This window comes from Aliiroseovarius crassostreae (genome assembly GCF_025137635.1).
In the GTDB taxonomy this organism is placed as follows: domain Bacteria; phylum Pseudomonadota; class Alphaproteobacteria; order Rhodobacterales; family Rhodobacteraceae; genus Aliiroseovarius; species Aliiroseovarius crassostreae.
In genome coordinates this window covers 796224-852928 of record NZ_CP080772.1, presented here as the reverse complement: position 1 = coordinate 852928, position 56705 = coordinate 796224, and the positions used below count along the sequence as shown (strand labels likewise).

General features: G+C 58.6%; 54 protein-coding genes, 2 tRNA genes and 1 pseudogene (1 of these 57 only partly in view). 29 read left to right on the top strand and 28 right to left on the bottom strand.

Annotation, left to right across the window (positions count from 1 at the left end; translation table 11 throughout):
- The 6 genes from K3J57_RS04110 to aat form a co-directional block, all read left to right on the top strand.
- On the top strand, positions 1 to 357 hold the 3' portion of the coding sequence (locus K3J57_RS04110; protein ID WP_082392538.1) for a helix-turn-helix domain-containing protein. It extends 186 nt beyond the left edge of the window; only the last 357 of its 543 coding nucleotides appear in the window; its start codon lies beyond the left edge, outside the window; it ends in the stop codon at positions 355 to 357.
- A gap of 59 nt (positions 358 to 416) precedes the next feature.
- Complete coding sequence (locus K3J57_RS04105; protein WP_259776928.1) at positions 417 to 1043, top strand: TetR family transcriptional regulator C-terminal domain-containing protein; 627 nt, start codon at positions 417 to 419, stop codon at positions 1041 to 1043.
- Between the two features lie 160 nt (positions 1044 to 1203).
- Positions 1204 to 1779, top strand: coding sequence for a hypothetical protein (locus K3J57_RS04100; protein ID WP_259786432.1), 576 nt, complete (start codon positions 1204 to 1206; stop codon positions 1777 to 1779).
- Positions 1780 to 2061: 282 nt separating this feature from the next.
- Positions 2062 to 2559 carry an acetyl-CoA carboxylase biotin carboxyl carrier protein gene (accB, locus tag K3J57_RS04095; RefSeq protein WP_055189109.1) on the top strand — a complete coding sequence of 166 codons (498 nt, stop codon included), beginning with the start codon at positions 2062 to 2064 and terminating at the stop codon, positions 2557 to 2559.
- 10 nt (positions 2560 to 2569) lie between these two features.
- On the top strand, positions 2570 to 3922 hold the full coding sequence (accC, locus tag K3J57_RS04090; protein ID WP_259776925.1) for an acetyl-CoA carboxylase biotin carboxylase subunit: 1353 nt from the start codon (positions 2570 to 2572) through the stop codon (positions 3920 to 3922).
- A 5-nt stretch (positions 3923 to 3927) separates the two neighbouring features.
- Positions 3928 to 4569 (top strand): leucyl/phenylalanyl-tRNA--protein transferase, encoded by a 642-nt coding sequence (aat, locus tag K3J57_RS04085; protein WP_259794142.1) that lies wholly within the window; start codon positions 3928 to 3930, stop codon positions 4567 to 4569.
- Here the strand turns inward: aat and K3J57_RS04080 are convergent.
- From K3J57_RS04080 to K3J57_RS04010, 15 genes and pseudogenes are all read right to left on the bottom strand, one after another.
- On the bottom strand, positions 4533 to 4892 hold the full coding sequence (locus K3J57_RS04080) for a DUF2155 domain-containing protein (RefSeq protein WP_311196496.1): 360 nt from the start codon (positions 4890 to 4892) through the stop codon (positions 4533 to 4535). The two genes, aat and K3J57_RS04080, sit on opposite strands and share 37 nt — an antisense overlap.
- Positions 4889 to 5344, bottom strand: a complete 456-nt coding sequence (mlaD, locus tag K3J57_RS04075; RefSeq protein ID WP_173488095.1) for an outer membrane lipid asymmetry maintenance protein MlaD — start codon at positions 5342 to 5344, stop codon at positions 4889 to 4891. Before mlaD ends, K3J57_RS04080 begins: the two co-directional genes overlap by 4 nt.
- Before the next feature lie 32 nt (positions 5345 to 5376).
- Positions 5377 to 5748, bottom strand: a complete 372-nt coding sequence (locus K3J57_RS04070; RefSeq protein ID WP_173485546.1) for an NADH:ubiquinone oxidoreductase subunit NDUFA12 — start codon at positions 5746 to 5748, stop codon at positions 5377 to 5379.
- Positions 5749 to 5912: 164 nt separating this feature from the next.
- Positions 5913 to 7181, bottom strand: a complete 1269-nt coding sequence (clpX, locus tag K3J57_RS04065; protein ID WP_259794139.1) for an ATP-dependent Clp protease ATP-binding subunit ClpX — start codon at positions 7179 to 7181, stop codon at positions 5913 to 5915.
- Positions 7182 to 7340: 159 nt separating this feature from the next.
- Positions 7341 to 7967, bottom strand: a complete 627-nt coding sequence (locus K3J57_RS04060; protein ID WP_055189122.1) for an ATP-dependent Clp protease proteolytic subunit — start codon at positions 7965 to 7967, stop codon at positions 7341 to 7343.
- 321 nt (positions 7968 to 8288) lie between these two features.
- A pseudogene (locus tag K3J57_RS04055) lies at positions 8289 to 9140 on the bottom strand (ABC transporter permease); the annotation flags it as partial.
- A 5-nt stretch (positions 9141 to 9145) separates the two neighbouring features.
- Positions 9146 to 10417, bottom strand: a complete 1272-nt coding sequence (locus K3J57_RS04050) for an ABC transporter permease (protein ID WP_259797215.1) — start codon at positions 10415 to 10417, stop codon at positions 9146 to 9148.
- A gap of 169 nt (positions 10418 to 10586) precedes the next feature.
- A complete protein-coding gene (locus K3J57_RS04045; protein WP_259786427.1) occupies positions 10587 to 11693 on the bottom strand; it encodes an extracellular solute-binding protein in 1107 nt (368 codons plus the stop codon).
- 128 nt (positions 11694 to 11821) lie between these two features.
- Complete coding sequence (locus K3J57_RS04040; protein WP_259786426.1) at positions 11822 to 12922, bottom strand: ABC transporter ATP-binding protein; 1101 nt, start codon at positions 12920 to 12922, stop codon at positions 11822 to 11824.
- 478 nt (positions 12923 to 13400) lie between these two features.
- The gene (locus tag K3J57_RS04035) at positions 13401 to 14621 is read right to left on the bottom strand and encodes an aminopeptidase P family protein (RefSeq protein ID WP_259797730.1); all 1221 of its coding nucleotides are present in this window, start codon (positions 14619 to 14621) and stop codon (positions 13401 to 13403) included.
- 222 nt (positions 14622 to 14843) lie between these two features.
- Positions 14844 to 16085, bottom strand: coding sequence for an efflux RND transporter periplasmic adaptor subunit (locus tag K3J57_RS04030; RefSeq protein ID WP_259797210.1), 1242 nt, complete (start codon positions 16083 to 16085; stop codon positions 14844 to 14846).
- 5 nt (positions 16086 to 16090) lie between these two features.
- Positions 16091 to 18451 (bottom strand): ABC transporter permease, encoded by a 2361-nt coding sequence (locus K3J57_RS04025; RefSeq protein ID WP_259797208.1) that lies wholly within the window; start codon positions 18449 to 18451, stop codon positions 16091 to 16093.
- 4 nt (positions 18452 to 18455) lie between these two features.
- On the bottom strand, positions 18456 to 19202 hold the full coding sequence (locus tag K3J57_RS04020; protein WP_259772676.1) for an ABC transporter ATP-binding protein: 747 nt from the start codon (positions 19200 to 19202) through the stop codon (positions 18456 to 18458).
- A 107-nt stretch (positions 19203 to 19309) separates the two neighbouring features.
- A tRNA-Leu gene (locus K3J57_RS04015) sits at positions 19310 to 19396 on the bottom strand.
- A 90-nt stretch (positions 19397 to 19486) separates the two neighbouring features.
- A complete protein-coding gene (locus tag K3J57_RS04010) occupies positions 19487 to 20038 on the bottom strand; it encodes a tetratricopeptide repeat protein (RefSeq protein WP_259797206.1) in 552 nt (183 codons plus the stop codon).
- Between the two features lie 120 nt (positions 20039 to 20158).
- On the opposite strand from K3J57_RS04010, the gene K3J57_RS04005 reads away from it, so the two are divergent.
- Positions 20159 to 20920: a rhomboid family intramembrane serine protease gene (locus K3J57_RS04005; protein WP_259797205.1), complete on the top strand. Its 762-nt coding sequence runs from the start codon at positions 20159 to 20161 to the stop codon at positions 20918 to 20920.
- 171 nt (positions 20921 to 21091) lie between these two features.
- Here K3J57_RS04005 and K3J57_RS04000 read toward each other — a convergent pair whose 3' ends face one another.
- From K3J57_RS04000 to K3J57_RS03990, 3 genes are all read right to left on the bottom strand, one after another.
- A complete protein-coding gene (locus K3J57_RS04000) occupies positions 21092 to 21295 on the bottom strand; it encodes a Flp family type IVb pilin (RefSeq protein ID WP_259772679.1) in 204 nt (67 codons plus the stop codon).
- 182 nt (positions 21296 to 21477) lie between these two features.
- Positions 21478 to 22266 (bottom strand): inositol monophosphatase family protein, encoded by a 789-nt coding sequence (locus tag K3J57_RS03995; RefSeq protein ID WP_259786420.1) that lies wholly within the window; start codon positions 22264 to 22266, stop codon positions 21478 to 21480.
- 122 nt (positions 22267 to 22388) lie between these two features.
- Positions 22389 to 23291 carry a LysR family transcriptional regulator gene (locus K3J57_RS03990; protein ID WP_055190732.1) on the bottom strand — a complete coding sequence of 301 codons (903 nt, stop codon included), beginning with the start codon at positions 23289 to 23291 and terminating at the stop codon, positions 22389 to 22391.
- Positions 23292 to 23390: 99 nt separating this feature from the next.
- Here K3J57_RS03990 and metF point away from each other — a divergent pair, with 99 nt between their 5' ends.
- Positions 23391 to 24257, top strand: a complete 867-nt coding sequence (gene metF / locus K3J57_RS03985) for a methylenetetrahydrofolate reductase [NAD(P)H] (RefSeq protein WP_259786419.1) — start codon at positions 23391 to 23393, stop codon at positions 24255 to 24257.
- Between the two features lie 5 nt (positions 24258 to 24262).
- Here the strand turns inward: metF and K3J57_RS03980 are convergent, their stop codons facing one another.
- Positions 24263 to 24427, bottom strand: a complete 165-nt coding sequence (locus K3J57_RS03980) for a hypothetical protein (protein WP_259786418.1) — start codon at positions 24425 to 24427, stop codon at positions 24263 to 24265.
- Between the two features lie 63 nt (positions 24428 to 24490).
- On the opposite strand from K3J57_RS03980, the gene K3J57_RS03975 reads away from it, so the two are divergent.
- A complete protein-coding gene (locus tag K3J57_RS03975; protein ID WP_259797204.1) occupies positions 24491 to 24970 on the top strand; it encodes a PaaI family thioesterase in 480 nt (159 codons plus the stop codon).
- Between the two features lie 33 nt (positions 24971 to 25003).
- On the opposite strand, the gene K3J57_RS03970 is transcribed toward K3J57_RS03975, so the two are convergent.
- Positions 25004 to 26143: a type III PLP-dependent enzyme gene (locus K3J57_RS03970; RefSeq protein WP_259797203.1), complete on the bottom strand. Its 1140-nt coding sequence runs from the start codon at positions 26141 to 26143 to the stop codon at positions 25004 to 25006.
- Between the two features lie 114 nt (positions 26144 to 26257).
- On the opposite strand from K3J57_RS03970, the gene K3J57_RS03965 reads away from it, so the two are divergent.
- From K3J57_RS03965 to ygfZ, 7 genes are all read left to right on the top strand, one after another.
- Positions 26258 to 26689 carry an Lrp/AsnC family transcriptional regulator gene (locus K3J57_RS03965; RefSeq protein ID WP_055190724.1) on the top strand — a complete coding sequence of 144 codons (432 nt, stop codon included), beginning with the start codon at positions 26258 to 26260 and terminating at the stop codon, positions 26687 to 26689.
- 40 nt (positions 26690 to 26729) lie between these two features.
- Complete coding sequence (locus K3J57_RS03960; RefSeq protein WP_259797202.1) at positions 26730 to 28355, top strand: alpha-D-glucose phosphate-specific phosphoglucomutase; 1626 nt, start codon at positions 26730 to 26732, stop codon at positions 28353 to 28355.
- 142 nt (positions 28356 to 28497) lie between these two features.
- Entirely contained in the window at positions 28498 to 31626 is a 3129-nt protein-coding gene (locus tag K3J57_RS03955; protein ID WP_259794129.1) for a valine--tRNA ligase, read from the top strand.
- Between the two features lie 288 nt (positions 31627 to 31914).
- Entirely contained in the window at positions 31915 to 33030 is a 1116-nt protein-coding gene (locus tag K3J57_RS03950) for a pyridoxal phosphate-dependent aminotransferase (RefSeq protein WP_259797200.1), read from the top strand.
- 255 nt (positions 33031 to 33285) lie between these two features.
- Entirely contained in the window at positions 33286 to 33969 is a 684-nt protein-coding gene (locus K3J57_RS03945) for a phosphatase domain-containing protein (RefSeq protein WP_173485527.1), read from the top strand.
- A gap of 8 nt (positions 33970 to 33977) precedes the next feature.
- The gene (locus K3J57_RS03940) at positions 33978 to 35831 is read left to right on the top strand and encodes an ABC transporter ATP-binding protein (protein WP_259786412.1); all 1854 of its coding nucleotides are present in this window, start codon (positions 33978 to 33980) and stop codon (positions 35829 to 35831) included.
- Positions 35832 to 35841: 10 nt separating this feature from the next.
- The gene (gene ygfZ, locus K3J57_RS03935) at positions 35842 to 36582 is read left to right on the top strand and encodes a CAF17-like 4Fe-4S cluster assembly/insertion protein YgfZ (protein ID WP_259797199.1); all 741 of its coding nucleotides are present in this window, start codon (positions 35842 to 35844) and stop codon (positions 36580 to 36582) included.
- 120 nt (positions 36583 to 36702) lie between these two features.
- Here ygfZ and K3J57_RS03930 read toward each other — a convergent pair whose 3' ends face one another.
- Together K3J57_RS03930 and efp are read right to left on the bottom strand one after the other, a co-directional pair.
- Complete coding sequence (locus K3J57_RS03930) at positions 36703 to 37278, bottom strand: rRNA large subunit pseudouridine synthase E (RefSeq protein WP_259794125.1); 576 nt, start codon at positions 37276 to 37278, stop codon at positions 36703 to 36705.
- Positions 37279 to 37347: 69 nt separating this feature from the next.
- A complete protein-coding gene (gene efp / locus K3J57_RS03925) occupies positions 37348 to 37911 on the bottom strand; it encodes an elongation factor P (RefSeq protein ID WP_055190709.1) in 564 nt (187 codons plus the stop codon).
- A 252-nt stretch (positions 37912 to 38163) separates the two neighbouring features.
- Here efp and K3J57_RS03920 point away from each other — a divergent pair, with 252 nt between their 5' ends.
- Complete coding sequence (locus K3J57_RS03920; RefSeq protein WP_055190757.1) at positions 38164 to 38481, top strand: DUF6280 family protein; 318 nt, start codon at positions 38164 to 38166, stop codon at positions 38479 to 38481.
- Between the two features lie 124 nt (positions 38482 to 38605).
- Positions 38606 to 40051 (top strand): cobyric acid synthase, encoded by a 1446-nt coding sequence (locus K3J57_RS03915; RefSeq protein ID WP_259794124.1) that lies wholly within the window; start codon positions 38606 to 38608, stop codon positions 40049 to 40051.
- A gap of 4 nt (positions 40052 to 40055) precedes the next feature.
- Here the strand turns inward: K3J57_RS03915 and K3J57_RS03910 are convergent, their stop codons facing one another.
- The 3 genes from K3J57_RS03910 to K3J57_RS03900 form a co-directional block, all read right to left on the bottom strand.
- On the bottom strand, positions 40056 to 41351 hold the full coding sequence (locus tag K3J57_RS03910; protein WP_259794123.1) for a hypothetical protein: 1296 nt from the start codon (positions 41349 to 41351) through the stop codon (positions 40056 to 40058).
- A 171-nt stretch (positions 41352 to 41522) separates the two neighbouring features.
- Positions 41523 to 42869: a TolC family outer membrane protein gene (locus K3J57_RS03905; RefSeq protein ID WP_259794121.1), complete on the bottom strand. Its 1347-nt coding sequence runs from the start codon at positions 42867 to 42869 to the stop codon at positions 41523 to 41525.
- Positions 42870 to 42972: 103 nt separating this feature from the next.
- Complete coding sequence (locus tag K3J57_RS03900) at positions 42973 to 43626, bottom strand: protein-L-isoaspartate O-methyltransferase family protein (protein WP_259797198.1); 654 nt, start codon at positions 43624 to 43626, stop codon at positions 42973 to 42975.
- A gap of 360 nt (positions 43627 to 43986) precedes the next feature.
- Between K3J57_RS03900 and K3J57_RS03895 the strand changes: the two genes are divergently transcribed.
- From K3J57_RS03895 to queF, 5 genes are all read left to right on the top strand, one after another.
- Positions 43987 to 44060, top strand: a tRNA-Cys gene (locus K3J57_RS03895).
- Between the two features lie 326 nt (positions 44061 to 44386).
- Positions 44387 to 45088 (top strand): 7-cyano-7-deazaguanine synthase QueC, encoded by a 702-nt coding sequence (gene queC, locus K3J57_RS03890; RefSeq protein ID WP_259797197.1) that lies wholly within the window; start codon positions 44387 to 44389, stop codon positions 45086 to 45088.
- Positions 45088 to 45447, top strand: a complete 360-nt coding sequence (gene queD, locus K3J57_RS03885; protein WP_259797196.1) for a 6-carboxytetrahydropterin synthase QueD — start codon at positions 45088 to 45090, stop codon at positions 45445 to 45447. Before queC ends, queD begins: the two co-directional genes overlap by 1 nt.
- A 2-nt stretch (positions 45448 to 45449) precedes the next feature.
- The gene (gene queE, locus K3J57_RS03880; protein WP_259797194.1) at positions 45450 to 46157 is read left to right on the top strand and encodes a 7-carboxy-7-deazaguanine synthase QueE; all 708 of its coding nucleotides are present in this window, start codon (positions 45450 to 45452) and stop codon (positions 46155 to 46157) included.
- Positions 46158 to 46169: 12 nt separating this feature from the next.
- Positions 46170 to 46634 carry a preQ(1) synthase gene (gene queF, locus K3J57_RS03875; RefSeq protein WP_055188900.1) on the top strand — a complete coding sequence of 155 codons (465 nt, stop codon included), beginning with the start codon at positions 46170 to 46172 and terminating at the stop codon, positions 46632 to 46634.
- Positions 46635 to 46750: 116 nt separating this feature from the next.
- Here queF and K3J57_RS03870 read toward each other — a convergent pair whose 3' ends face one another.
- Positions 46751 to 47509, bottom strand: coding sequence for an NAD(P)-binding domain-containing protein (locus K3J57_RS03870; RefSeq protein WP_259797193.1), 759 nt, complete (start codon positions 47507 to 47509; stop codon positions 46751 to 46753).
- Between the two features lie 227 nt (positions 47510 to 47736).
- Here K3J57_RS03870 and K3J57_RS03865 point away from each other — a divergent pair, with 227 nt between their 5' ends.
- Positions 47737 to 48744 carry a GlxA family transcriptional regulator gene (locus K3J57_RS03865; RefSeq protein WP_259794116.1) on the top strand — a complete coding sequence of 336 codons (1008 nt, stop codon included), beginning with the start codon at positions 47737 to 47739 and terminating at the stop codon, positions 48742 to 48744.
- 243 nt (positions 48745 to 48987) lie between these two features.
- On the opposite strand, the gene K3J57_RS03860 is transcribed toward K3J57_RS03865, so the two are convergent.
- Positions 48988 to 50382 carry an aspartate aminotransferase family protein gene (locus K3J57_RS03860; protein WP_259797191.1) on the bottom strand — a complete coding sequence of 465 codons (1395 nt, stop codon included), beginning with the start codon at positions 50380 to 50382 and terminating at the stop codon, positions 48988 to 48990.
- Between the two features lie 107 nt (positions 50383 to 50489).
- Positions 50490 to 51149, bottom strand: coding sequence for a GntR family transcriptional regulator (locus K3J57_RS03855; protein WP_259794115.1), 660 nt, complete (start codon positions 51147 to 51149; stop codon positions 50490 to 50492).
- A gap of 173 nt (positions 51150 to 51322) precedes the next feature.
- Between K3J57_RS03855 and K3J57_RS03850 the strand changes: the two genes are divergently transcribed.
- The 5 genes from K3J57_RS03850 (at position 51323) to K3J57_RS03830 (ending at position 56677) form a co-directional block, all read left to right on the top strand.
- Positions 51323 to 52408, top strand: a complete 1086-nt coding sequence (locus K3J57_RS03850) for a polyamine ABC transporter substrate-binding protein (protein ID WP_259794114.1) — start codon at positions 51323 to 51325, stop codon at positions 52406 to 52408.
- 84 nt (positions 52409 to 52492) lie between these two features.
- On the top strand, positions 52493 to 53638 hold the full coding sequence (locus tag K3J57_RS03845; protein ID WP_259772702.1) for an ABC transporter ATP-binding protein: 1146 nt from the start codon (positions 52493 to 52495) through the stop codon (positions 53636 to 53638).
- On the top strand, positions 53635 to 54525 hold the full coding sequence (locus K3J57_RS03840; protein ID WP_259776857.1) for an ABC transporter permease: 891 nt from the start codon (positions 53635 to 53637) through the stop codon (positions 54523 to 54525). Before K3J57_RS03845 ends, K3J57_RS03840 begins: the two co-directional genes overlap by 4 nt.
- The gene (locus tag K3J57_RS03835; RefSeq protein WP_173485491.1) at positions 54522 to 55331 is read left to right on the top strand and encodes an ABC transporter permease; all 810 of its coding nucleotides are present in this window, start codon (positions 54522 to 54524) and stop codon (positions 55329 to 55331) included. The genes K3J57_RS03840 and K3J57_RS03835 overlap by 4 nt, the downstream gene beginning before the upstream one ends.
- Entirely contained in the window at positions 55331 to 56677 is a 1347-nt protein-coding gene (locus K3J57_RS03830) for a glutamine synthetase family protein (RefSeq protein WP_259797190.1), read from the top strand. The genes K3J57_RS03835 and K3J57_RS03830 overlap by 1 nt, the downstream gene beginning before the upstream one ends.
- The last annotated feature ends 28 nt before the right edge of the window (positions 56678 to 56705 follow it).

Genomic DNA, 56705 nt, shown 5'->3' with positions numbered 1-56705 from the left:
GGGGGAAACATCCTGCGCGAAACCGGGCGCTATGAAGATGAGCGCGTCATGCGGCGCCTGAATGGCGCTTTGTTCTGGTGCCGGGTGCGTGGCACCTCCCTGACCCCTGAGGACCCCTTCAAACAGGGGGTGTGGAGCTTTGCCGACCTTTCCGCCGAACGACCCGTCGTCGAATTGACCGCCCGAGAGCGAGAGGTGGCCATCCTGACCTGTCAGGGCAAAACATCCAAGGAAATCGGGCTCGCCCTCGACCTCAGCTATCGCACCGTCGAGGCCCATCGCGCCCGGCTTTTACAAAAGTTCGGCGCTCGGAAATTGCCCGAACTTGTCGCGAAATTCTCTGGTATGCCCTTATAAAATCGCGTAATTTTTACCCCTATTGCCAAGGCTGTTTCCAGCCAGAAGGAGAGTGACTGGTGACACAGCCCCCGCAAACCCGCATCCAGAAACGCAACCGCGCAGCCATTCTCGATGCCGCGCTGGATGTGTTTTCCGCACATGGGTTTCGTGGCGCCACGCTGGACCAGATCGCCAAGGCGGCCGGGCTGTCAAAACCCAACTTGCTTTACTATTTTCCGTCAAAAGAAGCGGTGCATGGCGCGCTTCTGTCTCAATTGCTTGAAAACTGGCAAGAACCGTTGGAGGCGCTGGATCCGGAGGGGGACCCGGTTGAGGAACTGATCGCCTATGTGCTGCGCAAGCTTGAAATTGCCCGCGCCCTGCCGCGCGAAAGCCGTCTGTTTGCAAATGAGATTATTCAGGGCGCCCCCAGAATCCTTACGCAAATTCAGGGACCTGTGCGTCATCTTGTGGATGAAAAGGCCAAGTTGATCGCCCTGTGGTGCAAACAGGGTCAATTGACGGATCTTGATCCGCATCACCTGATTTTTTCAATCTGGGCAACGACACAGCATTATGCGGATTTCGATGTGCAGGTCCGTGGAATCCTTGCACCCCAAGGCGACACCCACTTCGAAGATGCCGCCCGTTTTCTGGAACAGATGTATCGCGCAGCCCTAACCCCACCCAAGGCGGGGCGGTGAACTTCCCGCTTATCCAAATCGTTTCCAGTTGGTGTTGAAACGCTTTACGATAACGCTTGTTAACCAGAAGTTCAGATTCCTCCGGGGAGTTAACTTTTGAGCAAGACATCCATCTCTAATCTTTTAGCAAGTGGGGGCTTCGTGAGAAACGGAGCAGAAAATGGATATTTCGGCACCATCACCGATCAGTGCGCAAGCCACGCTCGCAGCACATGCGCCGGTGCGCGAACCGCCAGCCGTCGCTCAGGTTGATCCCAGCCCGGCCAGCGATGGAACACGTATGGACTCCAACACCGCCAATGGTGAGGGTCGCTCAGATCTGGCCCAGGACGCGCGCCAAAGGCTGGCGCATCAGGAACGGCTGGAAGACCCAAAGACACCCACAGGTCCACCGCCGACCTTTCAGATCACTTTGCTTGAGGTGGAACAGGATCTGCACAATATCCTTGCACGCCTCGAAATGGCCCGTTCAAAAGAACGCGATGCGGACGGGGTGCGCCCTGATGTTTCTCAGGATACGGCTCAGACGTCCTCGGAACTTCAAAACAGAGCACTCAACGAGGCAAGGGATGTTCCGTCCTCTCAATCCCAACAATTGAACGCCCCTGAGACCAACAGATCGGCCACGGCGCGCTCCATTCCCGTGGTTGAGCCAGAACAGCTGCCAGCCCAGACCTCGCAGCAGGCCGCCACGCTGACCAGAGCCCCGGCGACAAATGACGGCATGCCGGTTTGAGGCATCTCTCGATTAAGAAACCCGCGAAAGAATTTCGACTTTCACCTGAGGCCGGGAAAAGTCGAAACGCCGCAAAGGATGTCCAAGTCGTGCGAGTTTCGGAATAAACATATGTTTTAAGTGCGCCCCGAAACGCCTTAATCAGCCCGTTTCACACGCAACGACCCCGCCAAAATTCAATTTTGGTGGGGTTCGCGCTTTTCTCCCCCTACGTCACGCTCTATATGTAGGCAGATAGTGATGACCCGCCCCAACGCGGGCACGGAAATAAGGCGAGGACCCATGTCCAAGAAAAACCACGAAACCGATGTGGCCTTTATCGAAGCTCTGGCCAAGCTGCTTCAGGAAAACGACCTGACGGAGCTGGAAGTCATGCGCGATTACGGCGAAAACGACAGCCTGAATGTGCGCGTCAGCCGCGCCAAAGAAGTGATCACCCAGATGGCGCCTGCTGTCGCGGCCGCGCCTGCTCCTGCAGCTGCAGCCCCTGCCGCGGCTCCCGCCGCAACCGAGGCACCGGCCGTTTCGGACGATCCCGCAAACCATCCCGGCGCGGTTCCTTCGCCCATGGTCGGCACCGCATATCTGCAACCCGAACCGGGTGCCCCTTCCTTTGTCAGCGTTGGCGACACCGTGTCGGAAGGCCAGACCGTGCTGATCGTCGAAGCCATGAAAACCATGAACCAGATCCCTGCCCCGCGTGCGGGCAAAGTGAAACGGATCCTGGTCGAGGACGGCGCTCCGGTAGAATTCGGCGCGCCCCTCATGATCATTGAATAAGGGGCGGATCATGGCCCAATTCGACAAAATCCTGATCGCCAACCGCGGCGAGATCGCGCTTCGCGTGATCCGTGCGGCCCGCGAAATGGGCATCAAGACCGTCGCCGTGCATTCCACGGCTGACGTCGACGCCATGCATGTGCGGATGGCCGATGAGAGCGTCTGCATTGGTCCACCGCCGGGCACCGACAGCTATCTCTCGATCCCGGCCATTATCGCGGCCTGTGAAATCACCGGCGCACAGGCTGTGCATCCGGGCTATGGTTTCCTGTCGGAAAACGCCAATTTCGTGCAATGTCTGGAAGATCACGAGATCACCTTTATTGGCCCCTCGGCCAAACATATCCGCATGATGGGCGACAAAATCACCGCCAAGGACACGGCGATCAAACTGGGTATCCCGGTGGTTCCTGGTTCAGACGGTGGCGTGCCTGATATCGAAACCGCCCGCAAAGTTGCGGCGGATATGGGGTATCCGGTGATCATCAAGGCCACTGCTGGCGGCGGCGGTCGTGGCATGAAAGTGGCCGAAACCGAAGCCGATATCGAAATGGCCTTCTCGACCGCGCGCTCAGAGGCCAAAAGCGCCTTTGGCAATGACGAGGTTTACATGGAGAAATACCTCCAGAAACCGCGTCACATCGAGGTGCAGGTCTTTGGCGACGGCCAAGGCGGTGGGGTGCATCTGGCTGAACGTGACTGCTCGTTGCAGCGACGTCACCAGAAAGTGTTCGAGGAGGCCCCCGGCCCCTGCATCACCCCGGAAGAACGCGCTCGTATCGGGTCGATCTGCGCCAATGCCATTGCCGAGATGGGCTATTCCGGCGCCGGCACAATCGAGTTCCTCTATGAAGATGGCGAGTTTTATTTCATCGAAATGAACACCCGCCTGCAGGTGGAACACCCTGTTACCGAGGCTATTTTCGGCGTTGACCTTGTGCGTGAACAGATCCGCGTTGCCGAAGGGATGAAACTCTCCTTCGGACAGGACGAGCTTGAGGTAAACGGGCACGCCATCGAGGTGCGCCTGAATGCGGAACGTCTGCCCAACTTCACCCCCAGCCCCGGCAAGATCACCCAATATCACGCTCCGGGTGGCCTTGGGGTGCGCATGGATTCGGCGCTTTATGATGGCTACTCGATCCCGCCCTATTACGACTCGCTGATTGGCAAGCTGATCGTCCATGGCCGCGACCGGACCGAAGCTCTGTCGCGCCTGCATCGCGCCTTGGGAGAGCTGGTGATTGACGGCATCGACACAACCGTGCCGCTGTTCCACGCCCTGCTGGAAGAGGCCGACATTCATTCCGGGGAATACAACATTCACTGGCTTGAACGCTGGCTTGACGAAAACATGGGGTAAGGGCTTTGGCCCCTCCCCCCCTCACCGCTGAATTATTGTTGCGCGCCTACGCAATGGGCGTGTTTCCAATGGCAGAAAGCCGGGACGACCCAGAGATTTTCTGGGTCGACCCGAGAGAGCGCGGTATCTTTCCGAACGGCGGTTTTCACCTTTCGCGATCCCTCCGCCGTACCATCCAAAAATCACCAATGACCGTGACCCTGAACCGGGATTTCGCGGGCGTCGTGAAGGGCTGTGCAGACCGCGATGAAACCTGGATCAACGACGAGATTTTTGCGCTTTATTGTGACTTGCATCAGATGGGACATGCCCATTCCCTTGAACTCTGGGATGGCCATACGCTGGCGGGGGGCGTGTATGGCGTCACTCTGGGGGCCGCCTTTTTTGGTGAAAGCATGTTTTCGCGCCGCCGGGACGCGTCAAAAATTGCCCTCGCCTATCTGACGAGGCATCTGGAAGATTGCGGATTTAAGCTCTTTGATACGCAGTTCCTGACGCCACATCTGGCCAGCCTCGGCGCGATCGAAATCCCGCGTGCCGACTATCATGAGCGTTTGTCGAAAGCCCTTGGAAGCAGGGCCAGCCTGACGTCCCGCCCATTACCGGACGCTTATTCGGTGGTGCAGCGCAGCACCCAGACATCATAGCGCGGATGATCCAGGCCGTTCAGCCCGGGGCTTGAGGAAATCATCCAGCCCTCAAAGGCGGTTTTCTCTGAGTTTCCATCCCGCACAACCAACCAGGCGAAAGCATCACCTGACGGGTTGTCGGTTGGATACCGGCATTCCCCCAAGGTGATCTGCAATTTGCCAAGCAGAACTGTTTCACCAGCGGTCAGTGAAAAGTCCTCGTAGCTGCCAGAAATCTTATCCAGACCGCGCAGCATGGCGCCGGGTGCCTTTGCCGTCTGGGCTGTTGCCGCCAGCGGAGCAAGCAGGGCAATTGCACTGACAACCGCACGAAAAATCACTTCTCCCCTCCACCATCGGAGACGAATTTCATCAAAAGCTGGACCAGGCTGACCGATCCCTGCGTATCTTCAATCTCCGCACCTGGCTCAAGATTGAACGGAGAGCCCCCCGGCAGAAGTTCCACATAGGAGCCCCCCAGCAGGCCTTCAGACGAAATGATGACAGCCGTGTCTTCGGGAAGCGCCACATCAGATTGCACGGAAAACGCCGCTTCGGCCCGGAAAGTTTCCGGGTTCAGCGAAATACCGGTGATCTGCCCCACTTTCACACCAGCAAGGCGCACATCCGTGCCAATCGAAATCCCGTCAGCGGATCGGAAAGATGCGGAATAACTGTCCAGATGGCTGCTACCGGAAATCCCGACAATTTGCCCCGCATAGACCAGAAAGGCCACGGCGGCTGCCAGAACGACGCCGCCGGTGATAACTTCGGTGGTGTGGGATTGGCTCATCTCGCCCCCGTTTCTGTCTGCGATAGCGCGGGTTATTCCGGCTGCCAGGCCTCATAATCGCGACGCTCAGCCGGTTGCGCCTGACGCAGCGATCCAGCCGGTGCATAGGCGGCCGGCGAGCCGGTCAGGTTGTCCTGATGGGGTTTTTCCCAGCCTTTATGCTCAAGCGGTGCCTCGGACGGGCAGTTGTCAAAGGTGTGGTGCAGCCAGCCGTGCCAATCCGGGCTTACGCGGCTTGCCTCAGGTTCCCCTTTGAAGATCACCCAGCGGCGGCTGTCATCCTTGTTGCGGTAAAACACATTCCCCTGCTCATCTTCACCCACCTTGACGCCTTTGCGCCGGGTAAAGAGCCAGGTGCCGATGGTTTCGCCGTGATACCAGGTCAGAAGGGACAGTAGCCGCATGTCAATCTCCGCTTTCTCTCAACCTCATATGGCGCAAAGACGTGCAAAGGTCCAGTGCTTTGCTTTGATTTGACTGGCTCTGCGCTGTTTTCCCCTCACCTGATCCCTGCAACGCAAAAGCCACCCTGCGAAGGGTGGCTTTCTTAGTAGCTCTCAGGGGCTTGTCAGCTGGCAGAGGCGCCTTCCTGTTCCCCTTTTGCGTAGATGATCAGCGGGGACGCATCCGAGGTGACGGCCTCTTCATTGACCACAACTTCATCCACGTTTTCCAAAGCCGGCAGGTCAAACATTGTATCGAGCAGGATGTCTTCCATGATCGACCGCAGGCCCCGCGCACCGGTCTTGCGCTCAATCGCGCGTTTGGCGATGGCGGTGAGCGCATCTTCGGTAAAGGTCAGCTGCGCCTCTTCCAGTTCAAACAGGCGTTGATACTGTTTCACCAGGGCGTTTTTCGGCGCGGTCAGGATCGTGACCAGCGCGTCTGCATCCAGATCTTCCAGCGTTGCAATCACCGGCAGACGCCCAACAAATTCGGGAATCAGCCCAAATTTCAGAAGATCTTCCGGTTCCAGCTCCTTGAAAATCTCACCCACGCCGCGGGCATCATCCCCCTTCACTTCGGCACCAAAGCCGATGGCAGACCCTTTGCCACGCTGGGCAATGATCCGGTCGAGGCCGGCAAATGCGCCGCCGCAAATGAAAAGAATATTGGTCGTGTCGACCTGCAGGAATTCCTGCTGCGGATGTTTGCGCCCACCTTGCGGCGGCACGGAGGCAACCGTGCCTTCCATGATTTTCAGAAGCGCCTGCTGCACCCCCTCGCCCGACACATCGCGGGTAATTGACGGATTGTCGGATTTACGGGTGATCTTGTCGACCTCATCAATATAGACAATACCGCGCTGCGCGCGTTCGACATTGTATTCCGAGGCCTGAAGCAGCTTGAGGATGATGTTTTCCACATCCTCGCCCACATAACCGGCTTCCGTCAGTGTCGTCGCATCCGCCATGGTGAAGGGCACGTCCAGAATACGGGCAAGCGTCTGGGCCAGAAGGGTTTTACCACAGCCCGTTGGGCCAATCAGAAGGATGTTCGACTTGGCCAGCTCGATATCCTCACCGGATTTCGCCGCATGGTTCAGACGTTTGTAATGGTTGTGCACCGCCACGGCGAGCACGCGTTTTGCATGGGCCTGACCGATCACGTAATCGTCCAGAACCCCGCAGATTTCCTGCGGTGTCGGAACCCCATCCGCGGCCTTGAGGCCAGAGGATTTGGTTTCCTCACGAATAATGTCCATGCAAAGTTCGACGCATTCATCACAGATAAATACGGTGGGACCAGCAATCAGCTTACGCACCTCGTGCTGGCTCTTTCCGCAGAAAGAACAATAGAGGGTGTTTTTGCTGTCACCGGAGGAATTATTCGCCATCTTGTCTTCCCTAGGGCCTGCGCCCGAAACATGAAATGCCCGTTCGGGCCTGAAACGGCCCCTGCGCCTTTAGCTTAGGACAGGGGCCGGTTGGGCACAATGCGATTTTCCACATGGCCTTTTTCATCACAGGCAGCAAATGGGCTGCCTCACCTCAAGTTACTCGTCATCTGTCTTGGGGCGGTTCTCGACAATCTCGTCGATATGTCCCCAATCCTTGGCCTCCTGCGGCGACATGAAGTTGTCGCGCTCCAGCGCTTTTTCCACGTTTTTCAGCGAGTTGCCCGTGTGTTTTACATAGATCTGGTGCAGGGTGTCCTTGACCTTCTGGGTCTCGGCCGCATGGATCATGATATCGGTCGCCTGCCCCTGATATCCGCCCGAGGGCTGGTGCACCATGATGCGCGAATGCGGCAAGGAAAACCGCATCCCCTTTTCGCCGGCCACCGACAGGACCGACCCCATCGACGCGGCCTGACCAATCACCAGGGTCGACACTTTCGGCTTGATATACTGCATCGTGTCATAGATCGACAGGCCAGAGGTCACCACGCCGCCGGGCGAGTTGATATACATCGAGATTTCTTTTTTCGGGTTTTCCGCTTCGAGATGGAGAAGCTGTGCCACGATCAGGCTCGACATGCCATCATGAATCGGCCCGTTCACGAACACGATGCGTTCTTTCAGAAGGCGCGAGAAAATATCATAAGCCCGTTCCCCGCGCGAGGTTTGCTCAACCACCATGGGGACAAGGGTATTGTTGTAAAGATCAATAGGGTCGTGCATTCTGCCTGCTTTCATAGTCGCGTGTATTGGCCCGTCCTGGGCCGACCTCATCAGAGATTAGTGGGGCACACCGGGGGCCGCAAGGGGCTGCGGGGCGCGGGGCACCGGAAAACGAGATCGGGCTGGGGTGCAAAACGAGCCATCCTGTCAGGCATCGCGCAAAAGCGTTAACAATTCCTTTCCATCCCACCCACACGACCTTGATTTCCCCAAGAGCGTTTTGAGTTATTATTGCCCCCAAGAGATGACTGGAAACACCTTAAACAAAAAACGGCGCCCCGGTTTGGGACGCCGTTTTCTTTTGGGATTTATGCCCCCGGATTAACCGGGTGACAAACCACGCAGGCGCTCAGACCGGCGACGCAGCAGTTCCACGGTGGTCAGCAGGGCAATCGAGATCACCACGAGGATGGTGGCCACCGCCAGAATGGTCGGAGAGATCTGCTCGCGCAGGCCCAGGAACATCTGCCAGGGCAGGGTTTTCTGACCGGCAGAGCCGACAAACAGCACCACAACCACTTCGTCAAACGAGGTGATAAAGGCAAAGAGGGCGCCGGAAATCACGCCGGGCAGAATGAGCGGCATCTGCACCCGGAAGAACGTGGTCACCGGATCGGCGCCCATATTCGCCGCAGCCCGTGTCAAAGAGCGGTCAAAGCCCACCAGCGTTGCGGTCACCGTAATGATCACAAACGGGATCCCCAGCGCGGCATGGGCCAGCACCACACCCCAGTAAGACCCTTGCAGGCCCAGACGGGAATAGAAGAAATACATCCCCGCAGCCGAGATGATCAGGGGCACGATCATCGGTGAAATCAGGATCGCCATGATCGCGCGTCGGTATGGCACATGCGGCTGGCTGAGGCCGATTGCCGCCAGCGTCCCGAAGCCCACCGACAGAAGCGTTGCCACCGGTGCAATCCGCACCGAGTTCCACAGCGACGATTGCCAATCCGCATTCGAGAAGAAATCGCGGTAGTGTTTCAGCGAATAGCCATCAGGATCCAGGCGCAGCATTTCCGGTGTGAAGGTGAAGAAATCCTGTGCGTTGAAGCTCAGCGGGATCACCACCACAATCGGTGCGATAAGGAAAAAGAAGATCAGACCGCAGATGAACCGGAACGTATAGTACCAGATCCGTTGGCCGGTGGAGGCATAAGGAGGAAGTCCCATAGTGTTTATCCCAGTTTCACGTTGTCGATGCCCACGATCTTGTCATAGGCCCAATAAAGGACCAGCACGACCGCGAGGAGAATAGCACCCAGTGCCGCCGCCAGACCCCAATTGAGCGAGGTCGAGATGTGGTAGGCAATCTGGTTCGAAATGAAGGTGCCCTTGGTGCCACCAACCAGCGCCGGCGTGATGTAGTAACCGATCGCGAGGATGAAGACGAGGATCGAGCCCGCGCCGATACCCGGCACCGTCTGCGGGAAATAAACCCTCCAGAACGCGGTCCAATCCGTGGCCCCCAGAGATTTGGCGGCCCGCAGATAGCTGGGCGGAATGGTCTGCATCACCGAATACATCGGCAGGATCATGAAGGGCAGCAGAATATGGGTCATCGCAATGATGGTCCCGGTCTGGTTGTTGATGATGACCAGACGACTGTCATCTGCGATAAACCCGACCCAAACCAATAGGTCGTTGATCACCCCCTGTTGCTGCAGCAGGATTTTCCAGGCCGAGGTCCGCACCAGAAGCGAAGTCCAGAACGGCAGCAGCACCAGGATCATCAGAAGGTTTGAGATCCGCATCGGCAGATTGGCCAGGATCCAGGCCACCGGATAGGCCAGCATGATGCAGCTGAACGTGATCAGTAAAGACATCCAAAGGGTGCGCCCCAGCAGATTCATATAGATCTGTTCGTCTTCGGGACGCGCTTCGGCCCCATCTGGCCCGACCCGCATGTCAACGGCATTCAGGAAATAGCCCTGCGTGATACGCGGCGAATAGGTCTGAATGGTGCGCCAGACCTCGGGGTCTGCCCATGCCTTGTTCAGACCGATCAGTTCTTCTTTCCACGGACCGCCATTTTCGATATCAAATTTCTTGGCCTTGCGGCCCGCCTTGCGGAAGGCCGACGCGATACCAGGGTTTTCATAGTTCAGACGTGTGCCGACCTTTGTGTGGGTCTTCGCCTCGGCTGCGTCTTTCAGATCCGCCGCCATCGCGGCATAGACCGCTTCACCTGGCAACTCGCCTGAATTTGCATCCCAGTCCTGGATGGCCACAACCGTACGCGGCAAGGTGTCGGACACGATGTCGTTTTTGACCGAGCGATAGAGCATATCGCCTACAGGCAGAATGAAACTGACCAGAATAAAGATCAGCAGAGGAGCGATCAGCATCAGGGCGCGCATTTTCTGCCGCCTGAGCGCACGCGCCAAGCTGCGCTTGAGTGGGGTCCCGTCTGCGGCCAGAACCGGGCCGGTATCTGTCATATCGCTCATATCATCCCTGTCGGCTTACGCCTTTTTGTTTTGTTGCAGCATGTCGAAAGTGACTAACGAAAGGTCTGGAAAATAAAGAAAATCACGCGGCGCCAATTGGCATCTGGAATTCGGACCGCGGGATGAAGGGGACCGCATACTGCGGCGCAGCCCCCTTCGAAAGCTGGAATTACTTGGCCAGCCAGGCTTCAAATTTCGCGTTCAGATCGTCGCGGTTGTCTGCCCACCATTCGTAGTCATAGACGTGAATGTTGCCAGAGTTGGCAGGATCGGTCGGCATGTGCGGCGCCATGTCGATGCCCAGTTCCGCGTGTTTACCCACCAGCGGAGCCGACGACTTACGCGACGGACCGTAGGAGATGTAGGCGGCCTGGTCTGCCAGACGCTGGGTGTCAGTGGCGAACTTCAGGAAGTCCAGCGCACGGGCACGGCGATCTGCCGGCAGGTTGGCGGGCAGCACCCAACCATCAAGGTCAAACGACTGCATGTCCCAGAGCATACCAATCGGCTGGTTCTGCTCGGCAATGGCCGAGAACAGGCGACCGTTGAAGGTCGAGCCGAACACCACTTCGCCGTCAGCCAGCAGCTGCGGGGTTTCTGCACCAGCAGTCCACCAGACAACGTCCGACTTAATGCTGTCGAGCTTCTTGAACGCACGGTCTACACCTTCGTCGGTGCCCAGCACGTCATAGATCTCATCCTTGGCAACGCCGTCGCAATAAAGAGCCCATTCCATGTTGTCGATCGGGCGTTTTTGCAGCGAACGCTTACCCGGATAGGTGGCCGTGTCGAAGATCGCGCAGACATCAGTCGGCGGGGTGTCCCCCACCATATCGGTGCGATAACCGAACGTGGTCGAGTAAACGATCTGCGGAACAAAGCAATCAGATACGATCAGCGGATCCATATCTTCGGATGCCGGGGTGCCATCGGGGGCAGCGGCCAGCATTTCGTCATGGTTCAGCTCTTCCGCCAGACCTTCGTCACACAGGCGCATCGAGTCCGAGGCCACGGCATCCACCAGATCCCAAGTCACGTTGCCGGCTTCATTCATGGCACGCAGTTTGGCCACGGCTTCTGCCGAGCTGGAATCCCAGGTCACGGTCACACCGGGGTTTGCAGCCAGATAGGGCTCTACATAGGCTTTTTGCTGGCTGGTCTGATAGGCACCGCCCCAGGACACGAGGGTCAGCTCGTTTGACATTTCTTCGGCATTTGCAACGCCAGCGGCAACGGTCAGTGCCGTCGAGGCCGCAAGAAACTTAGCTACTTTCATATTTTTCTCCCTGTTACATTCCCGTAATTTTCTTGGGGCCGGCAGACGGGCGGCAGCGTGGCCCCGGACTGTTCACCGTTGCCACCCATCGGGCACCCAGCGGCCCCGAAGGCGGCAAAGGCAATATCTTAGGCGTCCAGCGCGCGGCAATCCTGCGGAAGCCAGCCGATTTCGATCTGCTGGCCCGGGACCAGACGATCAACATCAGGGGCGTTGCGGGTCTTGATAATGAAGTCTTCATTACCGGCCACGCGCAGACGGGTGCGGAAAATGTCACCCATATAAATGAACTCAAGCACTTCGGCCTTGAGGGTATGAGCGCCTTCCTGCAGGCGTTCTTTATTGTATTCGACACGCTCGGGGCGGATCGACACTTTGGTGCGATCGCCCACATTGGACACGTTGATCGGGGTGGCATCAAGCTCTTCCCCATCATCCAGGCGCACCACGCATGTGTCGCCCTTCATCTCGGTGACAACCCCCTCAAGAGTGTTATTCTCACCGATGAACTGCGCGACAAAACTGTTTTGCGGCTTTTCATAAAGATCCGCTGGCGGCGCCAGCTGCTGAATGCGGCCATCGTCAAACACGGCGACATTGTCCGACATGGTCAGCGCCTCGGTCTGGTCGTGGGTCACGTAAACCGTGGTGATCCCCAACTGATGCGCCAGGTGGGTGATTTCGAACTGCATCTTTTCGCGCAGCTGTTTGTCAAGCGCACCCAGCGGCTCGTCCATCAGCACCAGTTCCGGTTCGAACACCAGCGCACGGGCCAAGGCGACCCGTTGTTGCTGACCGCCCGAAAGCTGGGCGGGGCGGCGGCCGCCAAAGTCTCCCATTTCCACCATATCCAGCGCGCGTTTGATCTTCGCTTCGCGCTCGGATTTGCCCATTTTGCGCACTTCCAACGGGAAGGCGAGGTTTTCGGCAATCGTCATATGCGGAAACAGGGCGTAGTTCTGGAAAACCATGCCAATGCCGCGCTTGTGCGGCGGAATATTGTTGATCGGACGACCGTCCAGCAGAATGTCGCCATGGGTTGCGGTTTCAAACCCTGCCAGCATCATCAGGCAGGTGGTTTTCCCGGATCCGGACGGCCCGAGCATAGTCAGGAACTCGCCCTTACCCACGGACAGGTTGAGGTCTTTCACGACCAGGTTAACCCCGTCATAGCTTTTCTGAACACGATCAAATACGACGAAACCGTCGTTCGCAGCAGTATCGGTCAAGTGACCCCCCTGTACCCGTTTTCGGGCTCTCTGTTGCAGCGCCTGCGCTTGCTTCACAGGCATCTTATTTTTTTCGGCTGTCCCGGAGCTGAACCCAGCTCTTCCCAGCAGCCTTTTGGTGCGTAAGACAAAGCCAACACGAAGCGCGGACAGATTGCAACAGGAAAGCGACGTTTTTTGTCCATTAACGACAAGGCATTGGCAATGATTGGATCCAATGATACATTTCCGTCAGACTTGATTGGGAATAATCATATTGCCGCCCCCACCCCGGTTTTTGATATTTTCTTGCGAGAATGCAAAGCTTTTGATCTCGAATCGAAACTCAGACAACCCTACGCAGGGACAGCAACACCATCGCTTCATCTTAAAGGGTATCAGGCACCATCTGAGACGAAACACGCCCGAAACCTCATAAGCAAGTCGCAATTGCGCACGCTGAGGTCACGCCGTGACCTCAGCTGCCATCCGGCATGTGTTAGATCGGAACAATGTTATGTTCCGGGCCATAGGGGAAGCCGGTGATGTTTTCGGCCCCCGCTTCACCCACGACAAGAATGTCATGTTCGCGGTATCCCCCCGCCCCCGGCTGGCCCTCCGGCAAGAACAACATCGGCTCCATCGAGACCACCATTCCGGGCTCCAGCACCGTATCGATGTCTTCACGCAGCTCCAGCCCCGCCTCGCGCCCATAGTAATGCGACAGAACGCCAAACGAGTGCCCGTAGCCAAAGGAGCGATATTGCAGCAGGCTCTCACTTTCAAAAAACCTGTTGATTTCGGCCGTAATGCCCGAGCAACTCGCCCCCGGTTTGATCAGGCTCAACCCCAGTTCATGCGCAGCCACATTGGCCTCCCAGATGCGCAGACTGTCGCGGTCCGGCTCACCAATGAACAGCGTGCGTTCCAAAGCGGTGTAATAGCCCGAGATCATCGGAAACGTGTTCAGGGACAGGATGTCGCCCGCTTCCAGTCGGCGCGTGGTCACCGGGTTGTGGGCGCCATCCGTGTTGATACCGGACTGAAACCAGACCCAGCTGTCACGGATTTCGCTGTCGGGATGCGCGCGGGAGATCTCCTCTTCCATCGCATCCCGTCCGGCCATGGCAATGTCAATCTCGCGTGCGCCCACACGTATCGCGTCGCGAATTGCGGCGCCACCAATGTCCGCCACCCGCGCCCCGTCGCGGATCAGCGCGATCTCTTCTGCGGATTTGATCATCCGCGCCTGCATCGTGTCCGCGGCAATATCGACAAGCTCCGCACCTTGCAGAAACTCTTTCGCAAGCGCCTGCTGGGCCAGTGTCAGATGATCACCTTCGATCCCGACCTGCCTTGCGCCACCGGCAACCTCTCGCACCGCGCGCCAGTAATTGTTTCGCTCCCAATCGGTGTAGATCACGTTGTCGCCAAAGCTGCGCCGCCACGGTTGCCCCGCATCAATATTGGCGCTGATCGTGGTGCAGCGGTCAGCGGTGACCACGCAGCCGTAAGGGCGCCCAAAGGAGCAATACAGAAAGCCCGAATAATAGGCGATATTGTGCATTGAGGTGAACAGGGCGGCCTCGATCCCTTTCGCCGCCATAATGGCCCGCAGCTGCGTCAGCCGGCGTTCATATTCGGTATTTGAAAAGGGCAGCGGGGCTTTTTCGCCGTTTTCACAGACAAAGAACTGAGCACGTTGCATAAGCATCTCCATATCCGAGGCCGGGATAGGTTTTGGGATGGTCATGCCCGGCCAATCAATGCCCCGGCGTTCAGGACAGTTGATCTCCGGTCGGGAAACTGCGGCGAATCAAACGGCTGGGAAACCTCCCAAGGATCCGTGACGCAGGCCCGGTGCAGCGACGCCATCGCTGCGGATAAGGAAACCCTGCCTGATTCCTGTCAGCTCTGTCAATCAGCTTGTAAGCGGAAAGATCTAGTCCCCCGCAAGCAAAGCCCGGTCAGCGATCAACACCTCAGGGCCCACACGGTCACCGGGATGGGTGACGACCTGCTCCCCTTCAAGCAGGCCCTCTATCACTTCGGCAAAATCCTCATTCCGATGCGAAATCATCACCTTCCGCAGATGAGCCAAATTGTTTTCTGCCACGAAAACCGCCCATTCCCCCCCAGATCTGAACAACGCCGAGACCGGCACACGCAACACGTCATCTGCCGACCATTCCACAATGCGCAGATAGGTGCGGAACCCATGTCCAAGGGCCGCTCTCGCCTCGGTCGGACTGTCGAAATCCAACCGCACCTTGACCCGCTGCTCTTCAATGCCCAGCGCGGAAAGCTTTGTGAAACCAGAGGGTTCTATCACCCGAAGATGTGCCATCAGGGTTTCCCCACCGCCCCAGCGTTCAACATAGGCACGCGCACCGGGCGTCAGCCGCACCGCATCCGAGGAGAGGAGATCCGCCGTAATTTCAAGGTCACTCGTCTCGCCAATGGACAGGATCGGTGTCCCCGCCTGCACCATACGCGCGCTTTCATGGGCGATGCTCAGCACGGTGCCGGATACCGGGGCCAGCAGGTCCAGACAACATGAGGACCTGTCCTCATCGCCCCGCCCGCTTTCGGGTTCGATCAAAGCTGCGGTCTGTGCGGCCAACTCACCTTTGCGCATTTCATACTGGGCATGGGCTGCATCAAGCTTAGCCGCCGCCAGGTCCAGCGACAGCTCTGCCGCATCAAGCTGGGTTTGCGGGGCGGTGCCGCGTGCATGAAGGTCCACGAGGCGGCTGAGATTGACCTGCGCATGGCCCAGATCTGCCTCTGCCATGGCGATGTTTGAACGGGCAAGTTGCAACGCGGCTTCGGCCTGGGCCACGGCGGCTTCGGCCTGAGCACGGGACCGGTCATCCAGAAACGCGGGCGCGCCGGGGGCGATGCGCGCCACAAGCGTTTCCCCGGCCACCACCATATCCCCGACCCGCAGAGGGCTGCGGTCCATCTGACCTGTTACCGGGGCGGACAGGTCATAGATATCGCGGATCCTGGTCTGCCCCTCGGCATTGATGGTCACCTCCAGCGGTCCGCGCCCCACCTCAGCCAGATCCACCGGCACGGCTTCGGGGCGGCTGGCCACATAGATCAGCGCCACAACCCCGATCACGGCCAGGGAACCCAGCCCGAACTTGCGCCAGATCTTTGTGTTTTCACGTCCAGACATTCGGGTTACTCCCTTGTTTTCATGACAGACACCAGATCCATCTGGTCAATGCGCCGCCACACCACCGCGGCAGACAGCACGGAGGCAAGCGCCACAACCCACGCGGCCCGCACATAGGTCCCACGCGCAATATGCAGCGGGATCGCGTAGAGATCGCTTTCAAATCCAACCGCCATAAGCGCCGCCAGCCCGTGGCCCATCACCAGCCCGATAGGGATTGCGAGGCAGGTCAGAAGGGCCAGCTCTCCCATCAGAATGTAGCTGACCTCAGCCTTGGTAAAGCCAAGGATGCGCAGGCTGGCCAGTTCCCGCGCCCGCTCAGACAGCTGGATCCGTGCAGCGTTATAGACAACCCCAACAGCAATAAGCGCCGCCATGATCGAGTTGATAGCAGTCATCATTCCGGCATTCTGGGCAATCGTATCGGTAAAACTTTGCCGGATCGCGGCCATTTCCACCATTCCCGAAAGGGCTGGCGTGGTCTTCGCCACTTGATAAAAAGCGTCGCGCTGATCTTGATCGATCAACAGGTTGGCCTGCGTGACCCGCACCGCCTGCCCGGTCAAACGCGACAAGACATGCGGGCTGACATAGGCCCCCATCCCAAAGCCCTGTTCCGCATACCCCACCAGCGGCAGTCGGGACGTGCCCGCCCCGAGCAAAGGAAAGTTCAGCGTCACATCTTCGCCCAGCGCAAGGTCAAGCTGATCGGCCAGTCGGCGCGTCAGGATCACCCCACTTCCGGGGTCCAGCGGCTGGCCCTGCTCCGACAGCAGGCGCGTCAGGTCAGCGGTTTCTTCGCGCGCCTCCAGAACCGCGCGTTTGCTGCGCGCCCCGTGGGTCAGGCGCACCGGCATTGCCCAGACGCTTTCGCTAACCAGAACCCCCGGCAGATGGTCCACATCCTCCAAAACAGATTGCGGGCGCTCATTTGTGAAACTCAGCACAACGTCCTGACGGTTGAGCTGGACAAACGACTTGTCCAAAAGCGCGTCCATCGCATCGAACATGAACAGCGCCGCCACCATCACCGCCGCCGAAGTGGCGATGCCCAGAGTGGTCAGCCCTGCGCGCAGGGGCCAGCGAGACAGGGAGCGCCAGATCATCATGCTGGTCTGGCTGAGCCGCAACCAGTTGATCATCCGGTCCGCAAGCCCCTTTCGGAACTTCAGCGGAGCGGGTGGGGACATGGCAACGGCGGGGCTGAGAAACACAACGTTACGCACCGCAAAGACCGCCCCCAGTGCCGCAGCCATCAGGCCCGCCAGCCCAGCCAGCGCATAGACCGGGGGAGAGGGCAAAAACACCAGATAGGGAAAGTGGAAGAAATCCGCATAAAGCCGGGCGATCCCCTGCCCCGCCCACAGGCCAAACGCCCAGCCGATCAAAACCCCAAACGCTCCAATCGCGAGCGCCAGTTTGACATAGTGCCAGACTATTTCCGCACTGTTATAGCCCAGCGCCTTGAGCAGCCCGATCTGTTCACGTTCCAGCGCAACCAGCCGCCCCAGAACCATGTTGACCAGAAACGCCGAGACGATCAGAAAAATCGGCGGCACCACTTTGACCATGCTGGCCAGCTGGGTCAGTTCGGCATCCAGAAACATATGCGATTGCTGATCCTTGCGCAGATAAGCGCCGGTGCCCCCAAAGGGCGCGAGGATCAGATCAAGCCGGCGCAGGATGTCCTGCAAATCCGCGCCAGGTTCCGCCGACAGGCTGATGTCGTTGAAGGCACCGGTCAGGTTGAAGGCCGAGGCAAGCACCGCCTCTTCCATCCAGATCACCCCGAACCGTTTGTCATCCGGCATGAAGGCGCCAGGACCGATCGTATAGATGAACTCCGGCGAAAGGGCCGTGCCCACGATGGTCAGCGCATGTCGCTGGCCGTTGAACAGGGCATGAAACCTGTCACCGGGCTGAAACCCATGTGCCTTTGCGAAGGTTTCATTGACCACCACTTCGCCCGTTCTGCCCAGAAGCGGCATACGTCCGGTGGTCAGGCTGGGTTTGTTCAGACGAGGAGAGGTGCCAGCCGGCAACGACAGCAGCATCCCGGCCCCCGGCGCCCGCATATCATCGATATCCAGCACAACATTCCGTCGCACCCGAACCTCGGCAACGGCGACACCGGGAAGGGCGCGCACCCGGTCCAAAACCTCACGAGGGGCACGGGTCACCGTGGCAAAGACCTGACCAAACTGGTTGCGTTCGTAAAACGTGTCGCGGGTTTCACGCAGCGCCCGTTCCGCCCCAGCCATCATCACCAGGATCGCCACCCCGACCGCCAGCACAAGGGCAATCGCCAGGCTCTGCGACCAGAGACGGGCCAGATCCCTCAGCAATTTGCGATCAAGTGGGGCCATTGGATCACCAGGAAATTTCTGCGGGGGCAAGGCGGGTTTTGTTCAGGCTGACCGAACTGATCGTGCCATCCGCAAATCGGATCACCCGGTGTGCCATGGCCTGAATGCCGGCATTATGGGTGATCACCACGGTGGTTGTGCCCAGATCACGGTTGATCTGATCCAGCGCCTCCAGCACCTGCACCCCGGTCTTGCTGTCCAGTGCCCCGGTCGGTTCATCACACAAAAGGATCTCGGGACGTTTGGCAATGGCACGCGCAATGGCCACCCGCTGCTGCTCCCCCCCGGACAGCTCCGCCGGAAAATGGTTCATCCGGTGGGCAAGCCCGGCCCGCTCCAACGCCTCTTCCGGGGACATGGGGTTCGGTGCAATTTCTGTCACCAGCGCCACGTTTTCGCGCGCCGTCAGTGAGGGCACGATATTGTAGAACTGAAAAACAAAGCCAACATGATCGCGGCGATAGCGCGTCAGCGCACGATCCCCCATTGCCGTCAGTTCCTGATCACGAAACCAGACCCGGCCAGAGGTGACATGGTCCAATCCGCCAAGGATATTGAGAAGGGTGGATTTCCCAGAGCCGGACGCCCCGAGCAGCACGGTGAACTCACCGGAAAACAGCTCGACATTCACGCCGCGCAGGGCATGCACCTCGACCATCCCTGTGCGATAGATCTTGGTCACATCCTCCGTATGGAAAATGCGCTGGGCGGCACGCGCGCCATCAGGCGCTGTGGGATCTGCATGGGTCATGGCTTATCCTCACACGACATCCTGCCGCGCGCTTTGACGTGGCGCAATCGGAAGTGGCGGGATTTCTGGCCACCATGTTGCAGGCCAACATGATGCCGGATCGATTGTGGTACCCGCGGCCGGACTCGAACCGGCACGGCCTATACGGCCTAGAGATTTTAAGTCTCCTGTGTCTACCATTCCACCACGCGGGCCCGCGGGATAGCGGACAGGTCTATCAGACACATCCGCGTTGGTGGCGCGACAATACCGAGTTGGCAGGCAAGGGCAAGCGCAATTGGGGGTTACAGATCGATCCCGGGGAGGCGCATGAGCATATGCCGCTCAGGCAACCAGGGATTGAGCTTCAGCGCGGCACGCAGTTCGTCCTGCGCCTCGTCCACACGCCCAAGCGCATGCAGTGTCAGCACCCGCCCGGCCCGGGCAGCCACATGGCGCGGATCAAGCTCAAGCGCCGCATCAAGATCCTCCAGCGCCAGATCATAGCGCCCGGACAGAAACCGGGCGAACGCGCGCTGATTGAACCCTTCAGGGTAGGTCGGGCAATAGGTGATCAACTGGCCAAGAACGGTTTCGGCAGCCCGATAATCCGTCAGGCGAATCCCCTCGACACCTTCGGTGAGCAACGCCTGCGCCCGCGCATCCGGCGCCGTTTTCCAAAGCGCCCACATCTGCGCAACAATTGGCCCCGCTTCCCGCTCGGAACGCGCGGATTGCACCTCAGACAGCAACCCATCGATCTTGACGGAAATATCATTGGGTGGCGGGCAGCTTTGGGCCTGCCCAAGAGCGGGCCAAAGGGTGAAACAGAAAAGAAGACAGGTCCCCAAGCGCATAGGGACAGCTTATCACACAGATATATCCGGGCAAATCACAGCATCGTCAAAGCAGGAAACTGTGGGGAAATCAAAGGGAAAGGGCTTGACCCTCCTTCAAAAAACCCCCTGTATCCCCCCATGATACCAATCCGCGACCATAACCCTTCCCTGCGCGTGCCATATGTCACCTTCTGCCTGCTTGGAGTGAATCTGATGGTCTTTCTGGCCATGTGGCCGCTTCGCGGTAACGAGGCCGCTCTGGCGCAGGTTTATTACGGCTATGGTGCCGTGCCCCATGCGATCTTGCAGGGGGAAGGTTGGAGCAGCCTGTTCACCTCGATGTTTGTGCATGGGGGGTTTCTGCACTTTGCCGGGAACATGCTGTTTTTGTGGATCTTTGGAGACAATCTGGAAGATATCCTCGGGCATCTGCGCTTTTTGCTGTTTTATCTGGCCGCCGGGGTTGGGGCGACCTTGCTTCAGGTGCTGGTTGATCCCGCAAGCACCATTCCGATTGTCGGCGCCTCTGGGGCAATCGCCGGGATCATGGGGGGCTACCTGCTGTTATTTCCCCGCGCACAGGTCGATGTTCTTTTCATTATTGTCATATTTTTCAAGGTGATCCCTTTCCCGGCCTGGCTGATGCTGCTGATCTGGCTGGCCCTGCAGCTCTGGGGCGGCGTGGCCAGTCTCAATGCACAGGGAGGCGTTGCCTATTGGGCGCATATCGGTGGGTTTGCCGTGGGGTTCGTTGCCATGCTGCCCTTCTGGTATCGACTGGGCGGTCCCGAGTACTGGCGGATCACCTTCGGCCACCCGGATCATCCTGTTGCCCATTATCGGTTTCAAAAAAGCCGGATCCCACAGGTTCGGCGGTCTGACCGAGGCGATAAAAGGTGACATCTGGCGGGGCATGGCTTCCCCATCAAAAAACCCCGCAGCAATAAGCCACGGGGACACCACCTGCCACAGGTCAAAACCGATAAAGAGCTTGGCCTGGTTCCATCCGCCCAGCACTGCCCGCCAGGCAGTTCGCTCTACAAAATCCAGGCTGCTCCAATCCAGAGCGGATCAGTCCAGACCAAAATCATGTTTGGAGATGAACGCGCTGATCTCTTCGGCTTTGCCCGGCACATTGGTCGTGACCGAAGTCCCCACCCCCATGCCAATTAACCCGATCAAGGCAACCAGAACGATCCAATCAACAGTAACGGCACCATCTTCGCTCTGCAAAAGGCGGCGCAAGCACGCATGGGTTTGGGCAAAATAAGTCATACCGAAATTTATGGCGTCGAAATGGGGCCAAACTGTGAAACGGTTGCGGAAGTTTTAAGATGCACCTTGAATTGAATACGCTTTCAGCCCGGAGCAAGGAAATCCACGCTCCACATCCCCTGCCCCCTGCGCGGGACATCTCACCCAGCGCAGATTCAGACAGACGGCAAAGTGCGGCTTGATCAAGCGTCGCGAATGACTTTGGAAAACTTCTCGAACAGGGCTTCGTTGGCAACAACCACTTCACCGTCGTCAAGAATGTTCCCCTCGGGGGAGATTGGTTCAACCAGCGCGCCGGCTTCTCTTGCAATCACCAGGCCCGCGGCCAGGTCCCAGGCGTGCAGGCGACGTTCCCAAAACCCGTCATACCGCCCGGCCGCAACATAAGCGAGATCCAGCGCGGCCGAACCAAACCGGCGCACACCGGCCGTGGCAGGCAGCAGGCGCGCCAGATCCTGCAAGGTTTCCGGCAGGTCCGAACGCCCACCAAAGGGCAGGCCAGTGGCGAAGATCGCTTCGATCATCCGCATCCGACCGGACACACGCAAACGCGACTGGTTAAGCCAGGCTCCGGCACCTTTTTCCGCCATGAACATCTCGTCCTTGGCGGCATCAAAAATCACACCGGCGACGATTTCACCCTTGTGTTCCAGGGCGATGGAAATCGCCCAGTGGGGCAGACCATGCAGGAAATTGGTGGTGCCATCCAGCGGATCAACAATCCAGCGACGGGTCGGATCCTTGCCCTCGATCTCACCACCCTCTTCGGCCAGCCAGCCATAGTTCGGCCGCGCCTCCATCAGCGTTTCACGAATGATCTTTTCGGCGGCAATATCGGCACGGCTGACAAAATCCCCCGCCCCTTTCATCGACACCTGAAGGTTCTCGACCTCGCGGAAATCCTTCACCAGGCTGCGACCCGCCTTGCGGGCGGCGGTGATCATCACATTGAGGTTGGCGCTGAATTGCATGGGAAGGGCTCCTTTGTATCAGATCGCGCGTATAAGCCCTGACGGGCCACTTGCCAAGTTTTCTTATGCGGTTTGTGCCGTGAAAAACGCATAAGAGCTATGCGTTTCATGACAAGCCCCCCTCAGCGCTGCAATTTCACCGGCTCGGACCGGCACAGGCGCAGCATATGTGCCATGAAGGGCACCATGGTGTCCTCTTCGCGTGTGGCCGCATACATGCGTTTGAACAGCCCGTTTGCCGTCAGGCGTTTGGTCACGAAATCCGGGTTTGTCTTGGCACTGCGCAAGACCCAATCCGGCATCACCGCAACCCCCCGCCCTGCTCCGACCAGCATCAGGATCATCTCGGTCATCTCAACCTGTCGCACCGCACGCGGCTCAACCCGCGCTGGCGTCAAAAGGGCTGTGAACAGGTCGATCTTGGCGCGTTCCACGGGATATGTCAGCACAAGTTCCTCTTCGAAATCTTCCGCTTCAATAAACGGGCGGTCCGCCAGCGGATGGCCGGATGCCGCCACAAATCGCGGCTCATAGTCAAAAAGTGGTGAAAAGGTGATGCCGGGCATCTCCACCGGATCAGAGGTGATCACAAGATCCACCTCCTCACGTCGCAGCGCCTCGATCGCGTCAAAGGCCAGCCGCTGCCGGATATCCAGATCCACTTCGGGCCAGGCGTGGCGCAACTTGTCCAGCACCGGAAACAGCCAATCGAAACAGGCGTGGCATTCAATGGCGATATGCAGGCGTCCGGAGCGGCCCTCCTGCAACGCGCGAAACTCCTCTTCCACTGCCGCAATCTCGGGCAGCACCCGTTCGGACAGGCGCAGCAGTTTCATTCCTGCCGGGCTGAGCTTCATCGGCTTGGTCCGGCGATGAAACAGCTCCATCCCAACCTGATCCTCCAGCCCCTTGATCTGGTGGCTCAACGCCGACTGGGTGATATGCAGCATATCCGCCGCCCGTGCCAGATTGCCTGCCTGATGGATCGCGCGGATGGTCCGCAGGTGTCGAAACTCCAGATACATGCAAGAACCTCATATTCTTTTTGAGAATTATGAATTTGTCTCACAAATAATTTTCGGGCACAAGGCGGATATCGAAATTCTCAATATCGTGAGGCCAAAATGACCACGCCGAATATCTCATTCGAGTTTTTTCCGCCCCAGTCGCTGGAAGCGAGCTGGAGGCTCTGGGACACTGTGCGCGATCTGGCCCCGATGGACCCGAAATTTGTGTCCGTAACCTATGGCGCCGGGGGCACCACCCGCGACCTTACCCATGACGCAGTGGGGGTGATCCACAAGCAATATGGCCTGAATGTCGCCGCCCACCTGACCTGCGTGGACGCAACCCGCGAAGACACCCTTAAAATCGCCCGGGATTATGCCAAGGTCGGCGTGACCGAGATTGTCGCCCTGAGAGGAGATCCCCCCAAGGGCAGCCAGGGCTTCACCGCCCATCAGGACGGTTTCACCAGCTCGGTTGAACTGGTCGAAGCCCTTGCGGATGCGGGGGATTTCCATATCCGTGTCGGCGCCTACCCGGAACCGCATCCCGAAGCCGATGATCTGCAGGCCTGTGTGGATTGGCTGAAAAAGAAAATCGACGCGGGGGCGCATTCTGCCATTACCCAGTTCTTCTTTGAAGCAGACACCTTCCTGCGGTTCCGCGATGCCTGTGAAAAGGCCGGCATCACCGCCCCGATCATTCCCGGCATCCTGCCGATTGAAAACTGGAACGGGGTGAAGAAATTCGCAACCCGCTGTGGCACATCGGTTCCGGCCTGGCTGGAAGACGCGTTTGAAAAGGCCAAGCGGGACGGGCGTGAGGATCTGCTGTCAACGGCGCTCTGCACCGAGCTCTGCTCTGACCTTCTGGATGAGGGGGTTCAGGACCTGCATTTCTACACGCTGAACAAACCTGCCCTGACACGCGACGTCTGTCATGCGCTGGGTGTTACCCCCAAGGTGCAGCTGCAAAACGTGGCCTGATCGGGCTAGTTCATTGCTGGGAGGGCGATCCAGCCCCCCATGAAGGGCGTCACATGTGCTGTGACGCCCTTTGTCACGTTCAGCGTCTCTTCCGGCATCTGTTCCGATGAAATCCGCCTGCACATGCGCCCCTGTATCCGGCGCCGCTGCGTCACACTTGCCTCTTGCACATCCTGCCTCCCACTCTGAAACCGCAACAGGATTACCGACAAAATGTGAGAGACGGGGCCATCATGTATACAGCCACTTCCATGGAAGACCTCCTGACCGGAGAGGCCCTGACCCGGATATCCGGGCTGGAATTCATGCAAGGAATGCTTAAGGGAACCCTGCCCCGGCCTCCGATTTCCACCGGGTTGAACTACCATCTGCACAGTGTCGAAGACGGCAAAGTCGCGTTCCGCGGCACCCCCGAATTTGATCACTGCAATCCGATGGGAACGGTTCATGGCGGTTGGTATGGCACGCTTCTGGACAGCTGCATGGCCTGCGCCGTGATGACCAAAGTTCCACGGGGTTCGGTTTACACCACTTTGGAATACAAGGTTAATATCGTCCGCCCCATTCACCCCGGCACCGAGGTGGAGGCAATTGGCATCACGCAGCATAGCGGACGATCAACCGGTGTGGCGATCGGTGAGCTGCGCAGCGTGGCCGATGGACGGCTCTACGCCACCGGCTCCACCACCTGCATTATCATGAAAAGGGCCTGATCCCCCGGACGCCCGCCAGTTTCCCCGAGACGATCAGTTCTGCAGATCCTGCACCGTCACAAGATCCAACACACCATACCCGTTGAACCGTGTCGCCATGGCAAAGGAATAGGCGCCCATTCCGTCAAACAGCACAATGTCGCCTTCGGCCAACCCTTCCGGCAAAGGCATCGGATCCGGCAACCGGTCAATCGAATCGCAGGTTGGCCCATAGATCACACGTGGTGTCAGGGCATCCTCAAATCCCGCCCCATCGGCCCGCAGACACCGCATCCGGTTCACCGTGCCGATCTGTGGGGCCTCAGCCAGTGCGCCATAAATTCCGTCATTCAGAAACACATCCCCGTTGTCCCGCACCGCCTTGACCCGCGTGGCCAGCGTAAAGGCATCCGCCACCATCGCCCGCCCCGGTTCGCAGACAAGCTGCGGGGGTGTTGCGCCAAAGCTCTTTTCGACGGCATCGTGAATGGCGTCAAAGATCCGTTCCAGATCCGGAGCCACGCCCCGGTTGGCGGCAAATCCGCCCCCCACATTCAAACGTGACAGCGTGACACCGGCCGCCTCAGCAATATCCGCGCAGACCTCGATATAATGCACCCAGGCGGCAGGATCGGCACATTGCGTTCCGGGGTGGAACGTCATCGAGGGGACAAACCCCGCCGCTGCAACCTGTTTCAGCAACTCAGCCGCCAGTTCCGGGTCTGCGCCGAATTTTTCGCCGAAATGATAGGCGGCCCCTTCGACGGGAAGGCAGAGACGCACGGACATCTCAATCCCCTCGGACGGGACGCGCCTGCGCAGTTTTTCAAATTCACGAAGACTGTCCACCGAATAGGACGCCACCCCCATTTCAACCGCAAAGTCGATTTCCTCGGGGCTGCGCACGGGATTGTTGTAATGCATCACCACATCCGGTGAGACCGCCCGAAGCGCCCTCATCTCAGCCGGGCTGGCAACATCAAAGGCGCTCAGCCCGGCCGCCACAAGGTTTTCCAACACCACCGGCAGATCGTTTGCTTTGACGGCATATGTCACAACCCCATCAAAACCTTGAACAAACCGACGCGCGGTTGCCTGAAGAACTGCGGGGGCAAAATAAAGGACGGGCCCTTTGGGGGCCTCCAGTTTCAGATGCGACAGGACGGTTGTCCAAATGGAAGGTTGCTTGCTCATGTGATCCTCTTGCGCGAGTTGATTTAAGTATTTCGCTGTGCGCCGTCAGATTCTAGTGTCATACTGAGCAATGTGGCATTAATTAACGGGCGAAATGACGCCTTGAGGAAACAAATGGACGAGACCGATCGCGAACTTATAGCGCAACTTGAGCAAAACGCCCGCCTGCCCGTGGCAACCCTGGCCCGCCGTCTTGGGCTTGCGCGCTCAACAGTACAGGCCCGCATTGAACGGATGGAGGAAAAGGGGATCATCGCAGGCTATGCGCTGAAACTTGGCGACGAGGCACGGGGGGATCTGATTCGCGCCACGGTGCTGATCTCGATCGAGCCGAGATCGACAGTGGCCGTGGTCGCCCGCCTCAAGACATTGCCCCAGGTGGAACGCGCCCATACGGCCTCGGGGCGGTTTGATATGGTCCTGCAACTGGCCGCATCTTCGCCCACTCAGCTGGATCTCGCCCTGGATGCCATCGGCGAAATCGACGGGGTCAAGGGGTCAGAAAGCCTGATCCACCTCTCGACGCGGATAGATCGCCTGGGGTAAACCACGAAAAAACAATGTCATTCCGTAACGAGGCCACCCCATGATTATCACCGTCCCCACCTCTCCGATCGAAGGTCAGATCCCCGGCACCTCGGGCCTGCGCAAGAAAACGGCGGTCTTTTCGGCCCCCGGCTATCTGGAGACCTATGTGCAGGCCACGCTGAATGCGGTGGGGGCTGCGGGAAAGACATTTGTGGTCGGCGGGGACGGCCGGTTCTTCAATAGAGAGGCCATCGCGGTGATCCTGCGCATGGCGGCTGCAAATGGCGTGCGCAAGGTGATTGTCGGGCAAGATGGCATCCTGTCCACACCGGCAGCAAGCCACCTGATCCGCAAATGCGGGGCTGATGGCGGCTTCATCCTGTCGGCCAGCCATAACCCGGGGGGAGCCAAAGGGGATTTTGGTCTGAAATACAATATCGCAAATGGTGGTCCCGCCCCCGAGGCCGTGACGGATGCCATCATTCAGGCGGCCCAAAATATCTCGGAATATCACCTGATTGACCGGAATGCCCCGGCCCTTTCCGGGATCGGCATCAGCCAGCTTGGAGAGATGGAGATCGAGGTGGTCGATCCGGTATCCGACTACGCTGCCCTGATGGAAGACCTGTTCGATTTCGACGCAATCCGCGCCCTGATTGCGGGCGGGTTTTCGCTGCGTTTTGACGCCATGCATGCGGTCACCGGCCCTTATGCCCATGAGATCCTGGTGAACCGGCTGGGGGCATCGCGCGAAACCGTGCTGAACGGCATACCCAGCGAGGATTTTGGCGGCGGACACCCTGATCCCAACCCGGTCTGGGCAAAACCTCTTTATGATCTGGTGATGGGGCCGGATGCCCCGGACTTTGCCGCCGCTTCCGATGGGGATGGGGATCGCAACATGATCCTTGGGCGCGGGATTTACGTCACCCCATCCGACAGCCTGGCCGTTTTGGCGGCCAATGCGCATCTGGCACCGGGATATGCGGGCGGCATCAGGGGAATTGCCCGTTCCATGCCCACCTCAGGCGCCTCGGACCGCGTGGCGGAGGCGTTGGGGGTCGACGCATTTCAGACCCCGACCGGCTGGAAGTATTTCGGCACACTCCTGGATGCGGGACGCGCCACCCTGTGCGGCGAGGAGAGCGCAGGCACCGGGTCGGATCACGTCCGCGAAAAGGATGGTCTTTGGGCCGTGCTTTTGTGGCTGAACATCCTCGCCGTTCGCAAACAGCCTGTCGCCGATATCCTGGCCGCGCATTGGGCGCAGTTCGGGCGCAACTATTACTCGCGCCATGATTACGAGGCGGTGGATACCGCCATCGCCAACCGGGTGATGACCGGTCTTGAGGCACAGTTCCCCACCCTTCCGGGGAAGAGGTTTGGGGCGCTGACAGTCGCGGGTGCCGAAAGCTTTTCCTATGTCGATCCGGTTGATGGCAGTGAAACCCGCGGCCAGGGATTAATCGTGAGTTTTGAGTGCGGCGCGCGGTTCATGATGCGCCTGTCGGGGACCGGCACGGAAGGGGCGACCATCCGGGTCTATCTGGAAAGCTACGAGGGGCCGCAGGGGGATCACTCACGGGATGCGCAGGACGCTCTGGCAGGTGTGATTGCCGCTTGTGAACAGATTGCGGGGATCCGGCAGGCGTCGGGGCGCGGCGGCCCCGATGTGATCAGCTGAACGAAGGGGCTTTGCCCCTCGGGCTGCGCCCTCACCCCAGGATATTTGAGGCAAGGAAAAGAGAGCGGGCCTGCGCCCTCTTTCCCTTTTGGCTTTCACCCGCTAAACCCCAATCAACACATGAAATGACGGGACAGAACCCATGGCCATGGACAAAACATTTGACGCAGGCGCAGCGGAAGCGCGGATTTACCGGAACTGGGAAGAGGCAGGGGCCTTCAAGGCGGGCGCCAATGCCAAGCCGGGGGCAGACAGTTTCACCATCATGATCCCGCCGCCCAACGTGACCGGTGCGCTGCATCTGGGCCACGCGTTCAACAACACGCTGCAGGATATCCTGACCCGCTGGCACCGGATGCGCGGATACAACACGCTCTGGCAGCCGGGGCAGGACCATGCAGGTATCGCCACCCAGTTGCAGGTGGAAAAGATGCTGGCTGAAACCCAGCAACCCGGCCGCCGCGATCTGGGCCGCGAGAAGTTTCTTGAGAAGGTCTGGGAATGGAAAGGCCAATACGGCTCGACCATCATTGAACAGCTGAAACGTCTTGGCTCCACCTGCGACTGGTCGCGCAACGCCTTCACCATGGCCGGTGCGCCGGGCGATCCGCGCGTGGGCCACGAGAACTCGGCCAACTTCCATGATGCTGTTCTGAAGGTCTTCGTCGATATGTATGACAAGGGCCTGATCTATCGCGGCAAGCGTCTGGTCAACTGGGACCCGCATTTCGAGACCGCGATTTCTGATCTTGAGGTCGAGAATATCGAAGTTGCAGGCCATATGTGGCATTTCAAATACCCGCTGGCCGGTGGCGCGACTTATACCTATGTCGAGAAGGACGAGGACGGGAACGTCACGCTGGAAGAAGAGCGTGACTACATTTCCATCGCCACGACCCGGCCGGAAACCATGCTGGGCGACGGCGCGGTTGCGGTGCACCCCGATGACGAACGCTATGCGCCCATCGTGGGCAAACTGTGCGAAATCCCGGTTGGCCCGAAAGAGCATCGCCGCCTGATCCCGATCATCACCGACGAATACCCGGATATGAACTTCGGCTCGGGTGCCGTGAAAATCACCGGCGCACATGATTTCAACGACTATCAGGTCGCCAAGCGCGGCGAGATCCCGATGTATTCGCTGATGGACACGCGCGGCCATATGCGCGCCGACGGGCGCCCCTATGCCGAAGAAGCCGAGATTGCCCAGCGCATTGCAAATGGTGAAGAAGATTTCGACGAGGCGAAAATCGCCGCGATGAACCTGGTGCCTGATGAGTTCCGTGGTCTGGATCGGTTCGAGGCACGTAAACTGGTAGTGGAGCAGATCACCACGGAAGGTCTGGCCGTGATGATCGAGGAGACCCGCGAAGACGAGGGCAACCTGATCACCGAAACCGTGCCTTACGTGGAAAACAAGCCGATCATGCAGCCCTTTGGTGACCGATCAAAGGTTGTGATCGAGCCGATGCTGACCGATCAGTGGTTCGTGGACGCCGAAAAGATCGCAGGCCCCGCGCTGGACGCGGTCCGCAACGGAGACGTGAAAATCCTGCCCGAAAGCGGCGAGAAGACCTTTTATCACTGGCTGGAAAACATCGAGCCGTGGTGTATCTCTCGCCAGCTGTGGTGGGGTCACCAGGTGCCGGTCTGGTATGGGTTTGACCTAACCGCCAACGGGTATGTGGATGACGAACAGGACGGTGCAATTGACATCGTGGAAATGGGGCGGCTGATGCTGGAGCAGGATTTCCTGCCCGGTCATGAGAAATCCGCCTGTGCGGCAAGTTTTGACGATGTGGCAAACCGGTTTGCCGATGGCCTTGCCGGTCTGCCCACGCCCCTGAACGCCGCCCGCGTGGTTGAAGTGGAAAACCGCGCCGCTGCAATCCACGTCTTTGCAGAGGCGCTGGCCCAATATGAGATGGAGCAGGACCCGACCAAACTGGTCTACCCGGTCTGGCGCGACGCAGATGTGCTCGACACCTGGTTCTCATCGGGTCTGTGGCCCTTCGGCACGCTGGGCTGGCCGCAGGACACAGATGAGCTCAATGCCTATTTCCCCGGTGACGTGCTGATCACTGGTCAGGACATTCTGTTCTTCTGGGTCGCGCGCATGATGATGATGTCTCAGGCGGTCTGCGGCAAAAACCCGTTCCACACGGTCTACTTGCACGGATTGGTCCGTGACGAGAAGGGCAAGAAAATGTCCAAGACCACGGGCAATGTGATCGACCCGCTCGAGATCATTGACGAATACGGTGCGGATGCTTTGCGGTTCACCAACACCGCAATGGCCTCAATCGGGGGCGTGTTGAAAATGTCGAAGGACCGCGTGGCGGGCTATCGCAATTTCGGCACCAAGATCTGGAACGCTGCACGCTTTGCCGAGATGAATGAATGCAAACCGAGTGCGGAGTTTGATCCTGCAACGGCCACGCAGACCGTGAACCGCTGGATCATTTCGGAAACCGCCAAGATCCGCGCAGATGTGGACGAGGCGCTGGCCGCTTACCGCTTCAACGACGCGGCGCATGGTTTGTATGCCTATGTCTGGGGCAAGGTCTGCGACTGGTATGTGGAATTTTCCAAGCCGCTCTTGAATGCGGAAGACCCTGAAGTGGTGGCCGAAACCCGCGCCACCATGGCCTGGGTGATCGACCAGTGTCTGGTCCTTTTGCACCCGATCATGCCTTTCATCACCGAGGAGCTGTGGACGCAGATTGCCCCGCGCAAGACGATGCTGATCCATGCCGACTGGCCTGAATATGGCGCGGAACTGGTGGATGAAGACGCTGCGCGTGAAATGAACTGGGTGATTTCGCTGATCGAAAACATCCGGTCTGCGCGGTCGCAGATGCATGTGCCCGCCGGTCTGAAAATCCCGGTGATCCAGCAGGAACTGGATGCAGCGGGGCGCAAGGCGCTTGCTGAGAATATCGGGCTGGTTCAGAAAATGGCGCGCGTGGACAGCATCACCGAAATGGCAGACCTGCCCAAAGGCTGCATCACGGTGGCGGTCGACGGGGGAACCTTTGCCCTGCCCCTTGCCGATATCATTGACGTGAATGAGGAAATTGCGCGGCTGGAGAAGACGCTGGGCAAGCTCGGCAAAGAACTCGGCGGATTGCGCGGACGGTTGAAAAACCCGAAATTTGCCGAAAGCGCCCCGGCTGAGGTGGTGGCAGAAACCCGTGCGAACCTCGCGGCGCGCGAAGCCGAAGAAGAGGTTTTGAAAACCGCGCTTGACCGGTTGAAAGAGATCGACTGAGACTTTTGAAAATCCTGAGACAGCCGGGCCATGTGCCCGGCTTTTTCATTTTTGATTGCCTCCCCTCTTCTGCTTGCCCGCTGCGAGCATGCCCACTGAGAGGAGCGCCGTTACGTAAAGCGTTTCGGAAAACGCCGTGACATATGTTTCTCCCAAACGCCTTGGGGAAACTCACTTGGGAGGTATGAGGGGCTCTGCCCCTCGCCGCCATGGCGGCTCACCCCGGGATATTTTCAACCAGAAAATAGGGGCATTGCGCTTTTTGAAACAGGCTGATCTAACGGGTTCATGACCAAGACATATGCCCGCCTCACCCCGCTTGCCGACAGTTTGCCAGCAGCTGTGCCCTTTGTTGGCCCCGAGGCGCAGGAGCGGGCGCGCGGACGGGCGTTTCTGGCCCGTTTGGGGGCCAATGAAAATGTTTTTGGCCCCTCACCAAAGGCGGTTGCGGCAATGCAGGCGGCGGCTGCCGAGGCCTGGATGTATGGCGATCCGGAAAGTCATGAGCTGCGCCATGCACTGGCGGCGCATCATGGGATCGCGGCGGAGCACATCATGGTTGGTGAAGGGATTGATGGGTTGCTGGGCTATCTGGTCCGGTTGCTGATCGGTCCGGGTGACAAGGTTGTCACCTCAGAGGGGGCGTATCCGACCTTCAATTACCACGTTGCCGGGTTTGGCGGAGCGTTGGTTACGGTGCCTTATTGCGATGATCATGAGGACCCGGAGGCGCTGGTGGCAAAGGCAACTGAAACCGGGGCCAAGCTGGTTTATCTTGCCAATCCTGACAACCCGATGGGGAGCTGGCACGACGGCACCCGCGTGCAGGCCATGATTGAGGCCCTGCCGGAAGGCTGCCTGCTGGTGTTGGATGAGGCATACGCAGAGTTCGGGCCGGACGGCATGATGCCGGATCTGGTCCCCGAAGATCCGCGCGTCATTCGTTTCCGCACCTTTTCAAAGGCCTATGGGCTGGCAGGTGCGCGGGTGGGATACGCCATTGCAGCCAAACCGCTGATCACAGCCTTCAACAAGATCCGCAACCATTTCGGTATGAGCAGGATCAGTCAGGCGGGGGCTCTGGCCGCGCTTGAAGATCAGGACTACCTCAGGCAGACGCTGGACAATGTTGCGGCCGCCCGCCTTCGCATCGGTGACATCGCGGCGGCCAATGGGTTGACCGCCTTACCTTCGGCCACGAATTTCGTGTCTATTGATTGTGGGCATGATGGCGCATTTGCGCGGGATCTGGTTGCGGCTTTGATCGCACGGGACATCTTTGTCCGCATGCCTTTTGCCGCGCCGCAAAACCGCTGCATTCGCGTCTCTGCCGGCCGCCCCGAAGACCTTGACGCGTTTGGAGCAGCCCTTCCTGATGCCTTGCAGGAACTTCAAAACGGGTGATCCCAACCGATCCGGGCGGGTCCGTGCCCCAAATCAGGGTCGTTTGCCCCAGCAAGCCCCCTTACCTCGCGGGCGCAATCAACATGGGGGCAGAGCACCAATCCGTTGGCATATACGTCTTTACATCATGGACGGCTCAGATGGGTTATTCAAACATGCCAACCCGTTTGAGCGGTTTGCAATCACCGCGATGCGCACGCGCTTGTCTGCCCCTCATGAAAAAGCTACACCGGATACGAGTTTACGGAGCAGGCGATGCTGTCGAGTTTATATGCCAAGATCAGATCCAGAGACCGGGCGTGGAAACGCAGCATCGGCCCTGATATCTCGACCCCCGCATTGCGACGCAACGGGCGGCTTTATTGCGCGGTGATCGACCATTCCTACATTCGCCGTTTCATCCCGAACCGTTACAAACTGTCCGACGAGGCCTGGCGCTCCAACCAGCCTGACCCTGTGCATTTTCCGCGCCTGGCCGAAATCGGCATCAAATCGGTGATCAATCTGCGCGGGGCGCGGCCCTATCCCTATTATTCCTTCGAAAAAGAGGCCTGCGCCGATTATGGCATGGCGCTTTATGACCTGCAGCTGAATGCCAAGCGCCTTTTGTCGCGTGAGATTTATCTGGAGCTATTTGATCTGATGGACAAGGTCGAAAAGCCGATGCTGATTCATTGCAAATCAGGAGCAGACCGCACCGGTCTGGCCGCCGCCTTTTACCTGATCGACTATATGGGGGCCCCGGTTGAAGAGGCTGCCAGACAGCTTTCAATCAAATATGCGCATCAAAGCTGGACCAAGGCCGGTATTCTGGATCACATGATTGCCGCCTATGCTGCACATATCAAAACTCAGCCCATGCCGATCCGTGACTGGATCCGGGATCACTATGACCCTGAAACCCTGACCGCCTCGTTTCAGGCCAACCGAAAGATGTAACCCAACCGATGAGTGACACCACCCGTGATCCGATGATCCGCTGGCTCTGGCGCGACTATCTGCGCGCCTATCGCCTTCCTTTGATTGTGGCCGTCCTGCTGATGGCGCTGGAAGGGTCGGCCCTTGGCGCTTTGAGCTACATGATCAAACCCATGTTTGACACCGCTTTTGCTGGTGGAACCACCGGGTCGATTGCGCTGGTTGCGATCCTCGTTGCCGGCATTTTCATCATGCGCGCCATTTCCGCCTTCGGGCACAAGGTTCTGATGGTCTATGTGGGTCAACAGGTGGCGGCCCGGCTGCAGGGGGACATGGTTGCGCATATGCTGACGCTTGACAGCAGCTATTTCCGCGACAATTCACCGGGCACCCTGATGGAGCGCGTGCGTGGGGATGTGCAGGCCACCGCCAATATCTGGGAGGTCATCCTGTCCGCCCTCGCCCGCGACGTGGTGTCCTTGATCGCACTTTTGGGGGTAGCGCTCTGGATTGACTGGCTTTGGGTCCTGATCGCCGTGGCCGCAGCACCCATTCTGGTCCTGCCCATGAACATCCTGCAAAAGAAAGTGCGCAAGACCACACGCAACAGTCGCACGGCGGCAGCGCAGATCTCGACCCGCCTGGATGAACTGTTTCACGGAATTAATCAGGTCAAGCTGACAGGGACCGAAGATCGGGAAGAAAACCGGATCGTCACGAATATCCAGAAATATGCGGGGCTGCATCTGAAAAGCCAGGCCAACCGCTCCGGCATCATCGCCATGGTCGACATCATTGCCGCTGTCGGTTTCTTTGGCGTGTTGTTCTATGGCGGGCTGCAGATCGTGGATGGCGACAAGACCGTGGGCGAGTTCATGTCTTTCTTCACCGCCATGGCGCTGGTGTTTGACCCGTTGCGCAACCTTGGCAAGGTGTCCGGCGCCTGGCAGGCGGCACTGGCCAGTCTTGAACGGATCCGGGAGATCTTTGACACCAAACCCACCATCACCTCGCCCGCGGCGCCAAAACGTCTGGCGCAACCCGCGCGTGATGCGGATATTGAGCTGAAAAACGTGAATTTCTCCTATGGCGACACACCGGTTCTGCGCGGCGCGAGCTTCACGGCCAAGGCCGGTCAGACCACCGCGCTTGTGGGGGCCTCCGGGGCGGGGAAAAGCACGGTTTTCAACCTTCTGACCCGACTGGCCGACGCCGATAGCGGGGCCATCACCATTGGCAAGGCAGATGTCACCTCGCTGCCGCTGGAGCAGCTGCGCGGGCTGTTTTCCGTGGTCAGCCAAGAGGCCCTTCTGTTTGACGAAACCCTGCGTGACAATATCCTTATGGGGCGCGAAACCGTAGACGACGCCCTTCTGAACCACGCCCTCAAGGCTGCCCATGTGGATGACTTCCTGCCCCGTATGGAGAACGGCCTTGATACACAGGCCGGGCCGCGTGGTTCCAACCTCTCTGGCGGTCAGCGCCAGCGGATCGCCATTGCCCGCGCCGTCCTGCGTGACGCCCCCGTCCTGCTGTTGGACGAGGCGACCTCGGCACTGGATGCGAAGTCGGAAAAGCTGGTGCAGGAGGCTCTCGACGAGCTGTCACAGGGCCGCACCACCCTGGTCATTGCCCACCGCCTTTCTACCATTCAGGCGGCGGACAAGATTGTCGTGATGGATCAGGGACAAGTGGTGGATCAGGGCACCCATGAAGAGCTGCTGGAACGGGGGGGTATTTACGCCCAGCTCCATGCGTTGCAATTCAAGGATAGCGGCCCCACAGCTGAAGAGGCCGCCTCCCGCAAACTCCGCCATCAGAAAAAGGTGGATACCCCCAAAAGATTCAGCCTCAAACGCCTGTTTGGCTTTGGGCGCAATTAAAGGACGCAACATGAGCAATTCTGCCCACCGCACGGTGCTGCGCATTTCCGGCTCGGACCGGGTGCCCTTTTTGCAAAACCTTGTCACCAATGACGTGGAACGGCTGGAAAATGGTATGGTCTATGCGGCCCTTCTGACCCCACAGGGCAAATATATTGCCGATTTCCTGCTGATCCCGGCCGATGACAGCATTCTTCTGGATGTGGATCACGGCCTTGCCAAAGCTCTGGCCCAGAGACTGAACATGTATCGGCTGCGTGCAGATGTTCAGATCGAAGAGACCTCCCTCTCTCCCTCTCGCGGTCTGGGGCCAGCTCCGGAGGGGGGCTTTGTCGATCCACGCCACCCGGACCTGGGCTGGCGCAGCTATGATGGCCGCCCCTCGGAAGAGGTGGAGTGGGACGCAATCCGCGTGGCACATGTCATTCCGGAAACTGGCATTGAGCTGGGGCCGGACTGCTATATCCTTGAGGCTGGTTTCGACCGGCTGCATGGGGTGGATTTCCGCAAAGGCTGCTATGTGGGCCAGGAGGTTACGGCGCGGATGAAACACAAGACCGAGCTGCGCAAAGGGCTGGTGCAGGTCGCAATCACGGGCACCGCCCCCGTGGGCAGCGAGATCACCTCGGACGGAAAAGCGGCCGGCACGCTGTTCACCCAATCCGGTGACCGGGCGATTGCCTATCTGCGGTTTGACCGCGCCCAAGGTGAGATGCAGGCCGGAGATGCAAAGATCCTGTGGAGCAACTGACCAGCACCTATGGCCACGTATGGCACCAGACCTGGCAAAGGGGCTCTGCCCCTCGCCTCTTCGAGGCTCACCCCGAGGTATTTCAGGCAAGAAAAAGCGGGCGCCGGTGGCGGGGAGTAATCAGAGAGAGCCACCAAATCGCGGCGTTTGCGGCGCATAGGCCCAATGCCCCGAGGGAATGCCATCCAAGGTCCAATCACCGATGCGATAGCGGATCAGGCGCAAGGTCGGATACCCCACCGCTGCTGTCATCCGTCGCACCTGGCGGTTTCGCCCCTCTCGAATGGTGAGTTCGATCCAACTATCGGGGACGGATTTGCGCTCCCGAATGGGGGGGATGCGCGGCCAGAGGATTTTGGGTTCATCCATCAGACGCGCCTTGGCGGGGCGGGTTCGCCCGTCTTTCAGGTCAACCCCTTTCCGAAGCGCATTTAGCCCGTCTTCATCCGGGACCCCTTCAACCTGCGCCCAATAGGTTTTTTCCAGCTTAAACTTCGGATTGGCAATCTTGGCCTGAAGCCCCCCATTATCCGTCAACACCAGCAGACCTTCGCTGTCGCGATCCAGACGCCCTGCTGCGTAAACCTTGGGGATATTGATATAGCTGGACAGGGTCTCGCGCGGACTGCCCTCAGTGCCTTTGTCGGTAAATTGCGACAAGACGTTGAAAGGTTTATTGAACAGGATGGTTGTCATGGCGGTCCTCAAAAACCAAAAAGGCAGGGCATGCAGCCCTGCCTTTCTTGCATGTCATCACGCGAAGGCTCAGGCGCGCTCCGAATATTCCATGGTCTCGGTGTTCACCACAATCGCCTCGCCGGTTCCCACGAAGGGCGGCACCATCACGCGCACACCATTGTCCAGCAGCGCGGGCTTGAACGAGTTGGCAGCGGTCTGACCTTTGACGACCGGTTCGGTCTCCTCAATCGTGCAGGTCACTTTCTGAGGCAAGGTCGCATTCAGCGCCTCAGCTTCATAAAACTCCACCACGATGGTCATGCCGTCCTGCAAAAACGGGCGCCGTTCCCCCAGCAGGTCTGCCGGGATCTGGTTCTGTTCATAGGTTTCTGTGTCCATGAAAATCAGCATGCCGTCATCTTCATAGAGGAACTGCTGGTCTTTCTGCTCAAGGCGCACACGCTCAACCTTGTCCGCTGAGCGGAACCGTTCGTTCAGCTTCGAGCCATTGCGCAGGTTTTTCAGCTCGACCTGCGCGAACGCGCCGCCTTTTCCGGGTTTCACGTGATCGACCTTCACAGCCGCCCAAAGGCCGCCATTATGCTCCAGCACATTGCCTGGGCGAATTTCATTACCATTGATCTTGGGCATGTTAATTGACCTTTAAGAGGTTGTAATTCGTTGCTGTGCACCTATATCTTGGCGGTCTTGCCCATGCAAGACAACGATATCCTGATCTGGGGCGCGGGGCATACAATCCTGCACATGTTTAACGCTTTGTAACAGCCATGCGACAAAAGCATGGCAGCCATGCGCCACAAGGGATACCGAATCGCGGCGAAAAAGCCATATTGGCCGAACGCCTTGGGAGCGCAAGAGCAAGAATATAAAAAAGGACAACGCATGTTGGATTCCGTAGACGGTACTGCATTCAACCACGAACAGGGCAATCGCGCGCGCAAACTGTTTGCCGCCGTCGTTCTGGCTGCCCTCGACGATGCGATTGCAGATGACAAGAAATACGGCAATGGGCCGGATCAGATCGCCCGCTGGGCCCGTTCGCGGGACGGGCGTGAAGTGCTGAGCTGTGCCGGCATCGACCCGAATGAACGGGTGGTCAAGGGCCTGATGGAATTTGTTGGCAAAGGGATCCGCACATCGGTTGCCCTGTCACGTGAAGAAAGCGAGCGCCGCAACGCGCTGGCCGCTGAAGCCGCCTGATCTGGCGCTTTTCAGCCTTGGAAATACGCACCCTCTCGGGGGTGCGTTTTCTTTTGTCGCTCTCTTCACCTTGCCCGTCGCCAAAAGACTGGGCAGCGCGGCCAAAACCCCCTAAGGATCTGGCATGACAAAATCCATCATGATCCAGGGCGCGGGCTCAAACGTTGGCAAATCCATGCTGGTGGCAGGGATTGCACGTGCTTTTGTGAAACGAGGCCTCAGGGTCGCCCCGTTCAAACCGCAAAACATGTCAAACAATGCCGCCGTCACCATTGATGGCGGAGAGATCGGTCGCGCCCAGGCGCTGCAGGCACGGGCCTGTGGTCTCCCGCCGGTGGTGGACATGAACCCGGTGCTTTTGAAGCCAGAGACCGACACCGGTGCCCAGGTGATTGTGCAGGGGAAACGCCTGACCACGCTCAGGGCACGGGATTATGGCAAGATGAAATCCAGCCTGATGCCGAAGGTTCTGGAAAGCTTCAACCGTTTGAAATCAGAGGCGGACCTGCTCCTTGTCGAAGGTGCAGGAAGCCCGGCGGAGGTGAACCTGCGCGCGGGCGACATTGCCAATATGGGCTTTGCAGAAGCGGCGGACCTGCCGGTGGTGCTGGCCGGGGATATTGACCGCGGCGGGGTGATTGCCCAACTGGTTGGCACCCATGCGGTTCTGCCGCCTGCAGACCGTGACCGGATCAAGGCCTTTCTGGTGAACAAGTTTCGCGGGGATGTGACCCTGTTTGCCGAAGGTGCCGCCGAAATTGCAGGCCGCACCGGCTGGGCCGATCTCGGCACCCTGCCCTGGTTTGCCGATGCCTGGCGCCTGCCTGCCGAAGATGTGCTCGACATCACCAGCCGCCACGGCGGCACGTTCAAAATCGTGGTCCCGAAACTTGGGCGCATTGCCAATTTCGACGACCTCGACCCGCTGGTAAACGAACCGGATGTCACGGTTGAGATCATCGAGCCGGGTCGCCCCCTGCCCCTTGATGCCGACCTGATCCTGATCCCCGGTTCAAAATCCACAATCGCGGATTTGGCCGAGTTTCGCGCGCATGGCTGGGACATTGATCTATCGGCCCATATCCGGCGCGGTGGCGATGTTTTGGGAATTTGCGGCGGCTATCAGATGCTGGGACGCGAGATCTGGGATGACGATGGGATTGAAGGCCCACCGGGAAGGGTTCCGGGGCTTGGTCATCTGGACGTCGTCACCCGACTGGAACCCAAAAAGACCCTCGCTCTGACCATCGCCATGGACCGGATCAGCGGCGAAACGGTGGAGGGATATGAAATCCATCTTGGCCAAACCGATGGCGCGGATTGCAACCGGGCCTGGCTGGACATCGGTGCGCGCCGCGAGGGGGCGATGAATGAAACCGGGCGGGTGCGCGGGTGCTATCTGCACGGTTTGTTTTCAGCGGATGGCTTCCGACGCCATTACCTGCAATCGCTTGGCGCAACAGTGACGCCGAACGGGTATGAAGCGCAGGTAGAGGCCACACTTGATGCTCTGGCTGATCATGTCGAGGCTCATCTGGACCTCGATATGCTTTACGATCTGGCGCAGTAACGCCTTACTCAAGAGAGCGGAGGGTCAGGGCGCGTTCGACTTCGCGGCGCACCAGACGGCGCACGTTGCGGGTAATCTTTTCCCCCACCGCCCCCTGCAGCTCTTCACGAACCAGACGCATCACCAGATCGCGCAGCATATCCTCGTCAATCAGGTCGGTCTCCGCCTGATCTTCTGCAAAGAGTGTCGCGTCCTCCTCATCCGCAGAAACAGTCTCGGCCACACCGTCGATATTTTTGTCTTCTTCAATGAAGGCGGCAAGTTCCGCGTCCAAATCGTCCAAGTCCTGATTAGATACTGGCGTCTCGTCCTGTTCATGAGAGGGCGCGCTGTCCGGTTGTGCCGCATCCGTGTGGGTCTGCGCACGGCGGCGCAGGAAAATACCCGGCCCCAGATCCTCGACCGCATCCCCCAGATCGGGTTCAAATTCGACGTGGCTATCATTCACCGCGGCTTCAAGCTCCGCCACGCGATGCTCCAAGCCGGAATTCTCTTCAGCCTCACTGGCCGCTGCGTCAGACGTCATGTCCTCCACACTCGCCACGACGGCAGTGGTGTCCTCTGATGTCTCCGGTTCATCCTGAGCACCGGTCGAGACAAATGCGTCCTCAGCCGGATCGAGGCTTTCACCGCCTTCCGCTCCCTCAGCCGCATCACCCTGCGGGGCCGAAAAGGTGGGGTGATCTTCGGCAAGGTCGCCCGCATCCGTCGGAGACTGCTCCAGCACACCAACGCCGTCATCTCCCTGATCGCTCTCGACCGCAGGCTCTGGCGTCACCTCCTGACCATTCAGCTCCGTCCCGGCCTCAAGGCGCGGGTCCGAAAGGGCCTTTTCCGTGGAAACATCCCCCTCTTCCGCACCGGGATCTTCAACCCTGTCTGCGATCCCATCTTCCTGCGCAAGGTTGAGGGGGCGATGCAGGAACATGACATCATCATCGGTCTGGGTTGGGAACTCTGCGGCGTCGCCCTGGTCATCCACGACCTCGTCACGGTCCTCCAGGAAGGCGTCTTCCATCACCTCATGTATCGCGTCTTCCGACACCGGGGTTTCTGCGCGCTCTGGCGCATCCATCCCCGTCGCATTCTCATGCACACGAAAGGCAGGTGTCAGGACGAGTTTGTCGACAGGTTCAGGTGAGGGCGCCCCGCCCTGAGATTGGCCGTGGGCGCTCTGCCCGGATACAATATGGCCGGATCCATTCTGGCCTGCAGGCTGGGGGGCCGGATTTTCCGAGACGAGACGACGGATCGAAGACAGGACATCTTCGATATCTGCGTTGGAAACGGGATCTGACATGCCTGACTACCTGCTATAAACTGTTATTTTTCCCGGTCCCGCCGGGATTTACCGGGTCAGTTTACAGGGCAGGCTTGATTCTCACAACAGAGCTTGGGCGCAGTCCCCCGCGCCCAAACTGATTGAAATGCGTCTCTTATCAATCTGGCCGTTTCAACCTGGACAGGGCAATCACTGCCGCCCAAGGATCGAAATAATCGCATCCAGGCGCTCGCCCTGAGGGCTGATCTTACGCACGGGTGCGTTGCGCACAGCGTTATAATAAGCCTCTGCATCATAGCTGACGACGCCGAGGTTCAGGTGTTCCGCCGTCAACAGCCCCATCGAGGCGAGCAGCGAATAGGCCGCAAGATAGCGGCTCGACTGGGCGGAGATCCGCGCGGCCTCGGCGTTGCGCAGCGCCTGTTCGGCATTCAGCACATCCAGCGTCGTGCGTGAGCCAAGCGTTGCTTCCTCACGGGTGCCGCGCAAAGCAACCCGGCCTGCCCGGATCTGACGGTCCGTTGCCTCAAGGCTGGCAGTGGCAATGGCCATCTGCGACCAGGCATTTGCGACCTCCTGATCAACGGCCAGACGGGCCAGCTGCAATGCTAAACGGGCCTGTTCAGCCTGTGCAATCGCCTTACGGTAGGTCGCGGAATGGCGCCCACCTGCATAAAGATCCCCACTAAGGGACAGACCAATCTCATTGTTGAAATTGGCCCCGATGCCATCATCAATCCGGTCGGTCAATGTGGTTGATGCCCCAACACGCAAAGAGGGTTTCATCGCAACCCTCGCCCGCTCGATCCCGAGATCCGCGGCGGCCACCTGATACTGGGCTGCCCGGATATTGGGGTGCCGAGCACGGGCAATGGATTGCGCCTCACTCAGAGATTTTGCGGTTTTCGGGAAAGGGGGCGTGCCGGGCATGCTGTTGGGTAAATGACCGATGGCGGCGCGATATTCCTCGCGGGCGATGGCCCGCTGCCCCTGCGCAGCCACTTCATCCGCGCGGGCCGAGGCAAGACGGGCCTGTGCGTTGGCCACATCTGTCTGCGTGACCTCTCCGACTTCGAACCGATCCTGGGCCGCGCGCAATTCCTGCGTCAGGACCCGAACAGAATTGGCCTGCAGGGTTGCATTCTCATTGGCGGAACGGACATTCAGAAACGCCTGCACCGCCCGCAACAGAACATTCTGCTCGACCCCGACAAGCGCCTCACGGGTGGCAAGCACAATCTGCTTCTGCGCCTCGACACCCATCTGGCTGCGACCAAAATCATAAAGCAGCAAGCTTGCACTCAGTTCCGCACTATTGGCACGACCGCTGGGCGCAGGTCCTGCCCCATCAATGTCCTTCCAACCATGGGACAGGGAATACTGGATCACCGGTCGCAGCGCGGACAGGGCAATTGCCACATCCTCATCCGCTGCCCGCAACACGGCCTGGTTCTGCTGCAAAAGGCCGCTGTTCTTATAGGCAGAGGCCATGGCGTCCGCCAGGCTCTCAGCCCAGGCCCCCTGTGTCATGGCCATAATTGCGGCCGCAGTTACCCCAGCAAATTTTCCTTTGAAACCCATGATATATTCACTTTTCTCAAGTTTGCATTTGGTAAGGGGCAACCTTTGCCGCGGTCGGTCAGAGGACGAAGGCGCGGACCGCTTCGAACCCGGACACCACCGGCGCCCCTGCATTAAACGCGTGGCGCCAAACAATGGAGCCATCCATCTTATAACCGATACGCACGGTGCCGAGTTTTCCGTCGGCGAAAATGGCCGCCATACGCCCGCCATCCTTGAGTTGCTCCAGAAGAGCATCCGGAACCTGCTCAACGGCACCCTGAACGATAATCACGTCATAGGGGCCGTTTTTGGCGTTCCCCTCGGACGGCTCCCCCTGAATGACGGCAACATTATCGGCGCCGAATTCCGACAGTTTGGACTGGGCATCCGCTGCCATGCTTTCATCGCTTTCCACCGCGACGACAAAATCGGCAAGCCGGGCCAGAACCGCGGCGCTGTAGCCAAGGCCGCAGCCCAGATCCAGAACCAGCTCATCCGACTGGATATCCAGCGCGTCCAGCATCTTGGCCAGTGTACGCGGCTCAAGCACCACGCGGCCACCCCCCAGGTCGATATTCTCGCCCATATAGGCAGCTTCACGCTTGGCATCCGGCACGAAATCCTCGCGGGGGACGGACAGCATCGCATCAATGATCGGAAACTTGGTCACATCAGAGGGGCGCACCTGCGTGTCCACCATCATTGTGCGGCGAGCGGCAAAGTCGGTCATGGTCGAGCCTTCTTGTTCTGGAACATCCCGTTCCTATTGCCATAGATAGAATAAACGGGCAATCCCACAAGGGGCGAACTGTCGCGCCACCTGCCTTATTTTGCAAACCTTTCATCTCTGAAAGGATTCTGAAAATTTTCCCTGCCTGATCGTTCTGGCCGGCTGCCCGACCCAATTGCCCCGGCCGTTTTGCTTTCCGGGCTGCCTCGCAGGACGTCGCTTGCCTGACAGGCAATCTTTACCTGCCGCAAATTGCAAACCAACAGGCACATTTTGGTCTTGCAGACATGGGAGAAGACAAATAGTAAGTGCGGCAGGATCAACAGCCTGCACCACGGGCTGCTTCATTGTCCTTGGAATGGCGAGTTGGCGGAGTGGTGACGCAGCGGATTGCAAATCCGTGTACACCGGTTCGATTCCGGTACTCGCCTCCACTTCCCTCAATTCCATATTGCTTTCGGCGTCTTGGGACGCCCTCTGTGCAGGCGCGTTGCTGGTTACGGTCTGTGCTAGCCGCTGCAAATGCGACACCCCTCTTTCCAATCAGGTCCCGTGCGAGAATTTCAGTTTGGGCGCCGCTCACGCACTCATAGGCAGATCCATTTCGCCTGTTTTTGCCTTCCACTGATCAGACATGCACCGCCCCCAAGGCAAACCATACCCGATCACGCCGGTTCTGCGGCTTGATCTCTTAAGGGTAATCTTCTATGCCTCCCCCACCGGTCGCAGCCTACCCGGTCACCAAAACAAGGACTGAAAAATGAAAACCAATGTTGTCTGCTCCGGCGGGCTTGATTCTGTATCGCTCGCCCATGTGATTGCCGACCAAGGTGATCTCACGCGTCTCATCTCATTTGATTATGGTCAACGCCATCGCAAAGAGCTCAGCTATGCAGCGGGTTGCGCCGAGCGCCTGGGCGTCCCCCACCACGTGATTGACATGCGATCCATTGGCGCGGCTCTTTCCGGATCTGCGTTGACGGATGATATTGATGTCCCCGATGGGCATTATGCTGAGGACACCATGAAGATCACGGTGGTGCCCAACCGCAATGCGATCATGCTGACCATTGCCTACGGGATTGCCGCCGCAAATGGGGATGAGGCCGTCGCCACCGCGGTTCATGGGGGGGATCACTTCATCTATCCGGATTGTCGGCCTGCCTTTACCGAGGCATTTGACAAAATGCAGCGTGCAGCTCTTGATGGCTATGCCGACGTTGCCCTCTTTACCCCTTTTGTTCACCGCTCCAAGGCTGACATTGTCGCCGAGGGCGCAAAAGTGGGCACACCTTTTGCTGAAACCTGGTCATGCTACAAAGGCGGGCTGCATCACTGCGGTCGCTGTGGCACCTGCGTCGAACGACGCGAGGCCTTCCATCTTGCCGGCATCAACGATCCGACCATCTATGAAGATCCGGATTTTTGGCAGGATGTCACCGGGCAGAAAGGAGGTGCGTGATGTATCGGATCAGCAAGGAATTCCACTTCTCCGCATCACACCAGCTGGACCATCTGCCTGCAGACCACCAATGTGCCCGGTTGCACGGACATAATTACATCGTGGTGGTCGAACTGGCATCCTCAGAATTGAACGCAGATGGGTTTGTGCGGGATTATCACGAGCTGGGCCCGCTCAAATGCTACATTGATGACAGGTTTGATCACCGGCACCTCAACGACGTGCTGAATGGCCCGTCCACTGCGGAAAACATGGCGCGGCATTTCTTTGACTGGTGCAAGGCCCGCTGGCCGGAAACAAGCTCGGTCAAAGTATCCGAAACCCCCAAAACCTGGGCCGAATTTCGACCTGGGGCCTGACCATGTCACTGCGTATTTCCGAGATTTTTGGCCCGACCATTCAAGGCGAAGGGGCCCTGATTGGCGAACCCACCGTGTTCGTGCGCGCCGGTGGGTGCGATTATCGCTGCAACTGGTGTGACAGCCTGCATGCGGTGGACAGCGCCTATCGGCACGACTGGGCCACACTGACGGAGCAGGAGGTCTGGGCGAAGGTGCGACATCTTTCGGGTGACCAGCCTTTGACCGTGTCCATCTCAGGCGGCAATCCGGCCATTCAGGATTTCGCGCCCCTGATCGCGTTGGGTCGAAAAGAAGGATACCGGTTTGCCTGTGAAACACAGGGGTCCGTTGCGCGGTCCTGGTTTTCTGCGCTTGATACTCTGGTTCTCAGCCCCAAGCCCCCCTCCAGCGGAGAGGTGGTGAACTGGAGCCTTTTTTCCGACTGCATTCACGCAGCCGACAATCGCCCGACCGTGGTCATGAAAATCGTCATTTTTGACGATGCCGACTATGCTTGGGCAAAAGAGGCCGCAGCACGTTACCCGGATTTGCCGCTCTTCCTCCAACCCGGCAACCCTGACGTCGACCCGGAAGTGCCCGTAGATCTTGAACAAACCACAGACCGCCTCCTGTGGCTCATTGAAAAGACGATGAAAGACCGTTGGTTTGCCCCGCGCATCCTGCCGCAACTGCATGTGCTGGTGTGGGGCAACAAGCGCGGTGTTTAGAAAGGACATCCCATGACCGACAGCATCTATGCCAACCTCAAACAACTGGGGGGCGATACCGTGATGCCCAACTCGCCGGAAGAGGCCGTGCTTGAGCGGGTGCAGAACCCTCAGGCGGACACCGCGTATAACGTGCGCTTTACCGCGCCGGAATTCACCTCGCTCTGTCCAATGACCGGACAACCGGATTTCGCCCATCTGGTGATCGACTATGTCCCCGGTGACTGGCTCGTTGAAAGCAAGTCACTGAAACTGTTTCTTGGCGCGTTCCGTAATCACGGTGCGTTTCACGAGGATTGCACCGTCTCCATCGGCCGTCGTCTGCATGAATTCCTCGATCCACAGTGGTTGCGCATCGGAGGATATTGGTATCCGCGCGGCGGCATTCCGATTGATGTGTTCTGGCAATCCGGCCCGAAACCCGACAGCGTCTGGATCCCGGATCAGGGCGTGCCACCCTATCGCGGACGAGGCTAAGCCGCGCCCCAAAGGACCGCCTGAACCGGGCGGTTGAGATGTGTCCGAAACACCTGCAAGGCTGATATCCGCAGCTGCGTTTCAGCCTTGCGCACTCTTTTGCCCCATGCCCGGCCTCACAAATCCAGACGCGGTTTCAGCAGGTCCAGCCCTTCGCGCAGCGCCTGAAGCGCCTTTTTGTCGCGCATGTGATCCCGGAGGCTTGCATTCAGCCCCCCTTCTGTCGACAGATCCTGAAGAAGGCGCTCAAAACCCACCTCATCATCTGCTGCCATATTGGACAGAAAGCCAGAAAACATGGTCGCCACAAAAGCCTCGGCCATTTTGCTGTCACCCGTCTGATCCGCCAGCCACGCCGCCCCCTGCCGCATCTGGTCCAGAATGGGAGAGGCCAGCGCGGAGGCTGCAAAATGCGCATTCAGGGCATGTTCGTCACGGCAAGGGATCAGCCTATTGCGGTCCCCAAACAGCCTGGCCAGCTGCACATTGTCCGGATAAACCGGCAGCGCAGATCCCCCCGTAGCGATTGAAGGCAATGGAATGGCAATCGCCAGATCCGTCGCCGGCGCACATAGACGCCTCAGATCGGCAAGGGGCAAATCTGTCATCACCGAGATCACGGCCTGTGCGGGATGAAACGGAAGGTCCGGCAGCACATCCAGCGCGACATCCGCCAGCAGGCAGATGAAGACCACATCCGCGCGTGCGGCAATGGCTGCATTTTCGGCGATTTCGACCTCGGCATGTGCCTGGCACAACCGCTCTGCGACCTCACGGTTGCGCGGTGAAATCAGGATCTGATGCCCCTGCCCCGCCAGCCCCGCCACCATGGCAGAAGCAATCGTGCCAGTTCCGATAAAGCCAATACGCGCCACGGAGCTCTCCCTTGCAAGGTGGATTTCATGCATTTCAAATCAGATACAAACGCCAACCGATAGGCAAGACCCGCCCTCAATGTCGCAAAACGTCCATCTTTGTCGCATAATACCGGCCATCAAACCCACATTTCAGCCGAAACTCTTGATATCCGACCCGAAAGGCCCAGCATGCACTCCAGATACGCGCCAGCAGTTTGCCAGGCTTCTCAGCCGGGGCTGCCAAGATGACAGAACGCAGCTTTATCTCAAAAGGGGCGGCCTCCTTTCCGATTGAGCATGAGGGGGGGCCGACAGATATCTATTTTCTGCTCCTGCCCAAGGTGACGATGCTGGCGCTGAGCGCCGCTGTCGAACCCCTGCGAATTGCCAATCAGGTCACCAACAAAGAGCTTTATCGCTGGTTTCTCCTGACCGAGGATGGTCAGGAGATCCGATGTTCAAACGGTATTGCCGTTGTGCCGGACTTCGGTCTGATCAACCTGCCGAAATCTTCCCTCGCGTTTGTCGTGGCTGGGGTGGAGCCGGCGGACACGACCAGCCCACGTATTTTGAACTGGATTTCGCGGCAGCGCGCGTTTGGGTGCCGGATTGGGGGGATCTGCACCGGGGCCTTTACCCTTGCCAAAGCCGGGCTCCTCAAGAACCGGGATTTTACGCTGCACTGGGAAAACCAGCCGGCCTTCAAAGAGCATTTCATCGGGCTTCACCCGTCAAACAACCTGTTTGAGGTGGATGATGGGGTGATGACATGTGGGGGCGGCAATGCCTCGCTTGACATGATGCTTTACATGATTGAACGCGACCACGGCAAAGACCTGGCTGTGATTATTGCCGACATGTGCATTCACGCCCGGTCCAATACGCGGAAATCCCCCCAGAAATCCGCCTATTCCGAAGCCCTGTCCGTGCGCAACCAGCACCTGATCAACGCGATGCAATTCATGAACACCCAGCTGGAGGAGGGGGTCAGCATGGATGAGGTCGCAGAGCATGTGCAGATCTCAAGGCGTCAGCTGGAGCGCCTGTTCAAGCTCTATGTCGGCACCTCGCCCCTGCAGTTTTACGCCGATTTGCGGGTGAAACGCGCCTATGCGCTGCTGAATGAAACCAGCCTGTCGATCACGGAAATCGCCACGGCGTCGGGCTTTACCAGCACCTCGCAACTGGCCAATCAGTTTCGCAAGCGATATGGGCATTCGCCCTCATCATTTCGCAAGACCTGGCATGAATAAACCTGTCCCCCAAGCAAAAAGACAGCCCTAAGGCCGCCTTTTCAAATGCTCTTGGCTAAAGCGTTTCGAGATGAACTTGAGACACAAGTTGATTTCGAAACGCCCGCAACATCAGTAGGTTTCGAGCGTTTCGCCTCATTATTGTGTCCCAATAATAAGGCGAAACACTTTAGGTCAGTCCAGATTAGCAGGCCCCGACATTCAGGCACAGGCAATCAAGCACAGGCAATCAGGCACAGGCAATCAGGCTTCAACAAACAGACCCTGCGCCTTGACCTTTTCATAGGCCTCATCCAGCGACTTGCGGGCGCGGTCAATCAGGATGTCGATTTCATCCGTGGTGATCACCAGGGGCGGAGCAATGATCATCCGATCCCCGACATGACGCATGATCAGGTTGTTGCCGAAGCAGCATTCGCGAGTGATATAGCCCACGGTGCCCGCGTCAGAGGCAAACTTGGCGCGTGTGTCCTTGTTTGGGGTCAGTGCAAGCGACGCCATCAGGCCAACAATCTTGGTCTCTCCCACCAGCGGGTGGTCGGCGAGCGAATGCCATTTCTCGGCCAGATAAGGCGCGGCCACATTTTTCACATGGTCGACAATGCCCTCTTCTTCGAGAATACGCAGATTTTCCAGCGCCACCGCGCAGGCCACCGGATGACCGGAATAGGTGTAGCCGTGATTGAATTCGCAGGCATCCAGAACTTTGGCCACCTCGTCCGACACGATCGACGCCCCGATCGGCGCGTAGCCTGACGAAAGACCTTTGGCGACGGTCATGATGTCGGGGCGAATATCCAGGGCTTGCGACCCGAACCACTCACCAGTGCGTCCAAAGCCACAAATCACCTCATCAGCGATCAGCAGAATGTCGTATTTGTCGCAAATCCGTTGAATTTCAGGCCAGTAGCTGTCTGGCGCAACAATCACACCACCTGCACCCTGCACCGGTTCAGCGATAAAGGCGGCAACCTTGTCTTCGCCCAGCTCAAGGATTTTCTCCTCCAGTTCGCGGGCGCGCGCCAGACCAAAGGTCTCAGGCTCCATATCGCCACCTTCTGCCCACCAGTTGGGCTGGTCAATGAACGCGATACCGGGAATCGGCAGGTCCCCCTGCCCGTGCATCCCTTTCATCCCCCCCAGCGACGTGCCGCCAATGGTCGAGCCGTGATAGGCGTTCCAACGCGAGATGATGGTTTTCTTTTCCGGCTTACCTTTCTCGTCCCAATAGGCGCGCACCATACGGATATTGGTGTCGTTCGCATCCGACCCGCCATTGGCATAGAAGACGTGGTTCAGATCCCCAGGCGCCAGCTCGGCCAGTTTCTGCGCCAGCGCAATGGCGGGCACATGGGTGGTTTGGAAAAACGTGTTGTAGTAAGGCAGTTCGCGCATCTGCCGGGCAGCCACCTCGGCAAGCTCATCGCGGCCATACCCGATATTAACGCACCACAGACCGGCCATCGCATCTAGGATTTCCTCGCCTTCGCTGTCTTTCAGGTAAACACCATTGGCAGAGGTGATGATGCGTGCGCCTTTTTGGGCCAGTTCATCCCCATTGGTGAAGGGATGCATATGGTGGGCGGCGTCGATGGCCTGCAGTTCCGCAGTGGGTAGATGATTCGTAATTTTTGTCATTCAGGGCACTCCTTTGGCCAGATCAGACCGGTTCTGGCCGTGTCATTCTAAGCTGCCCTCAGAATATGATCAAAATTTTACATGTCAACGGGGGAGGTGAAATATGATCATTTCTTTTCCGCCAGCAGATGCTCGCGCACCTGGGCGATTCCCTGTTCGATATCCCCGCGAATGGCGGCCGCCACCCCCTCTGCGTCCTTTGCCTTCAACGCCTCAAGCGCCTCAGCATGATGATCCGGCATATTTGCGGTTCCATAGCGCCCAAGCACCACACGCAGCGACGGGCCTGCCCGTAGCCAGAGCATGTTGGCAATAGATAAAAGCACATCTGCACCGGCACGTTCATATAGGTAGGCATGGAAGCGATAATTGTTCTCAAGATAGCCCCGGACATCCCCCCGGTCGATTGCCGCATTCACCCGGTCATCCAGCGATACCAGCTGTGCAATGTCTTCTTTGCCCATGTTTTCAACCGCCTTGCGGGAAAGCTCTGGCTCAACCCCCATGCGGGCGAATGCAATTTCATCCCATTGCTTCAGATCGGGCTGCGGCACCGAAACCCGGCGGTTTCCCTTGAAGACCAAAGCGCCTTCCGACGTCAGTCGACGGATTGCTTCGCGCACCGGCGTCATCCCCACCTCAAGCTCAGCCACCAAGCCTTGAATGGTAACCGGCTGGCCCGGTGCAAGCTCGCCAAAAAGAATCATTTCGCGCAGTTTGCGGTAAACTTTCTGGTGGTCCGGTAACTTGACGGTCTGCTCTGTCACACCCCTCTCCCTTACTTCCAACGGCATAATATCTTTGCCAATTTTGGCCTTGCAGCCCACTCTCACAGACAGAGTAACGCGGCGTATGAAATTTTACCATATTGCGCGAACAGCTTTTTTTTGATCAAATAGCAATCAGCGGGTCAACGCACCCCCACCACAGGGAGACAAAAATGAATATACATATGCTCAAGCTCAGCACCGCTCTGGCGCTGATCGCCGGCGCAGCCTCAGCCGAGGAAGTGCGCGTCTACAACTGGTCGGATTACATCGACGAAGCGCTTTTGGAAAAATTCGAAGCGGAAACCGGGATCGAACTGATTTACGACGTGTTCGATTCAAACGAAGTTCTGGAAACCAAGATGCTGGCCGGCGGATCGGGTTATGACGTTGTGGTCCCAACCGCCTCCTTCATGGAACGCCAGATTGCCGCGGGTGTCTTCCAGCCGCTGGATCAGTCCAAACTGAGCAACATGGGCAACATGTGGGATGTGATCGCCAATCGCACCGCGCAGTTTGATCCGGGCAATGCCTATTCCGTCAACTACATGTGGGGCACCACCGGGCTGGGCGTGAATGTCCAGAAAGTTCAGGAAGTGCTGGGCGAGGATGCCCCGATTGACAGTCTTGAGCTGATCTTCAACCCCGCCAATATGGAAAAGCTGGCCACCTGTGGCGTGCATATGCTGGACGCCCCGGACGAAGTTATCCCGGCGGCACTGACCTATCTGGGGGAAGACCCCAACAGCAATGACAAGGCCGTGATCGAGCGCGCCGAAGAGGTCCTCGCCCCGGTTCGCCCCTATATCCAGAAGTTCCACAGCTCGGAGTATATCAACGCGCTCGCCAATGGTGACATCTGCGTGGCCTTCGGCTGGTCGGGTGACGTTTTGCAGGCACGCGACCGCGCGGACGAAGCCGAGAACGGGGTCGAAATCGCCTATAACGCTCCGAAGGAAGGGGCGCTGATGTGGTTCGACCAGATGGCCATCCCGGCAGATGCGCCGAACCCCGACGCGGCCCATAAGTTCCTGAACTTCATCATGGATGCGCAGAACATGGCTGCCGCGTCGAACTATGTTTACTACGCCAATGGCAACTTGGCTTCGCAGGAATTCCTCGAAGAAGATGTGATCGGTGATCCGGCCATCTATCCGACCCCGGCGGCGCTTGAGAACCTCTATGTGAAACGCGCCTACCCGTCCAAGGTTCAGCGGGTTGCCACCCGTCTTTGGACCAAGATCAAATCGGGCACCTAAGCCCCTTCCCCTCTGCGCCCCGTCCAGCGGGGATCCCGTGGTCCGGCGCAGAGGGCTTTTCCCTATTTTCCCCGAGGAACGCCCATGTCTGACGCCGCCCCTGCCCTGGCGCCTGTTTTTGCACCCTGGAACGACCCGGACGCAAAACCGATCATCCAGTTTCAGAATGTCACCAAACGCTTCGGTGACTTCACCGCGATCGACGATCTGACCATCGATATTTACGAGCGCGAGTTCTTTGCCCTGCTTGGTCCGTCTGGCTGCGGCAAGACCACGATGATGCGGATGCTGGCCGGGTTCGAAAACCCGACCGAAGGGGTCATCTCGCTGGATGGGCAGGACATCGCCCCGGTGCCGCCGAACAAGCGCGCCGTGAACATGATGTTCCAAAGCTATGCTCTGTTTCCCCATCTTTCCGTAGCCGAAAACATCGCCTTCGGCCTGAAACGCGACAAGATGCCGAAGGATCAGATCGAGGCACGTGTCGAAGAGATGCTGAGCCTTGTTCAGTTGAACAAATTCGCCTCGCGCAAACCGCATCAGATTTCGGGCGGGCAGCGGCAGCGGGTGGCGCTGGCACGCTCTCTTGCCAAGGCCCCGAAACTTCTGCTTCTGGACGAGCCGCTGGGGGCGCTGGACAAGAAGCTGCGCCAGGACACCCAGTTCGAACTGATGGATATCCAGGAAAAAACTGGAACCACCTTTGTGATCGTGACCCATGATCAGGAAGAGGCAATGACGGTCGCCAGTCGAATTGCGGTCATGGATCACGGCAAGATCATTCAGGTCGACACGCCGTCAAAAATCTATGAGGAGCCCGGGTCGGTCTATGTCGCTGACTTTATTGGGGATGTGAACCTGATCGAAGGGAATGTCACCCGCTCAGGTGATGATCACGCGACACTCAGCTGGGCATCCGGCCAGCAGGAACTGATCGGGATTGCCCACGAGGAAATCCCCTTGGGCACCCGTGCCACCCTTGCCGTGCGACCGGAAAAACTCAATATCTCAACGGAGCGCCCCGAGGGTGTGACCAATGCGATCCGGGGCCGCGTGCATGACATCGCCTATCTTGGCAACATGTCCACCTATGTGATCGAAACAGCAGATGGCAACCTGATCAAGGCGCAGGCCGCCAACACCCGCCGCATCGCCCGCCGGGCGATCACCTGGGAACAGGAAGTCTGGCTGTCCTTCACCGATACGGCAGGTGTGGTGTTGGTGTCATGAAACGGTTTACCCTGATCTCAATCCCCTATGCCTGGTTGCTGGTGCTGTTTCTGGTGCCCTTCCTGATCGTTCTGAAAATCTCTCTCTCGGACACCGAATTGTCGATCCCGCCCTACACGCCGCAGCTGGATATCAGCGAAGGCTGGGCCGGGGTGAAGGCGTGGTGGTCCGGACTGGACATGGAGAATTTCGTCTGGCTGACCGAAGACGACCTTTACTGGAAGGCCTATCTGTCGAGCCTCAAGATTGCCATCACCTCAACCATTCTGACCCTGCTGGTCGGCTTTCCGATTGCCTATGGCATGACGCGCGCGCCGGACGAATGGCGCCCCACGCTGATGATGCTGGTGATCCTGCCGTTCTGGACCTCGTTTCTGATCCGCGTCTATTCGTGGAAGGCGATCCTGTCGAATGAGGGGTTCCTGAACCAGCTTCTGATGGGGCTGGGCTTGACCAGCGAACCGCTGATCATCCTCAACACCAACACCGCTGTCTATATCGGCATCATCTATACCTACCTGCCTTTCATGGTGCTGCCGATCTATTCGGCGCTGGAGCGACTGGACGAAAGCCTGCTTGAGGCGGCTGAAGACCTTGGCTGTTCCCGCCTCTCAGCCTTCTGGTTGGTCACGCTTCCCTTGTCAAAACAAGGTGTTATCGCGGGGTCCTTCCTCGTCTTCATCCCAGCGATGGGGGAATATGTTATCCCGGCCCTTCTGGGCGGATCGCAAACCCTGATGATCGGTAAGGTATTGTTTGAAGAGTTCTTCGCCAACCGCGACTGGCCGGTGGCCTCGGCGGTGGCCGTGGTGCTGCTTCTGATCCTGATCATCCCGATTGTCCTCTTTCAGAAAAACGAAGAAAAACAGCGGGAGGCTGGCAAATGAGAAAACTCAGCTGGTTCAATGCGCTCAGCCTGACCCTTGGCTTTGCCTTCCTCTATATCCCGATGCTGATCCTGATCATCTACTCGTTCAACGCGGGCAAGCTGGTCACCGTCTGGTCCGGGTTTTCGTTCAAATGGTATGGCGAACTGATGCAGAACGAAGCCTTTCTGCAAGCCGCCTGGGTCACGCTGAAAGTGGCGGTGATGTCCTCGACCATCGCCACCGTGCTGGGCACCATGGCCGCCTATGTCATGGTGCGCGCGGGGCGGTTTCGCGGGCGAACACTCTTCTCTGGCATGATCTATGCACCCTTGGTGATGCCCGAAGTCATCACCGGCCTTTCTCTCCTGCTGCTGTTCATCGCAATTGGACTGGATCGTGGCGTGCTGACCATCGTGCTGGCCCATACCACGTTTTCAATGTGTTATGTCTCGGTGGTCGTCAGTTCACGCCTCGTCACCTTCGACCAATCCCTGGAAGAGGCCGCCCTCGACCTTGGCTGCACCGGTTTCGAAGCTTTCCGCCTTGTCACCTTGCCGATCATCCTGCCGGCGGTGATCTCGGGCTGGCTGTTGGCCTTTACCCTGTCACTCGATGATCTGGTGATCGCGTCCTTTACATCCGGCCCCTCATCCACAACCCTGCCGATCAAGATCTTTTCAGCCGTGCGCCTGGGGGTTACACCGGAAATCAACGCCCTTTCGACCATCATGATCGGGCTTGTGACCATCGGCGTCATCGCCGCCTCGCTCAGCTCGAAACGGGCCATCGCCCGCAAACAACAAGACGAAAGAGACGCTAACTGATGAGCGATTTTCTGACTGAATATGCCGCCTATTGCGACCAGCATGGCAGGCCTGAACGGATCGAGCTTATGCTCTGCGACCTCAACGCCGTGTTGCGCGGCAAATGGTTGCCCGGCGACGACGAAAAGAAACTGGCCGAGGGCGCGGTGCGCCTGCCGCTGTCCACGTACGCCCCCAATATCATGGGCGCAGAAGTGTCGGAAACCGGGCTTGGCATTGTCGTCGGTGACCCGGATGGGCGCATCCTGCCCATTCCCAGCACGCTGAAACCGGTCCCATGGGCCAAGGGCAATGTGGCCCAGGTGCAGGTGGAGATGATTGACCCGGATACAGGCAACATCTCCGGTCTCTCTTCGCGCCAGCAACTCGCCAATATGGTGGATGCCTTCCATGCCAAAGGCTGGCATCCGGTGCTGGCAAGTGAGCTGGAGTTCTACCTGTTCCAGCCCCGCTCCTCAGATGACGAAGCGCCCACGCCCCCCGACCGCAGCCCGGAGGCGCAAAATTATGACCTCGAAGTGCTGGAACGCACTCAGGATATCCTGACCGAAATCCTTTCAGCCTCCGAAGCACAGGGCATTGCCACCGACACGCTGATCGCCGAATACGGGCCGGGCCAGTTCGAGGTGAATTTCCACCACACGGATGATGTGTTGCTGGCTGCCGATACGGCCCTGCTCTTTAAACGGCTCGTGCGCGGGGTTGCGCGCAAACACGGGATGGAAGCCACTTTCATGGCCAAGCCTTACGCGGAATTCCCCGGCAACGGTATGCATCTGCACGCCTCAGTCGTGGACAAGACCGGAAAGAACATCTTCGACAATGGTGAAGATGGCGCCTCGGACACGCTGCGCGCCGCGGTTGGGGGCACGCTAGACACCATGCGCGATCTGGCGGCGATCTTTGCCCCGCACATGAATTCCTACCGCCGCTACCGGCCGCTCAGCTTTGCGCCATCAGCGCCGGACTGGGGCTATGACAACCGCGCCGCCGGGGTGCGCCTGCCCGAGGTGAACGGCCCCGCCGCCCGGCTTGAGCACCGGATCGCGGGCGCCGATGTGAACCCCTATCTGGTCATCACCGCGATCCTTGGCGGCATGCTGCACGGACTTGAAACCAACCCCACCCTGCCCTTACCGCTGGATGATCCCAAGGCCGAACCGGCTGCGCGGCTCACCTCGGATTGGACGCAGGCTGTGGATCAGTTCGCAGACTCGGATATGGCGGCCAAGATCTTTGGCAAGGAATACCGCGACATCTATACTGCCGTGCGCCGGGATGAGATCACCCAGCTGACCAATGAAATCAGCCAGATCGAATACCGCACCTATCTCGGGCGACTGTAAAAACGCGGAAGGCAGGGCTTATTCGCTC

Coding starts and splice junctions, on each gene's coding strand:
- K3J57_RS04100 (WP_259786432.1), top strand. CDS start 1,204: ATGGATATTTCGGCACCATCACCGATCAGTGCGCAAGCCACGCTCGCA.
- accB (WP_055189109.1), top strand. CDS start 2,062: ATGTCCAAGAAAAACCACGAAACCGATGTGGCCTTTATCGAAGCTCTG.
- accC (WP_259776925.1), top strand. CDS start 2,570: ATGGCCCAATTCGACAAAATCCTGATCGCCAACCGCGGCGAGATCGCG.
- mlaD (WP_173488095.1), bottom strand. CDS start 5,344: ATGAGCCAATCCCACACCACCGAAGTTATCACCGGCGGCGTCGTTCTG.
- K3J57_RS04070 (WP_173485546.1), bottom strand. CDS start 5,748: ATGCGGCTACTGTCCCTTCTGACCTGGTATCACGGCGAAACCATCGGC.
- clpX (WP_259794139.1), bottom strand. CDS start 7,181: ATGGCGAATAATTCCTCCGGTGACAGCAAAAACACCCTCTATTGTTCT.
- K3J57_RS04060 (WP_055189122.1), bottom strand. CDS start 7,967: ATGCACGACCCTATTGATCTTTACAACAATACCCTTGTCCCCATGGTG.
- K3J57_RS04050 (WP_259797215.1), bottom strand. CDS start 10,417: ATGAGCGATATGACAGATACCGGCCCGGTTCTGGCCGCAGACGGGACC.
- K3J57_RS04045 (WP_259786427.1), bottom strand. CDS start 11,693: ATGAAAGTAGCTAAGTTTCTTGCGGCCTCGACGGCACTGACCGTTGCC.
- K3J57_RS04035 (WP_259797730.1), bottom strand. CDS start 14,621: ATGGAGATGCTTATGCAACGTGCTCAGTTCTTTGTCTGTGAAAACGGC.
- K3J57_RS04030 (WP_259797210.1), bottom strand. CDS start 16,085: ATGTCTGGACGTGAAAACACAAAGATCTGGCGCAAGTTCGGGCTGGGT.
- K3J57_RS04025 (WP_259797208.1), bottom strand. CDS start 18,451: ATGGCCCCACTTGATCGCAAATTGCTGAGGGATCTGGCCCGTCTCTGG.
- K3J57_RS04020 (WP_259772676.1), bottom strand. CDS start 19,202: ATGACCCATGCAGATCCCACAGCGCCTGATGGCGCGCGTGCCGCCCAG.
- K3J57_RS04010 (WP_259797206.1), bottom strand. CDS start 20,038: ATGCGCTTGGGGACCTGTCTTCTTTTCTGTTTCACCCTTTGGCCCGCT.
- K3J57_RS04005 (WP_259797205.1), top strand. CDS start 20,159: ATGATACCAATCCGCGACCATAACCCTTCCCTGCGCGTGCCATATGTC.
- K3J57_RS04000 (WP_259772679.1), bottom strand. CDS start 21,295: ATGACTTATTTTGCCCAAACCCATGCGTGCTTGCGCCGCCTTTTGCAG.
- K3J57_RS03995 (WP_259786420.1), bottom strand. CDS start 22,266: ATGCAATTCAGCGCCAACCTCAATGTGATGATCACCGCCGCCCGCAAG.
- K3J57_RS03990 (WP_055190732.1), bottom strand. CDS start 23,291: ATGTATCTGGAGTTTCGACACCTGCGGACCATCCGCGCGATCCATCAG.
- metF (WP_259786419.1), top strand. CDS start 23,391: ATGACCACGCCGAATATCTCATTCGAGTTTTTTCCGCCCCAGTCGCTG.
- K3J57_RS03975 (WP_259797204.1), top strand. CDS start 24,491: ATGTATACAGCCACTTCCATGGAAGACCTCCTGACCGGAGAGGCCCTG.
- K3J57_RS03970 (WP_259797203.1), bottom strand. CDS start 26,143: ATGAGCAAGCAACCTTCCATTTGGACAACCGTCCTGTCGCATCTGAAA.
- K3J57_RS03965 (WP_055190724.1), top strand. CDS start 26,258: ATGGACGAGACCGATCGCGAACTTATAGCGCAACTTGAGCAAAACGCC.
- K3J57_RS03960 (WP_259797202.1), top strand. CDS start 26,730: ATGATTATCACCGTCCCCACCTCTCCGATCGAAGGTCAGATCCCCGGC.
- K3J57_RS03955 (WP_259794129.1), top strand. CDS start 28,498: ATGGCCATGGACAAAACATTTGACGCAGGCGCAGCGGAAGCGCGGATT.
- K3J57_RS03950 (WP_259797200.1), top strand. CDS start 31,915: ATGACCAAGACATATGCCCGCCTCACCCCGCTTGCCGACAGTTTGCCA.
- K3J57_RS03945 (WP_173485527.1), top strand. CDS start 33,286: ATGCTGTCGAGTTTATATGCCAAGATCAGATCCAGAGACCGGGCGTGG.
- K3J57_RS03940 (WP_259786412.1), top strand. CDS start 33,978: ATGAGTGACACCACCCGTGATCCGATGATCCGCTGGCTCTGGCGCGAC.
- ygfZ (WP_259797199.1), top strand. CDS start 35,842: ATGAGCAATTCTGCCCACCGCACGGTGCTGCGCATTTCCGGCTCGGAC.
- K3J57_RS03930 (WP_259794125.1), bottom strand. CDS start 37,278: ATGACAACCATCCTGTTCAATAAACCTTTCAACGTCTTGTCGCAATTT.
- efp (WP_055190709.1), bottom strand. CDS start 37,911: ATGCCCAAGATCAATGGTAATGAAATTCGCCCAGGCAATGTGCTGGAG.
- K3J57_RS03920 (WP_055190757.1), top strand. CDS start 38,164: ATGTTGGATTCCGTAGACGGTACTGCATTCAACCACGAACAGGGCAAT.
- K3J57_RS03915 (WP_259794124.1), top strand. CDS start 38,606: ATGACAAAATCCATCATGATCCAGGGCGCGGGCTCAAACGTTGGCAAA.
- K3J57_RS03910 (WP_259794123.1), bottom strand. CDS start 41,351: ATGTCAGATCCCGTTTCCAACGCAGATATCGAAGATGTCCTGTCTTCG.
- K3J57_RS03905 (WP_259794121.1), bottom strand. CDS start 42,869: ATGGCCATGACACAGGGGGCCTGGGCTGAGAGCCTGGCGGACGCCATG.
- K3J57_RS03900 (WP_259797198.1), bottom strand. CDS start 43,626: ATGACCGACTTTGCCGCTCGCCGCACAATGATGGTGGACACGCAGGTG.
- queC (WP_259797197.1), top strand. CDS start 44,387: ATGAAAACCAATGTTGTCTGCTCCGGCGGGCTTGATTCTGTATCGCTC.
- queD (WP_259797196.1), top strand. CDS start 45,088: ATGTATCGGATCAGCAAGGAATTCCACTTCTCCGCATCACACCAGCTG.
- queE (WP_259797194.1), top strand. CDS start 45,450: ATGTCACTGCGTATTTCCGAGATTTTTGGCCCGACCATTCAAGGCGAA.
- queF (WP_055188900.1), top strand. CDS start 46,170: ATGACCGACAGCATCTATGCCAACCTCAAACAACTGGGGGGCGATACC.
- K3J57_RS03865 (WP_259794116.1), top strand. CDS start 47,737: ATGACAGAACGCAGCTTTATCTCAAAAGGGGCGGCCTCCTTTCCGATT.
- K3J57_RS03860 (WP_259797191.1), bottom strand. CDS start 50,382: ATGACAAAAATTACGAATCATCTACCCACTGCGGAACTGCAGGCCATC.
- K3J57_RS03850 (WP_259794114.1), top strand. CDS start 51,323: ATGAATATACATATGCTCAAGCTCAGCACCGCTCTGGCGCTGATCGCC.
- K3J57_RS03845 (WP_259772702.1), top strand. CDS start 52,493: ATGTCTGACGCCGCCCCTGCCCTGGCGCCTGTTTTTGCACCCTGGAAC.
- K3J57_RS03840 (WP_259776857.1), top strand. CDS start 53,635: ATGAAACGGTTTACCCTGATCTCAATCCCCTATGCCTGGTTGCTGGTG.
- K3J57_RS03835 (WP_173485491.1), top strand. CDS start 54,522: ATGAGAAAACTCAGCTGGTTCAATGCGCTCAGCCTGACCCTTGGCTTT.
- K3J57_RS03830 (WP_259797190.1), top strand. CDS start 55,331: ATGAGCGATTTTCTGACTGAATATGCCGCCTATTGCGACCAGCATGGC.